Raw genomic sequence first — 56880 nt, 5'->3', positions numbered from 1 at the left:
CAGCTCGCCCATCGCGATCCAGCCCGCCATCTCTTCGGCCGGCACCACCCCCATCGCCGCCAGCACCGCCAGCGCGATCGGCAGGTCGAAATGCGAGCCCTCCTTCGGCAGCGCCGCGGGCGACAGGTGGATCGTGACCCGCTTCGAGGGCAGCGCGATCGCCAGCGCCGCCAGCGCCGCGCGGACCCTTTCCCGCGCCTCGGTCACCGCGCGGTCGGCCAGCCCCACCAGCGACACGCCGGGCAGCCCCGGCGTCAGGGCGCATTGCACCTCGACCAGATGCGCCTCGATGCCGTCGAAGGCGACGGTATAGGCGCAAGCGACCATGATCCCCTCCGCAGCCGGCCCCCGCGCAGCTTCGGCAATCATGGTTGCCGAAAGGTTAACGCGCGGCCCGCGTCAACAGCGTTCAGGCCGACCGGGCTCAGGCCAACCTGGCTCAGGCGGGCCCGGCCGCGGCGCGCAGCGCGGTGAAGGCGGGCCAGGCCTCGGGGTCGGCCAGCGTCTTGTCGCGGCAGAACGGGTTGCAGAAGCCCCACACCCCGTCCGCCATGCGCAGGAAGTCGGTCACCGGCAGGCCCGAATAGGGACAGGCGTCATTGATCGACGGGCCGTCGCAACGGTCTGCGGGCAGGGGCGCGGGACCGGGCCAGGGCCGCTGCGGATAGTCGCGTTCGTAGACCTGCTGCACCGTGCCGTCGGCCAGCCCCATCGCCCGCCAGCGCCGGAACGCCGGATCGGCCAGATGCGCCGCCGCATAGTCCAGCGCCGCCGCGCCGACCGGCAGGTTGTAGGCCGCGATCCGTGCCGCCACCGGGGCATAGAAGGCATCGGCCGCCGAGTAGTCGCCCAGCAGCCAGGGGCTGTCCGCGCGGCCGAAGCGGGCGCGGGCCTCGGCCCAGATCCGCTCGATCCGGGCAAGGTCCCCCAGCACCGCGGGCGGCGGGGCAGAGTCGGAATAGCTTTTCGACAGGATCATCGTCGCGTGATCGCGCAGCGCGGCGAAGCCCGAATGCATCTCGGCCGCCAGCCAGCGTGCCCGCGCCCGCGCCGCAGGGTCCGCGGGCCAGATCCCGGCTTCGGGGTGGCGCTCGTGCAGGGTCTCGGCGATGGCGAGGCTGTCGCCCACCCGCTCGCCCTCGGGCGTCAACATCGCCGGAACCAGCCGCGCGCCATAGGGTTCGAGCGCCGCGGCGAAGCCCGGATCGTAAAGCCGCACCAGCTCGGTCTTCACCGGGATCCCGAACTTCTCGAACAGCAGCCAGCCGCGCAGCGACCAGCTGGAATAGGTGCGATCCCCGATGGCGAGGCGATAGGTCATGGTCCGTCTCCGATGCTGTCGCGCCTTCCTATCCCGGCCGCCGCGGGCCGCGCCAATTCCGGTTTGTGGCCGCCACCATCACGGCCGGTGATTGCCCCGCCTAGGGCAGGTCCCCGGAAAATCCAGCCGTCTTCGAATTTTCATGAAACCCGACCGGCCGCTCGCGCGTAGTGGCAGTGCGGGAAGCGGACCGGGTCGTTCACCACGACGAGGCCAGCCCCCGAAGACCTTGAAAGATCGAAAGGGGGTTCGGACATGGCACTCGATGGATCGGCCGATGGGCTGCTGCCGCGCCGCGCGATGAAAGCGGAACTGCTGGACGCCGAGACCGAACACCGTCTGGCCGTGCGCTGGCGCGACCACCGCGACGAGGCGGCGCTGCACCGGCTGGTGACCGCCTACATGCGGCTCGCGATCTCGATGGCCTCGAAGTTCCGCCGCTATGGCGCGCCGATGAACGACCTGATCCAGGAAGCGGGCCTTGGCCTGATGAAGGCCGCCGACAAGTTCGACCCCGACCGCGGCGTGCGCTTCTCGACCTATGCGGTCTGGTGGATCAAGGCCTCGATCCAAGATTACGTGATGCGCAACTGGTCGATGGTGCGCACCGGCTCGACCTCCAGCCAGAAGGCGCTGTTCTTCAACATGCGCCGGGTGCAGGCCAAGCTGGAACGCGAGGCGATGGAGCGGGGCGAGACGCTCGACAGCCACCAGATGCGCGCGATGGTCGCGACCGAGGTCGGCGTGCCGCTGGCCGATGTCGAGATGATGGAGGGCCGGCTTTCGGGTTCGGACTTCTCGCTGAACGCGACGCAGGCCGCCGACGAGGATGGCCGCGAATGGATCGAGGCGCTCGAGGACGATGCTCCGCAGGCCGCCGAGCGCGTTGCCGAAAGCCATGACGCCGACGCGCTGCGCGTCTGGCTGGGCGTGGCGATGGGCGCGCTGACCCCGCGCGAGCGCTACATCGTCGGCGAGCGCAAGCTGCGGGCCGAGCCTCGGACGCTGGAATCGCTGGGCGACGAGCTGTCGCTGTCGAAAGAGCGGATCCGCCAGCTGGAAGCGCAGGCCTTCTCGAAGATGCGCCGTTCGCTCGAGGCGCAATCGTGCGAGGTTTACCATTTCCTGGGCTGAGCCCGCGCTGATATTGGCGCTGGCGCTCGCGGCACGCCCCGCCGCGGCCGAGTTGGTCGTGCCGGCCGATCTGCCGGCGCGGGCCGCGGGCTCCGGCGCGCAGGTCGTGCTGCTGGGCGAGATCCACGACAATCCCGACCATCACCGCCTGCAGGCCGCCGCCGTTGCGGCCCTGCAGCCGCGGGCGTTGGTCTTCGAGATGCTGACCCCGGAACAGGCCACCGCTGCCGCGGGCACCCCGCGCGACGACGCCACGGCCCTGGACGCGGCGCTGAGCTGGGAAGAAAGCGGCTGGCCGGATTTCGCGATGTATGCCCCGATCTTCGCGGCCGCCCCCGATGCGCGCCTTTATGGCGGGGCTTTGCCGCGCGAGGCCGTCCGCAGCGCGGTAAAGGATGGCGCGGCGGCAGTTTTCGGCGCCGAGGCCGCGCGCTTCGGCCTCGACCGGCCCTTGACCGCCGAGGCGCAGGCCGCGCGCGAGGAACAGCAGTTTCAGGCACATTGCGAGGCGGTCCCGCGCGAGGCCATGTCCGGCATGGTTGAGGCGCAGCGCCTGCGCGACGCGGCCCTTGCCCGGGCGGCCCTGCAGGCCTTGCAGGATACCGGCGGCCCGGTCGCGGTGATTGCCGGCGCGGGCCATGTGGCGAAAGACGGCATCCCGGCGGCGCTGGCGCTGGCGGCCCCTGAGGTGACGGTGCTGGCGGTGGGCCAGACCGAGACCGGGGCAGAGCCCGGCACCTATGACCTCTGGGCCGAAAGCCCGCCGCCCGCGCGCGACGACCCCTGCGCGGCCTTCGCAAAATAGCCGGTCGAACCGTCCGCCCGGCAGATGGCCCGCGCAGGCTGGCTGGGCTTGCCGGGCCCCCTCCCGGCTTTGGTCACGCGTGGCCCCTGAAGGGCCGCGCGCCTGCGTCCGCCCGGTCCTTCAAGGCAGGCTTGCGAGGGGCATGGACAGATCGCGCGGCGGCGGGGCGTTGTCATCCCCCGGCCTGATGCCTATTCCTTGGGCCTGCGCCGGGTTGCGGCGAGCAGCGAAGGGCCCGACATGCTGGCAGGCAAGCGCATCCTCCTGATCGTCGGCGGCGGCATCGCGGCCTTCAAGATCCCCGAGCTGATCCGCGCGCTCCGCGCCCGCGGCGCCGCCGTCACCCCGGTGATGACCCGCGCGGCCGAGGAGTTTGTGACGCCCCTCACCCTGTCCTCGCTGGCGGGCGAAGAGGCGCATCGTGCGCTGTTCGACCTGTCGAAAGAGGCCGAGATCGGCCATATCCAGCTGTCGCGTGCCGCCGATCTGGTGGTGGTGGCACCCGCCACCGCCGATCTGATGGCGAAGATGACGGCGGGGCTGGCCGACGATCTGGCCTCGACCCTGCTCTTGGCGACCGACAAGCGCGTGCTGGTTGCGCCGGCGATGAACGTGCGGATGTGGGACCATGCCGCGACCGCGCGCAACCGCCGCCAGCTGGCCGCAGACGGCGTGCTGTTCGCGGGCCCGGCCGAGGGCGACATGGCCTGCGGCGAATACGGGCCGGGGCGGATGTCCGAACCGCTCGAGATCCTCGCCGCGATCGAAGCGGCTTTGTCCGCGGGGCCGCTGAAGGGCCGCCACATCGTGGTGACCTCGGGGCCCACGCATGAACCCATCGACCCGGTACGCTACATCGCCAACCGCTCGTCTGGTGCGCAGGGCACGGCGCTGGCGGCGGCGCTGCGCGACCTTGGCGCGCGGGTCAGCTTCGTGACCGGCCCCGCCAGCGTGCCGCCGCCCGCGGGTGTCGCGGTGATCCGCGTCGAGACCGCGCGCGAGATGCTGGCGGCCGTGCAGGCGGCCTTGCCCGCCGATGCCGCGGTGATGGCCGCCGCCGTGGCCGACTGGCGGGTGGTCAATGCCGCGGACAGCAAGATGAAGAAGGACGGCACGGGCCGTGCCCCCGCGCTGGAGTTCGCGGAAAACCCCGACATCCTCGCCACCGTTTCGAAGGCCGCGGACCGGCCGCGGCTGGTCATAGGCTTCGCGGCCGAGACGAACGATGTCATCGCCCATGCCACCGCCAAGCGGGCGCGCAAGGGCTGCGACTGGATCGTGGCCAATGACGTCTCGCCCGCCACCGGCATCATGGGCGGCACCGAGAACGCGGTGACGATCATCGACGACGCGGGGGCCGAGGACTGGCCGCGCCTGCCCAAGGACGAGGTCGCCCGCCGCCTTGCCGCCCGCATCGCGCAGGCTCTGGCATGAGCCCGGTGATCCGCGTCGTCTTCGAGGACTGGGCCGACCGCGCCGTGCCGCTGCCCGACTACGCCACGCCCGGCGCCGCCGGGGCCGACATCCGCGCCAACCTGAAGCCAGAGGACCGCGCGACCGGCCTGATCCTCGACCCCTCGCGGCGGATGCTGGTGCCGACCGGCCTCAGGCTAGAGATCCCCGAGGGGTTCGAGCTGCAGATCCGCCCGCGCTCGGGCCTTGCGCTGAAGCACGGGATCAGCCTGCCGAACACACCGGGCACCATCGACGAGGACTATCGCGGGCCCTTGGGCGTGATCCTGATCAACCTCGGGACCGAGCCCTTCACCGTCGCCCATGGCGAGCGCATCGCCCAAGGCGTGATCGCCCCGGTGATCCGCGCCCGCTACCAGATCGCCGAGGCGCTGGGCGAGACCGCGCGCGGGGCGGGCGGCTTCGGCTCGACCGGCCGTGACTGAGGGGCGCGGGTGATGCTGGTTCCGCTGATCGCGGCCGCCATGATCGGCCTCGCCTGGGCGGTGGGCCTGCCGCGGCGCGAGGTCGGCATCATGCTGGCGATCCTCTGGGCGGGGGCGCTTTCGGTGCATCTGGTGCTGCCCGAGGGCGCGGCGCTGCGCGAGGCGGTCGGCGGCTCGGCCCCCGGCTGGTTCCTGCTGGGCCTCGCGATCCTTGGCGTGCTGGCCTATCGCGGCTGGCTCAAGCGGCTGCGCGCCCGCGCCGCCGCGCGCCCGGCGCCCGGGGCCGAAGCCCCGAAGCCCGGTGCCTTCAGCTCGGCCGAGCTCGACCGCTACGCCCGCCACATCGTTCTGCGCGAACTCGGCGGTCCGGGACAGCGCAAGCTGAAGTCCGCGAAGGTGCTGGTGGTGGGGGCGGGCGGGCTCGGCTCGCCGGCGCTGCTCTACCTCGCCGCGGCGGGGGTGGGCACGATCGCGGTCGTCGATGATGATGCCGTGTCGAATTCGAACCTGCAGCGGCAGGTGATCCACCGCGATGCAGACATCGGCCTGCCCAAGGCCGAAAGCGCCGCGCGGACGATGCGGGCGCTGAACCCCTTCGGGACCGTGGTGCCGATTGCCGAACGGCTCGATGCCGAAGGGGCGGAGCGGCTGTTCGCGGGCTATGACCTGATCCTCGATGGCACCGACAATTTCGCGACCCGGCTTCTGGTCAATGCCGCCTGCGTGGCGGCCGGAAAGCCGCTGATCTCGGCCGCGATCACCCAGTGGGAGGGGCAGATCTCGCTTTACGATCCCGCGCGGGGCGCGCCCTGCTATGCCTGCATCTTCCCGCAGGAACCGGCCGAGGGTCTGGCGCCCTCCTGCGCGGTGGCGGGCGTCGTGGGCGCGCTGCCCGGGGTCGTGGGCTCGATGATGGCGCTCGAGGCGGTGAAGGAGTTGGGGGGCGTCACCGCCTCGGGCGCGGGCCAGTCGCTGCGCGGGCGGATGATGCTTTACGACGCGCTCTGGGGCGAGAACCGGACCATCACGATCCGCCGCCGCGCCGATTGCCCGGTCTGCGGCGGGGTCCAGTGATGGCCAAGGTGCCGCTTCATTCCTAGCCCGGGGCCTGAAACAGGGGCGGGGGGCCAACGTGGCCCCCACCGCCATCGGTCCTCGGACCGATGGCGAACCGATGGCAGTCCCCCCGGCTCGGGTGCCCCAGGCGCAGGTCACGCCCCCGTGGGACGCAGGCACTGGCAATCGCCGCGCGCGGACCCTAGCTTCGCTCCAAAGGAGATCCTCGATGACCAATCCGCTGCTCGCCCCCTGGACCGGCGCCTTCGCGCTCCCCCCCTTCGCCGAGATCCGCGACGAGGACTTCGCCCCCGCCTTCGACGCCGCGCTTCACGCCGCGCGGCTGCGCATCGGCGAGATCGCCCGCGACCCCTCGACTCCCACCTTCGCCAACACCATCGAGGCGCTGGAGCTGGCCGAGGGCGATCTCGACCGCGTCGCGGGCGTCTTCTACAACCTCGCCAGCGCGGATGCGAACCCGGCGCGCGAGGCGCTGATGCGCGACCTCGCGCCGAAGATGGCGGCCTTCTCGTCCGAGGTGACGATGAACGCGGCGCTCTATGCCCGGATCAAGGCGCTGGAGGCCGCGCGCGAGACGCTGGGCCTCGATCCCGAGCAGCTCCGCGTCCTCGACCTCTACGCGCGGATGTTCACCCGCGCCGGGGCCGAGCTGCCGGGCAACGCGCGCGAGCGGATGGCGGCGGTGAAGGAACGCCTCGCGGTGCTGGGCACGAAATTCACCCAGAACCTGCTGGCCGATGAACGCGAGTGGTCGCTGGACCTGGCGCCCGAAGACCTCGAGGGCCTGCCCGCCTTCGTCGTCGACGGCATGGCGACGGCCGCACAGGAGCGGGGGCGGGCGGGCCACACGCTCACGCTCAGCCGCTCGCTGATCGTGCCCTTCCTGCAGTTCTCGGCCCGCCGGGCGCTGCGCGAGACCGCCTACCGCGCCTGGGTGGCCCGTGGCGAGATGGGCGGCGAGACCGACAACCGCGCCATCGCCGCCGAGATCCTCGCGCTGCGCGACGAGCGCGCGAAGCTTCTGGGCTTCGCCAGCTTCGCCGACTTCAAGCTGGAACCCGAGATGGCGAAGACGCCCGCCGCGGTCCGCGACCTTCTGATGCGCGTCTGGGCCCCGGCCCGCGCCAAGGCGGAGGCCGACAGCGCGGTGCTGGAACGGATGATGCATGCGGACGGCGTCAACGGCACGCTCGAGCCCTGGGACTGGCGCTACTACTCCGAAAAGCGCCGGCTGGCCGAGCACGCGCTCGACGAGGCAGAGATCAAGGAATTCTTCTCGCTCGACGCGATGATCGAGGCCTCGTTCGAGACCGCCAACCGCCTGTTCGGACTGGAGTTCCGCCCGCTCGACATTCCCCTTTACCATCCCGACGCCCGCGCCTGGGAGGTCACCCGCGGCGGCCGGCACCTGGCGGTGTTCATCGGCGACTATTTCGCCCGCGGCTCGAAACGCTCGGGCGCCTGGTGCTCGACCATGCGCGGCCAGCGCAAGCTGGGGGGCGATGTGCGGCCGATCGTGGTCAACATCTGCAACTTCGCCAAGGGCGACCCGGCGCTGCTTTCTTATGACGACGCGCGCACGCTGTTCCACGAATTTGGCCATGCCCTGCACCAGATGCTGTCGGACGTGACCCATCCCTTCATCTCGGGCACCTCGGTCGCGCGCGACTTCGTGGAACTGCCCAGCCAGCTTTACGAACACTGGCTGGAGGTGCCCGAGGTGCTGACCCGCCACGCCCGCCACTGGAAGACCGGCGCGCCGATCCCCGACGATCTGCGCGACCGGCTGCTGGCTGCGGGCACCTATGACCAGGGCTTCGCGACGGTGGAATACGTGGCCTCGGCGCTGGTCGATCTGGCCTTCCACGAGGGCCCGGCGCCCGCCGACCCGATGGCGAAACAGGCCGAGGTTCTGGCCGCGCTGGGCATGCCGCATGCGATCCTGATGCGGCATGCGACGCCGCATTTCGCCCATGTCTTCTCGGGCGACGGCTATTCCTCGGGCTATTACAGCTACATGTGGTCCGAGGTGATGGATGCCGACGCCTTCGCGGCCTTCGAGGAAGCCGGCGACGCCTTCGACCCGGCGACCGCCGCGAAGCTCGAGGAATTCATCCTGTCGAAAGGCGGCAGCGAGACCGCCGAGGCGCTCTACACCGCCTTCCGCGGAAGGATGCCGGGCGTCGAGGCGCTGCTGAAGGGCAGGGGGCTGCTCGACGCCGCCTAGGGCGCCTGCCGGCGACCGTCAGTAGCCGCCGGTCGGAGGCGCGCCCTCGTCGCGGGCCGCCGCCGCCGCGCGCGCACCCGCGGCCTGCTGGGCCACGTCGTTCGAGCCGACGACGAAACGGTAGTCCAGCGCCCAGAGATCCGCCCAGCCACGCCCGGCGCCGACAATGGTGCCCAGCATCATCCCGGCCTCGCCTGCCGTCGTCTCGATCCGCTTCAGCAGCGCCTGCGGCCCGGGCTCTTCCATCCGCTCGATATGGTCGATCGAGCCGGCCAGATCGTTCGGACCGATGAAGATCATGTCGACGCCCGGCACGGCGCAGATCCCGGAAAGGTTCTCGACCGCCTCGACATGCTCGCATTGCAGGATCAAGAGCAGCTCTTCGGCCGCCTCTTCGCGCGCATAGCCCGTCCGCGCGCCCCAGTCCGAGGCGCGCACGATCGGCGCGCAATAGCCGCGCCGGCCAAGGCCCGGATAGCGGCACGAGGCGACGATCGCCTCGGCCTGCGCGACGGTGTTGACCATCGGCACGATGATCGAGCGGAAGCCGCGGTCCAGCACCCGCTTCAGCACGGTGTCCGACCCGTCGGGCACGCGCAGCACCACCTCGCCGCCCGCCGCCTCGACCGCGCGGGCGACGGCCACCCAGTCGTCGACATCGCCCCGGCCATGTTCGCCGTCGATGACGATGGTGCGCCAGCCGTGGTGCACCATGATCTCGGCCAGGTCGGGGCTGGCGAGCTGCGCCCAGGCCGCGCCGATCCGTTCGCCCGCCTGCAGGCGCTGTTTCACCGGGTTCATCGCTGTCCTCCCTTGTGGCGCGGCGCTTCAGCCGTACCAGACGTCCTTGTGGATGATCACGTCGCATTGCGGCCAGGTCTCGATGATCCGCCGCCTGAGCCCCGCGCCGATGTCATGCGCCTCGCGCAGGGACTGGTCGCCGTCCAGCTCCAGATGCAGGTTCACGAAGATCCGGCTGCCGGCGCTGCGGGTCTTCAGGTCGTGGAAGCCGCGCACGCCCGGCCAGTCGCGCGCCATCTGGGCGATGCCTGCCACCACCTCGGGATCGGCGCGCCGGTCCATCAGCGCGTCCCAGGCGCCCTTGCCGATCCGCGCCGCGCCCAGCACCATGATCCCCGCCGCCGCCAGCGCCACGACGCTGTCGATCTGCCCCAGCCCCAGATGCGCCGAGGCCCAGAGCGCCACGATCGCGCCGACGTTGGGCAGCAGGTCGCCGATGTAATGCAGCGAATCCGCCGCCACCACGCGGTTGCCGGTCCGGGCCGCCACCCAGCGCTGCCAGAGCACCAGCGCGATGGTCAGCACGATCGACAGCACCATCACCGCGATGCCGCCGCCCTGCGCGGACAGCGCCTCGGTCTCGCCGCGCATCAGCCGGCCCGCCGCGGCCCAGCCGATGACCAGCGCCGAGACGGTGATGAAGATCGATTGCCCCAGCGCGGCAAGGTCCTCGGCCGAGGTATGGCCGAAGGCGTGATCCTCGTCCGGGGGGCGGGCGGCATAGCTCATCGCGGCAAGTCCGCCGAGCGAGACCATCAGGTCCATCGCGCTGTCGGCGAGCGAGGCCGCGACCGACAGCGCCCCGGTCGAGGACAGCGCCCAGAGCTTCGCGATCACGAGGATCGCGGCGACGCTGACCGAGGCCGCGCCGGCGATAAGGTTCAGTCGGGTGGATTCGGGGCTCATCGGCTCTCTCCGGTCGATGAGCCCGGTTTAGCCGCAGCGCGGCGGCCGGGAAAGCCGCCCGCAGCCACCGCTGTCAGTTCACGCGCTCGCGCGGGTCCACGCCCCAGAGTGCGGCCTTGCGGACCCAGCCCTCGGTCCCTTCGGCCTTCACCTCGCACCAGTCGGCATCGCATTTGTCGAGCCGGGCGATCGCGCCCTGTTCGGCCAGCGCGGTCACGCCCGAGCTGTCGCTGGGGCTGCCGTGGACCTCGGTCTTGTCGCCGGTGAAGACCACGGTGCGCACGCCCGAGATCAGCGAGTAATGCAACCAGCCGCCGACGCCGTCGCGGTCCTCGACCCGGCGCCAGTGGCCATACTCCGCGGTCACGCGCAGCGGCATGTCGCGGTGGCGGAACACCCAGTCGATGCGGTGCGACAGCGAGGGGCCGCGGCGCACGTTGGCCTCGGAGGCCTTCAGCGAGACATAGCGCGGCACCGGCAGGTTGGTGACAGAGCCCTTGTCTGGCCCGACCGCCGCCAGTTCCACCATCGTGTCCAGCGTCGGGTCGGCCGAGGCCTCGATCAGCTCTTCGCTGCTCTCGTTGACGGCGGTGGCCGTGGCGGGCGACATGACCGGGGTTCCGGTCGCGACCGGTTCGGCGGTGCGGGCGGTGTCGGCGGCACGCACATGGTCGGTGCCGATCCAGATCATCGCAGCAAGCACCGCGACGCTTGCGGTAATGCCACCGTGGCGGATGTTCATGCCGCGCTCCTCACTGTCCCGTGATCTGCCAGATGCGATGTCTATCGGTCCGGTCCGGCCGGGCCTCTGCATCGCTTGGCCCCATCTGACCACCACCGGGCCGGGATTTCCACCGCCCCGCGTTCAATTCGCCACGAGCCCGGCGATGTGTTGCGAAGCTGCGACTGCGACCTTTGGACGGACGCTTGAAGAACGGCGCGCAACCGGCAGGAAACATGGCGGTCTCTTGGGAGGCCCGCATTGACGGGGGACGCTTTCGCCAAGATTGACGGCTTGCGCGCGCAATATTGTTTCGGGCAAGATGCTGCCAACGCAGCATGCACTGCGCGCGCAGAAGCGACGAACCGGAAGGCTGACCCATGTCGAGACCGCGACTCACCGTCACCGTGACCCGCCCGCTGCCCGAGCCCGTCGAGGCGCGGCTGTCCGAGCTGTTCGACACCACCCTGCGCAGCGATCCCGCGCCGATGACGCGCGAGGAACTGGTGGCGGCGATGGCCAGCTCGGACGTGCTGGTGCCAACGCTCACCGACATGATCGACGCCACCATGCTGGCGCAGGCCGGCGACCGGCTGAAGCTGATCGCGAACTATGGCGCGGGGGTCGACCACATCGATGTCGCCTCGGCCCGCCAGCGCGGGGTGCTGGTGTCGAACACGCCGGGCGTGGTGACCGAGGACACCGCCGACATGGCAATGGCGCTGATCCTCGCCGTGACCCGCCGCCTGCCCGAGGGCATGGCCGAGATGCAGGGCGGGCGCTGGCAAGGCTGGTCGCCGATGGCCTTCCTCGGCGGGCGCGTCGGTGGGCGGCGGCTGGGGATCCTCGGCATGGGCCGGATCGGGCAGGCGGTCGCGCGCCGCGCGGCGGTCTTCGGGATGCAGATCCACTACCACAACCGCAAGCGCCTGCGTCCCGAGGTCGAGGCCGAACTAGGCGCGACCTACTGGGAAAGCCTCGACCAGATGCTGGCGCGGGTCGACGTGGTCTCGGTCAACTGCCCGCACACGCCCTCGACCTTCCACCTGCTGAACGCCCGGCGGCTGAAACTGCTGAAACCTTCGGCGGTTGTGGTCAACACCTCGCGCGGCGAGGTGATCGACGAGAACGCGCTGACCCGGATGATCCGGGCGGGCGAGATCGCGGGCGCCGGGCTCGACGTCTACGAGCGCGGGGCCGAGATCAATCCGCGCCTGCGCGAGCTGCCGAACGTGGTGCTCTTGCCGCACATGGGCTCGGCCACGATCGAGGGGCGGATCGAGATGGGCGAGAAGGTCATCCTGAATGTGAAGACCTTCGCCGACGGCCACCGGCCCCCGGATCTGGTCGTTCCGGGCATGCTGTGAGATAAGCCGGGCCGGATCGGCAGCCCGGAGCGTCCATGACCCCTCATCTCGGATCGGATCGCGGCTGGACGCGCGGCTTCCTGCTGGCGGTGGCGGTTTATTTCGCGACGCAGGTGGCGCTTCGCCTTTGGCTCGGCGGCGCCTACGAGACCGACGAGGCCGAGATGGTCGCGATGACCCCGGGCTGGCAGCTGGTCTACGGCCCGCAGCTGCCGCTTTACAACTGGATCCAGTTCGCGCTGTTCGAGGTCTTCGGGCGCGAGCTTTTCGCGCTGTCGGTGCTGAAACAGCTGCTGCTGGCCGCGACCGGTGTCTTCGCCTTCCTCGCGTTCCGGCTCTGGCTGCCGGTGCGCGTGGCGGTGGCGGGGGCGGTGGCGATGATGCTGGTCCCGGACATCGCCTGGGAGGCCGAGCGCGCGACCACCCATTCCAACATCATGCTCGCCGCCTGTCTCGCGCTGCTCTGGGCGGCGGGGCGGCTGGCCCGGCATGCCCTGCAGGGCCGGGCCGGTGTCGTGGATGCGCTGGTCCTGGGGCTGGCGCTGGCCTTCGGCGGCTTGTCGAAATACAATTTCTGGCTGGTTCCGGTGGCGCTTCTGCTGGCCGGTCTTACCCTTTCGCAACTTCGCGCCCGGATCCTGTCGCCGCGCGGCCTTGGCACGCTTGCGCTGGCGCTGCTGGTGGCGGTCTCGCTGCTGTGGCTGCCCTTCGCCCGGCTTCTGGCCGAGGCGCAGGTCGCGCTGTCCTCGACCGCCAAGCTGCGCGTCGGCGGCGGGCGCTTCGCGGGGTTGCCCGACGTGGCCTCGGGCCTTGTCACGCTGCTGATCCTGCCAGCGCTGGTCGCGCTGGGCCTGCGGCTTGCAGGGCGAGGGGCTGCGGCTCCGGCCCCGGACGCAGCACTGTTCCTGCGCTGGCTCACCCGCGCCGCGGTCATCGCCGCGGTCCTGGTCGCGGTGGGCGTCGTCGCGGCCAGCATGGGCACCGTGACCTCGCGCTGGATGCTGCCGGTCGCGGTGCTGGCCGCGCCGGCGCTGGTGATGGCGGCGGCCCGCGGACCCCGTGCCCCGGCCGTGGTCGCCGGGCTTGCCGCCCTCGTGGCGGTGCTGGTGATGGCCGGCCTCTCCTATGACCGCTGGAAGGACGAGGCCCGCCGCGATGTCGACTTCCGCACCCTTCCGGCCATCGTCGAGGGCATCGTGCCACCGAACGTGCCTGTCGCGGTCGAGTTCTACGCCGCCGGCAACCTGCTGCGCTGGGCGCCCGAGCGGCGGGTGAAGCCGCTCTTGCCCTTCGTCGCCCGCGACTTCGGTGCGGGTCCGGTGCTGTTCCTGCTGCGCGAGGACACGCCGCGCGATGTCGCGACCGCGATTACCCAGGCCGGCTGGCCCGAGGGCGCGGGGCGCATCCTGTCCGAGGGCAGCTTCGCGCTGCCCTACCTCAGCCAGTCCGCGACCATGCCCTTCCGCTGGGCGCTGGTCGAGATGCCGGAGGCCCTGAAATGACTGCCCAAGCCGACCGCCAGTTCGACCGCCGCTTCCTGGCGATGGTCGCCCTCTATTTCCTGGCGCAGGCGCTGCTGCGCACCGTTCTGGGCGGCACCTTCGAGCCCGACGAGGCCGAGATGGTGCTGCTGGGCCGCGATCTGCATCTGGCCGAGGGCTCGCAGACGCCGCTCTATGAATGGACGCAGGTGCTGTCGTTCCAGATCTTCGGGCTGGGGACGCTGGGGCTGGTGGCCGTGAAGAACCTTTGGCTGTTCGGGGCCTACGCGGCGATGTTCAGGGCGCTGCGCCACCGCGCGGCGCCGCTGCTGGCGGCCTGCGGCACGATGGCGATGCTGATGCTGCCGAACCTTGGCTGGGAGGCGCAGCGGTCGAACTCGCATACCGTGGCGATGGTGACGATGACCTGCGCGACGGTCTGGGCGCTGATGCGGCTGCTGGACCGGCGCAGCCTTGGCAACATCGTGCTGCTGGGCGCGATGGTCGGGTTGGGGGGCCTCGCCAAGCCGAACTACTGGGTGGTGCCGCTGGCGCTGGGTCTGGCGCTGGCCACGACGCGCGAGACGCGCGCCCTGCTGGCCGACCGGCGGATGGCGCTGGTGCCCGTGGTGGTGCTGGCGATCTGCGCGCTGCCCTATGCCAAGATGCTGCTCGCGCCGCAGACCACCTTCGAGGACACCTGGGAATTCGCCAAGGGCGACCTCTTGGTCCCGGCATTGCCCTTCGTGAACGGGCTCTTTCGCCTGATGCGCGAGGGCTTGGCGGGTCTTGCATTGCCCGCGCTGGTGCTGGGCATCGCCGCGGCCCTCGGGCGGTTTCGCCCGCGCCCTGAGGCCCCCGAACGGCTGATGATCCGCGCCGGGCTCATCGGGCTGGGCCTTGTCGCGCTGGTGATCGTGCTTGGGAATGTCGCCTTCGTGCGCTCGCGCTGGCTGCTGCCGCTGTTCCTGCTGATTGCCCCCGCCGTGACGGTCGCCCTTCTGCGCGGCGCGTCGGGCCGGGTTCAGCGCAACCTTTTGCGCGCCACGGCGGTGCTGGGCCTTCTGGTCCTGGCGGCGATCGCCGATCTGCGGCTGCGGGGGGCGGGCAGCGACTCGCTGGAAATCGACCGGCTGGCCGAGGTGATCGAAGCCGCCGAACCGGGCGGGGTGCCGCCGCTGGTGGGCGCGCATTACTACCTTGGCAACCTGGCGCTGGCGCGTCCCGACTGGACCTACCTGCCGCCCTACAGCACCACCCGGCTGGCCGAACCGCCGCCCGAGGTGCTGCTGGTCGAGGTCGAGGACAAGCCCGAGGCGATTGCCAAGGCGCTGGCCGAGCACGGCTGGACCGGCCCCGCGCATGTCACCGGCCGGATCGAGGCCGATCTGCCCTATCGCTTCGAGCCCGCCGACAAGACCCGCCACGTCACCGTGCTGAAGGTCGCCCCCGGCGCCTGAGTCGCCCGCGATCCGGCGCCCATTCGCGACATGTCGTTTTCTGCCCGCAGATGTCGGGCCCGCGCCGGTGCGCGCGCGGCATTCTGGCATCTGTGGGACAGGTTCATGCGCAGGAGTCGCCCCATGAAAACCCATGTCCGTGCCCTTGTCGTCGGTGGTGGCGCCGTCGGAAACGGGATCGCCTATCACCTGGCCAAGGCGGGCTGGGACACGATGCTGCTGGAACGCGACGAGCTCACGAGCGGGTCGACCTGGCACGCCGCGGGCCTGCTGCCGCTCTTCAACATGAGCTATGCGACCACGCATATCCACAAGTACTCGGTCGACTTCTACAAGACGCTCGAGGCCGAGACCGGGCTGAACGCCGGCTTCTCGATCTGCGGCAACCTGCGCATGGCGCAGACCGACGCGCGGATGGACGAATACATGCTCTACTCCTCGGTCGCCGAGACCGCGGGCGTCTATCATGAATTCCTCACCCCCGCGCAGATGAAGGAGCGCTGGCCGCTGCTGCGCACCGAGGATCTGAAGGGCGCGCTGTTCCATCCGCAGGACGGCTACATCAACCCCGCCGACGTGACCCAAGCCATGGCCAAGGGCGCGCGCCAGCACGGGGCCGAGATCGTGCGCAAGGCGCAGGTCGACTCTTATCAGTGGACCGGCTCCGAATGGATCGTCCGCGGCCGCCGGATGGTGGAAAAGGGCGGCATGCTGATCGCGGGGGAAGAGACCTTCGAGATCCACGCCGAGCATGTCGTGACCGCCACCGGCAACCACGCGCAGCGCACCGCCCGCCTGCTGGGCATCAAGATCCCGGCGATCCCGGTCGAGCACCAGTACATCGTGACCGAGCCGGATCCGGCGCTGGTCGAATGGCGCAAGGCCGGCAACCCGGAACATCCGGTGCTGCGCGATGCCGACGCCAAGTGGTACGTGCGCGAGGAACGCGGCGGCTGGATCCTCGGCCCCTACGAGCGCAACGCGCCGGCCTGCTTCAAGTATGACGTGCCGGACTCGTTCCGCGCCGACCTCTTCCCGCTCGACCTCGAGCGGATCGAAGAGGAATACATGTCGATGNTGCGCGAGGAACGCGGCGGCTGGATCCTCGGCCCCTACGAGCGCAACGCGCCGGCCTGCTTCAAGTATGACGTGCCGGACTCGTTCCGCGCCGACCTCTTCCCGCTCGACCTCGAGCGGATCGAAGAGGAATACATGTCGATGATCCATCGCCTGCCGACCTCGGAAACCGTGGGTCTGAAGGACGATTTCAACGGCCCGATCTGCTACACTCCCGACGGCAACCCGCTGGTCGGCCCGGCGCCGGGCCTGCGCAACATGTGGCTGGCGGAAGGCTTCTCGTTCGGGATCACCGCCGCGGGCGGCACCGGCCACTACCTCGCGCAGCTGATCACCGAAGGCGAGGCCGAGATCGACATGGCCAGCCTCGATCCGAAGCGCTACGGCTCGTGGATGACGACCGAATACGCGGTGAAGAAGAACGAGGAGTGCTACGAGCACGTCTTCATCCTGCACCACCCGGACGAAGAGCGCGAGGCGGCCCGCCCGCTGCGCACCGCCCCCGCCTATGACCGCCAGAAGGCGGAAGGCGCGCAGATGGGCCAGGTGAACGGCTGGGAACGACCGAACTACTATGGCCCCAAGGATGCGCCCGCGTCCTTCGACCATGACAGCCGGTCGTTCCGCCGTGGCGGCTGGTGGCAGTACGCCAAGGCCGAGGCCGAGGCGATCCGTTCGACCGCCGGCCTGATCGACGCCTCGGCCTTCACCAAGCACCTGCTGAAGGGCCCGGGCGCGACCGCCTTCCTCGACCAGTTCACCTGCAACAAGCTGCCTGCGGTGGGCCGGATCAACCTGACCTATGCCCTGACCGAAAAGGGCACGGTGCGGACCGAATACACGATCGTCCGTCTGGCCGAGAACGAATACTACCTCGTCTCGGCGGGTGCCTGGACCGACTATGACGCGGACTTCCTGCGCAAGTCGGCCGAGGACTTCATGGCGGCCGATGGCGGCTATATCGACATCCACGACGTGACCACCCAGTGGGGCGTCTTCGCGATCGCCGGCCCGAACGCCCGTGCGATCCTGAACGAGATCGTCAAGGATGCCGACCCGGCCACGGTGCTGTCGAACAAGCGCTTCCCCTGGCTGACCGCGCGCAAGATCGAGCTGGGCATGTGCCCGGTCAACGCGATCCGCGTGGCCTATACCGGCGAGCTGGGCTGGGAACTGCACCACCCGGTCGAATTCGGCCGCTACCTGTGGGACCTGATCACCGAGGCCGGCGCGAAGCACGGGCTGAAGCTGGTCGGCGCCCGCGCGCAGAACTGGCTGCGGCAAGAGAAGTCGTATCGCGCCTTCGGCTCGGACCTCGGCCGCGACGCGACGCCGCTGGAAGGGGGTCTCGACCGCTTCGTCGATCTGTCCAAGGACTTCACCGGCAAGCAGGCGATGCTCGACACCGGGATCCGCGCCAAGTTCGTCACCGTGCTGATCGACGGGCCGTCGGACACCGATCCCTGGGGCAAGGAGGCGCTGCTGCTGGACGGCAAGAAGGTCGGGCGCCTGACCTCGGGCGGCTATTCGGTGGCCTTCGGCAAGCAGATCGGCCTGGGCTACGTCACGCCCGAATTGGCCGAGGTCGGCACCAAGCTGAAGGTGAAGATGCTGCTGCAGGAGTGGGATGCCGAAGTGGTCGAGGACAGCCCCTTCGACCCGAAGAACGCCCGCATCCGCGTCGACGGCTGAAAAAGACCCCGCTGCCGCAACGGGACAATCCCCGGGGCGGCAGCGGGCCTTGGCAGCAATGTCAGTCGGTGAATGGGTTCAGTATTGATTCGGCAATCAATGCGTGACCCCAGCATGCCACGAAAATCGACAGGCGGATCAGCAAAGCTGATTTCCGCCTGTTTTTACATGCATGGGCGAAACGGTTCAGGTTTCGCGTGAAGGATTGTTCTAGCGCTGGCTCCGGTTCGCCAGCCAGGACAGCCACTCTCGCCGGCTGCCGCCGAAGGCGTTGATGTCGACCTGGCCCGAGAAGCCCGCGGCAAGCCCGGTGCCGGTCCATTGCCAGAACTGCCAGCCATGCCCCGGATAGACGTCCGAGGGATGCCCGGCGACTGAGCGCAGCCAGAATTCGTAGGGGCCGAGCCGCCACATCTCGTTGTCGCGGAAGAAGTCGACGGTGGTGTAGATCACCGGCCGCTGGCCGTAATACTGCTCGAGGATCGCCAGGAACCGGCCCGCCTCGCCGCGATACCATTCCGGTTCGCGTCGCACCGGGCAGGTGCGCGACCTCGTCCATTCCATGTCCAGAACCGGGGGCAGGGCACCGGTCTCGCGCGGGACATGGCTGATGTACCAGGCGGCCTGTTCCTCGGCGGTGCGGCAGAAGTAGTAGAAGTGGTAGGCGCCGCGCGGCACCCCGGCCATGCGGGCCTGGATCCAGTTCTGCTGGAAGGTCGGATCGGCGACATCGCCGCCCTCGGTCGCCTTGATGAAGGCGAAGGACACCCCGCCGCGCGCCGCCGCATCCCAGTTGATATTGCCCTGGTAGCGCGACACATCGACGCCGTGAATCTCGTAGTGGATCGGCATGCGACCGCGCCAGTCATGCGGCGCCGCGTCGGAAAACTGCGACGGGATGCCCGGCGGGGGCCCACCACACGCCGCAAGAAGTGCGAAAACTCCAACCGCCGCCAGCGCGCGGAAACGCTCGATCATACCTGCCTCGTCCCTGCCGTCCCGGTCGCGTGCCGGGGCGTGTCCGGCATCGCTTCTCGCACGGATGCGCGCGCGCGTCATCCGTCGCGCGCGATCACGATTGCGCAAGCGCCTCAGGTGAGTCGCGCGGGTGACAGGGCGGCGACGGTGGCCGCGGGCAGGGCGGGGGCGTGCCCCGCGACGAGATCAGCCAGCAGCGCCCCGGCCCCAGCCGAGGTCTGGAAGCCGTAGCCACCCTGTCCGGCCATCCACCACAGACCCTCGGCCCGCGGATCGGCACCGATCACCAGCACCCGGTCCGGCGCGAAGGTGCGCAAGCCCGCCCAGGACGAGATCGGCCGCGTCACCTCTACGGTCGAGACCGCCTGCCAGCGCGCCAGCCCCTCGGCCAGCATCATGTCCTCGGGCCAGGCGTCCATCGGCGCCATCGGCTCTTCCTCGGCCGGCGAGACGATCAGCGCCCCGGCATCGGGCTTGGCATACCAGCCTTCGCCCGCGCCGAAGATCATCGGCCAGCCCGAGACGTCCAGCCCGCCCGGCGCCGCGATCCGCGCGACCGAGCGGCGGTGCGGCACCAGCCCCAGCCCCGCGACCCCGGCCATCGCCGCGACGGTGTCGGCCCAGGCCCCGGCGGCATTGACCAGCTGGCGCCCCTCATGCGTGCCGGCGGCGGTGACCGCCTGCCAGCCGCCCGGCACCCGCGCCAGCGCGCTGACCGCGGCGCCGGTCAGGATCTCGGCCCCGTTGGCGCGGGCGGCCTTCAGCAGGGTCTGCATCCACAGGTCAGTGTCGATGTCCTCGGCATGCGATCCGACCGCGGCGCGAGTCACCACCTCGGGGTTCAGGACCGGCACCCGCCCGATCGCCGCGGCGACCTCGATCTCGGCCAGGTTCATCCCGGCCAGGTCCGCGTCGAAGACCGCCTCCTCGCCCGCGCAGCCCAGCAGCATCATCCCCCGCGGTGACAGCACGCCCGCCGCGCGCAGGCCCTCGCCCGAGGCGCGGCTCAGCTCGACCACCGGCGGCAGGCCGTAATTCGGCTCGTACAGCGCCGCCGAGCGGCCCGAGGCGTGGTAGCCGGTCGCGGCCTCGGCCTCGAGCAGGGTGACGCGGCCCAGCTCCGACAGCCGCGCCGCGGCGACGATGCCGGCAATGCCGCCGCCGATGATCAGGAAATCGCGCATTCTTTCATCCCATCCGTCGTGAAAGAGGCGCCTCGCGGCGCCCCTTTCTCATTGGCAAAAATATCCCCGCCGGAGGCATCCCCGGCCGGGCCCCCACGCCTCAGCTGGGGATCTTGTCGGTGATGCCCTCGAGGTAGAAGTTCATCCCCGCCAGCGTGCCGTCGTCGACGACCGCGCCCGCGGCCAGGAATTCCGACCCGTCCTGCTTCTTCAGCGGCCCGGTGAAGGGGTGATAGGCGCCCGAGGCGATGTCTTCCTTCATCTTGGTGACATGGGCGCGGACATCCTCGGGGATCTCGGTCGAGAATTCGCCGATGCCGACCATGCCTTCCTTGATGCCGTACCAGTTGTTGGCGCTGGCCCACTTGCCGTCGATCACCGCCTGCACCCGCTCGATGTAATAGGGGGCCCAGTTGTCGATGATCGAGGACAGGCGCGGCTTCGGCGCGTAGTCGATCATGTCGGCGGCCTGGCCGAAGCCATAGGCGCCGGCCTTCTGCAGCGTCGCCAGCGGCGCGGTCGAGTCGGTATGGGCAAGCACCACGTCGACGCCCTGGTCGAGCAGCGCCTGGGTGCCATCGGCCTCTTTCGCCGGGTCGAACCAGGTCGACAGCCACACGACCGAGATCGTCACGTCCGGGTTCGCCTGCTTGGCATGCAGGTAGGTCGAGTTGATCCCCATGATCACCTCGGGGATCGGGAACGAGGCGAGGTAGCCGATCTTGTTGGTCTTGGTCATCTTACCGGCGATGTAGCCGCAGATCGCGCGCCCCTCGTAGAAGCGGGCGTTGTAGACGGCGACGTTCGGGGCGGTCTTGTAGCCCGTCGCATGCTCGAACATCACCTTCGGGAATTTCTTGGCGACGTTCACCGTCGGGTCCATGAAGCCGAAGGAGGTGGTGAAGATCAGGTTGCAGCCGGTCAGCGCCATCTGGGTGATGGCGCGCTCGGCATCGGCACCCTCGGGGACCGATTCCTGGAAGACCATCTCGATCGCGTCGCCGTAATGCTCCTTCATCTTCAGCGCCGCCTCGTGGTGGTGCTGGGTCCAGCCGCCGTCATTGACGGGGCCGACATAGATGAAGCCGATCTTCGGCTTGGCCTGGGCCACGGCCAGCCGCGGCAGCGCGGTGATGGCGGTCGCGGCGGCGGCGGTGGTCAGCAGCTGTCTGCGGTTCATTGGGGTCTCCCTCTCTCGACTGTCGCCGCGACGTTGCGCGGCCTTGAAGCGGGCCGGGCTCGCGCGCGGCCTTGAAACGTGCGGCCCTGGCGGGCCGATGCGAAAACGTGCGGCCCTGGCGGGCCGATGTTGAGACGGGCGGCCCTAGCGGGCCGCATGGAAGGGCTTGCCCAGCGCGGCGGGGGCAAGCCCCCGGCCGCCGCGCCAGGACAGGATGACGAGCGCGACGATGGTCACCAGATAGGGCGTCATCGCAAGGTATTGCGCGGGAATGGCGATGCCTGCCGCCTGCAGGCGCAGCTGCAGCACCGAGATCCCGCCGAAGAGCCAGGCCCCGAACAGCGCGCGCCCCGGCCGCCAGCTGGCGAAGACGACGATGGCCAGCGCGATCCAGCCCGCGCCGGCGGTCATCCCGTCGGTCCATTGCGGCACGCGCACGAGGCTGAGGTAGGCGCCGCCCAGCCCCGCGCAGGCGCCGCCGAAGGTGATGGCCAGCGTGCGGACCCGGACCACCGGGTAGCCCAGCGCATGGGCGGCCTCGGCATTCTCGCCCACGGCGCGCAGGATCAGCCCGGCGCGGGTGCGGAACAGGAAGGCCCAGACCGCCAGCACCAGAAGCAGCGCCAGGTAGACCACCCAGTCATAGCCGAAGAGCACCGGCCCGATCACCGGCAGGTCGGACAAGGGCCCGAAGAGCGGCCCCCCGATCGGGGGCGGGCGGACGCCGGAATAGCTCTGCCCGATCAGGGCCGAGAAGCCGATCCCGAACAGCGTCAGCGCGAGGCCGGTCGCGACCTGGTTCGAGAGCAAGCCCTGCGTCAGCGCCGCGAAGATCAGCGCCAGCGCGGCCCCGCCGCCGGCGGCGGCGATGAAGCCGATGACGGGCGAGCCGGTCTCGACCGCGGCGGCGAAGCCGGTGATCGCGCCGATGATCATCATCCCCTCGACCCCGAGGTTCAGCACGCCCGCGCGTTCGACGACCAGTTCCCCGATCGCGGCCAGCAGGATCGGGGTCGCGGCGATGACCAGCGAGACGGTCAGCAGGACGGGATCGATGATCATGCGAGGCGCGCCTTTCCGATGCGGACCCGGAAGTTCGCCAGCACGTCGAAGGCCAGCAGGAAGAACAGCAGCATCCCCTGGAAGGCCTGGATCGCGGCAGAGGGCAGCGACAGCATCAGCTGCGCGATCTCGCCGCCGATATAGGTCAGCGCCATCAGCAGGCCCGCCAGCAGGATGCCCAACGGGTTCAGCCGGCCAAGGAAGGCCACGATGATCGCGGTGAACCCGTAGCCCGAGCCGAATTCGGTGGTGACCTGCCCGGCGGGGCCGGTGACCTCGAAGATCCCCGCAAGGCCCGCCAGCGCGCCAGAGATGCCAAGGCAGGCCAGCGTCATCGCGCCGGGCTTCACCCCGGCGAAGCGGGCGGCGCGCGGCGCCTCGCCCGCGACGCGGATCTGGAAGCCGAAGAGGAAGCGCGCGAAGATCACCTGCGCCGCGATCACCGCCAGCACCGCCGCGATGCCGCCCCAGTGCAGCCCCGTGCCCTCGATCAGTTCGGGGTTATGGGCCGCCGGAAAGTCCTGGAAATTTCGGCTGCCGGGGAAGCCCATGCCTTCGGGGTTGCGCAGGAAGCCGAAGGCCGCGGCCGACAGCAGCTGCTGGGCCACATAGACCAGCATCAGCGACACGAGGATCTCGGACGTGCCGAAGCGGATCTTCAAGAGTGCCGGGATCATCGCCCAAAGGAACCCGCCAAGCGCGCCGGCCGCGACCATCGCCGGGAAGATCAGCGGATTGTCCGTGGGATAGGCCGCAAGGCCGACCGAGGCCCCGGCCAGCGCGCCGATCATGTACTGGCCCTCCGCCCCGATGTTCCAGATCTGGGCGCGGAAACCGAAGCTGAGCCCGATCGCGATCAGGATCAGCGGCCCGGCCTTCACCAGAAGCTGCGGGCGCGAATAGCTGGCGTAATCGCCGAAGAGCGGGTCCCAGAAGATGGTGCGGATCGCCTCGACCGGGTTCTTGCCCAGCATCGCGAACAGGATCCCGCCCGCGATCATCGTGGCGATCACCGCCAGCACCGGGGTCGCGATGACCCAGACCCGCGAGGGCTGGGGGCGTCGTTCCAGACGGATCATGCCTGCCGCGCCTCCGGGTGCACCATGTCGCCCGCCTCGGGCGAGGCCGCGCTCATCCCATGCGCGCCGCCCATCATCAGGCCGATCTCGTCCATCGTCAGCCCCTTCACCGGCCGCGGCTGGGTCATCCGCCCGCCGTTCAGCGCCGCGAAGCGGTCGGACACTTCCAGCAATTCATCAAGGTCCTGGCTGATCACCACCACCGCGGCGCCCTCGGCCGCGCGGTTCAGGATCACCTGCCGGATCGAGGCCGCGGCGGCCGCATCGACGCCCCAGGTCGGCTGGTTGATCAGGATCACCTTCGGGCCTTGCGCAAGCTCGCGCCCCACCACGAATTTCTGCAGGTTGCCACCCGAAAGCGAGCGCGCCGCCGCCTGCGGGCCGGGGGTGCGCACGTCGTAATCGGCGATCACCTCCTCGGCGAAAGCCTTCGTCTTCTTCCAGTCGATCATGCCCATCTTCACGAGGCCGCGGCGGATCGCGCCCGACAGAAGCGCGTTCTCGACAAGGCTCATCGCGGGCACGGCGGCATGGCCCAGCCGTTCCTCGGGGGCCGAGACGAAGCCCAGCCGCCGCCGCGCGTTCGGTCCCAGCGCGCCCACCGGCTTGCCTTCGGCCCGGATCATCCCGGGCGCCGCCGCCAGTTCGCCCGACAGCGCCAGCAGCAATTCGTCCTGTCCGTTGCCCGCGACCCCGGCGATGCCCAGCACCTCGCCGGCGGCGACGGTGAAGCGGATGTCCTTCAGCGCGGTGCCGAAAGGGATCGGCGAGGCGACCGACAGCCCCGCGACCTCGAGCGCGGGTTCGCCCTGCGCCACCGCCGGCTGGCCGCGCTCGGGCGGGGTCAGGGTCTGGCCGACCATCATCTCGGCCATCTCGCGGGCCGAGACCTCGCGCGGGATGCAGGCCCCCACCACGCGGCCGCGGCGCAGGATCGTGGCCCGGTCGCAGAGCGCGCGGATCTCTTCCAGCTTGTGCGAGATGTAGAGGATCGCGGTGCCTTCCGCCGACAGTTGGCGCAGGGTGGCGAACAGGATCTCGACCTCCTGCGGGGTCAGGACGGAAGTGGGCTCATCCATGATCAGCAGTTTCGGGTCCTGCAGCAGGCAGCGCACGATCTCGACCCGCTGGCGCTCGCCGGCGGACAGATCGCCCACCAGCCGCGCGGGGTCGAGCGGCAGGCCATAGGCGCGGCTGACCTCGCCGATGCGCCGCGCCAGATCACCCGGCTTCGGCGGCTTCTCCATGCCAAGTGCCACGTTCTCGGCCACGCTCAGCGCCTCGAACAGCGAGAAATGCTGGAACACCATCGCCACCCCGGCGGCGCGGGCCGCGCGCGGATCGGTCGGCGCATAGGGCTGGCCGCGCATCGCCATCCCGCCCGCGTCGGGCTTCACAAGGCCATAGATCGCCTTCACCAGCGTCGACTTGCCGGCGCCGTTCTCGCCCAGCAGGGCATGGACCTCGCCGGGGGCGATCTCGAAGCTGACATCGGCATTGGCCACGACGCCGGGATAGGCCTTGGTCAGGCCCCGGATCGCCAGAAGCGCCGCGTTGTCCGTCACTTGTCCGCCCCTCTTGCCCCGGCGCGCGCCTCGTCCTCGACGGTGTCGCGCGCGATCGCCTCTTCCCTCAGTAGCCGGGCCGCGACGCCGACGGCAATGGCCTGAGGGTGCTTCCCAAGGGCAGGATCGCCTATCGGACAGGCAATGCGCAAGATTTGAGCGTCACTGTGACCCAGAGCGCGCAGCCGGCTGCGGAACCGGGCGGCCTTCGTCTCGGACCCGATCAGCCCGGCCTTGGCGACGCCATGGGTCAGCAGGCGGTGGCAGATCTCGAGGTCGAGGGCGTGCGAGAAGGTCAGGACCAGATGCTCGGCCCCCGGCGGCGCAGCCTCGATCGCCTCGGCCCCGGCGATGCGCAGGGTGACGCCCGCGGGGATCGCGTCGGGGAAGCGGTCGCGCGCGGTGTCGAGCCAGGTGATCGCAAGCCCCGGCAACGGCGCGAGCGTCGCGACCAGCGCCCGTCCGACATGGCCCGCGCCCCAGATCCACAGCGGGCGCCCCGCGCGCGGCGCGGCTTCGGCCAGCCAGCCGTCGAGCAGCACCGGCGCCTCGGGCAGGACGCCTTCTCCCCTCGCGCGTGTCTGCAGGCGGCGCAGGGCAAGGGGCAGGGGCTTCGCGCCCTCGACCCGGCGCAGGATCAGCCCGTGTTCCGCTTGCGGCATCACGGCCTCGAAGACGAGCGTCACCGCGCCGCCGCAGCACTGGCCCAGCTCCGGCCCCAGTGGCCAGCGCCGCACCCGCGGACCTTCGGTGCCCAGCATCGCGCGCGCCTCGGTGACGGCGCGCCATTCCAGCTCGCCGCCGCCGATCGTGCCCTCCTGCCCGGTGGCGCTGACGGTCATCGCCGTCCCCGCCTCGCGCGGGGCCGAGCCCGAGACGGCGGCGACCACGATGCGGACGCTGCTCATTGCCCCCTCGCGCGGGCGACGGCGGCCAGGATGCGTTCGGGCGTCGCCGGGGCGTCGAGCGCGGGGTAGTGCGGCCCGCAGGCGGCGCAGGCGGCGGACAGGGCGAGGAACGCGGAAATCCCAAGCATGAAAGGCGGTTCGCCCACGGCCTTCGAGCGGTAGATCGTCTGTTCGCGGTTGGCCCCCTCCCACAGCGCGACGTTGAAGACGCGCGGCCGGTCCGAGCAGGCCGGGATCTTGTAGGTCGAGGGCGCATGGGTTCTGAGGTGCCCCTTGTCGTCCCAGACCAGCTCCTCGGTCGTCAGCCAGCCCGCGCCCTGCACATAGCCGCCCTCGATCTGTCCGATGTCGAGCGCGGGGTTCAGCGAGGCGCCGCAGTCGTGCAGGATGTCGGTGCGCAGGATCCGGTTCTCGCCGGTCAGGGTGTCGATCGCCACCTCTGTCACCGCCGCGCCATAGGCGAAATACAGGAACGGCCGGCCCCGGCCCGCGACCCGGTCCCAGGTGATCTTCGGCGTGGCGTAGAAGCCGGTCGAGGACAGGCTGACGCGGCCCTGATAGGCGGCGGCGACCGCCTCGGCCCAGCTCATCTCGGTCAGGCCGATCGCGACCCGACCGCCCTCGAAGCGAACGTCGCGCGGCTCGGCCGCGTGGCTGGTGGCGAGGAAGTCGGCGATGCGGGTGCGGATGGTATCGCAGGCCGCCTTCACCGCCATGCCGTTGAGATCCGCCCCGGACGAGGCCGCGGTGGCCGAGGTGTTCGGGACCTTGCCGGTGTCGGTGGCGGTGATGCGCACCAGTTCGGGCGGGATGCCGAAGGCCGAGGCCGCGACTTGGCTGACCTTGCGATGCAGGCCCTGGCCCATCTCGGTCCCGCCGTGATTGAGCCCGACCGAGCCGTCCTGGTAGACGTTCACCAGCGCGCCCGCCTGGTTCAGGTGGGTCAGGGTGAACGAGATCCCGAACTTCACCGGGCTCATCGCGATCCCGCGCTTCAGGATCGGATTTGTGCTATTCCAGGCCGCGATCTCTGCCTTCCTCTCGGCGTAGATCGCGGATTTCTGCAAGCGTTCGGACAGGCCGTGCAGGATGAAATCCTCGACCTCCATGTGATAGGGCGTGCGGTTGCCGCAGGCTTCCGGCGTGGCTGCCACCGTCGCGCGACCCGCCGCCGCGGCTTCCGCCCCGCGCGAGGTCAGGTCGGTGCCGGCGGCCGGCATCGGTTCGGGTTCGATCGGGGCCTGGGCGGGGGTCATCACCACCGGCGCGGCCTCGGCATAGAAGTTGCGCCGGCGCAGCTCTTGCGGCTCGATCCCCGTGGCATGGGCGAGATGGTCCATCACCCGTTCGATCCCCAGCACGCCCTGCGGCCCGCCGAAGCCGCGATAGGCGGTGGCGCTTTGGGTGTTGGTGCGTAGGCGGTGGCTTTCGATGCGGATCGAGGGGATGTGATAGGCGTTGTCGGCATGCAGCATCGCCCGGTCCGCAACCGGAAGGCTGAGGTCCATCGACCAGCCGCAACGGAAGAGATGCACGAATTCAATGCCTTGCAGCCGCCCTTCGACATCCGCCCCGGCGCGGTAGCAGATGCGCAGATCGTGGCGCTTGCCGGTGATGACCATGTCGTCGTCGCGGTCGTAGCGCATCTTGCAGGCCCGCCCGGTGCGCGCGGCGGCGACCGCGCAGGCCACGGCCAGCGCGTTGCCCTGACTTTCCTTGCCGCCGAAGCCGCCGCCCATCCGCCGCATCTCGACCCGGATCATGTGCATCGGCAGGTCGAGCGCCTCGGCCACCTTGTGCTGGATTTCGGTCGGATGCTGGGTCGAGGACAGGACGTGGCAGCCGCCATCCTCTTGCGGCAGGGCCATCGCGGCCTGGCCTTCCAGGTAGAAATGCTCCTGCCCGCCGATCTCTATCTCGCCTTCGACGACATGCGTGGCCTCGGCAATGGCGGCGGCAGCATCGCCCGCCTGCCAGATCACCGGGCCGCCCTCGAAGCGGCTGTCGGCGGCCAGCGCCTCGTCCACGGTCAGGATCGGCGGTTCGGGGGCGTAGTCGACCCGGCCCAGCCGCGCGGCGCGGCGGGCGGCAAGGTGGCTGTCGGCGATCACCAGAAAGACCGGCTGGCCGATGTAATGCACCTCGCCCGTGGCCAGCAGCGGTTCGTCATGCAGCGAGGGTGAGCAGTCCGGCATGTGCCTGAAGTCGCTGGCCGACAGCACGGCAACCACGCCTTCGGCCGCGCGAACCGCGGCAAGGTCGATCGCGGTGATCGCCCCGCGCGCGCAGCTGGACAGGCCGAAGGCCAGGTGCAGCGTGCCTGCCGGCACCGGCTGATCGTCGACATAGCGCGCGCGACCGGTGACATGCAGCGCGCCCGAGTCATGCGGAAGGGACCGACCGACGCTCATGCCCCCAGCTCCAGCACCGAAACCTGCGCGCCGCTGACGTCGTGATACCAGCGCAACAGCAGGTTCTGCGCGACCTCCAGCCGGTAGCCGGCCGAGGCGCGCATGTCCGACAGCGGCTGGAAATCCGTGGCCAGTGCCGCCATCGCCGCGCGGATCGCGGGTTCGGCGAAGGGCTGGCCCTCCAGCGCAGTCTCGGCGGCGCGGGCGCGTTTCGGGATTCCGGCCATGCCGCCGAAGGCCAGCCGAACCCCGGTCGCGCGGCCCTCGTCCAGCATCATGTCGAAGCCGCAGGACACTGCCGAGATGTCCTGATCGAACCTTTTCGAGATCTTGTAGGCCCGGAAATTGCCGTTCGTTTTACGGAATTCAACGGAATGGACGAACTCGCCCGCCGCGCGGTCCTGTTTGCGGTAGTCGAGGAAGAAGTCCTGCAGCGGGATCGTCCGCAGCGCAGCGCCCCGGCGCAGGGTCAGCGTCGCGCCAAGTGCGATCAGCGCCGGCGGCAGGTCTCCGATCGGCGAGCCGTTGGCGATGTTGCCGCCCATCGTCGCCGCGGCGCGGATCTGCTCCGAGGCGAAGCGCCGCAGATATTCGGCAAGCGCGGGCAGGCTGCCCTCGACCGCCGCGCGCAGCCGGGCGACGGTGACGCCGGCGCCGACGCGGAAGCCGGTCGCGGTCTCCTCGATGTCCTGCAGGTCGCGGCAGGCATGCAGGAAGATCATCTGTCCGGGCCGCTTCAGCTCTTTCGTGACCCAAAGGCCCACATCGGTGGCACCGCCGACGATCAGCGCCTCAGGCGCCTCGAGCAGCGCCGCGGCCAGCGCATCGGCGCTGTCGGGCGCCAGCGGCGCGGGGCCGGGATCGGCGGGCGGCTCGGCCCGGATCCAGTCGGGCACCGGCTCCGCGGCCGCAGCCTCGGCCGCGCGCAGGATCGGCGCGTAGCCGGTACAGCGGCAGAGATTGCCGGCCAGAAGGTCGTCGTGATCATGCCGCCCGTTCAGATGCCCCGCCGCCATCGAGGCGATGAAGCCCGGCGTGCAGAAACCGCATTGCGAGCCGTGATGCTCGACCATCGCCGCCTGCACCGGGTGCAGGGTGCCGTCGGGCGCGGCGATGCCCTCGACCGTCGTGACCGCGCGGCCGTGCAACTGGGGCAGGAACAGGATGCAGGCGTTCAACGCGCGGGCGCCGCCCTCGTCGGTCACGATCACCGTGCAGGCGCCGCAGTCGCCCTCGTTGCAGCCCTCCTTGGTGCCGGTCAGGCCGCGGTCCTCGCGCAGCCAGTCCAGCAGCGTCCGGGAAGGGTCGCCAAGGGGCAGGCGGACGGGCGTTCCGTTCAGGTGAAACGCGATCTCGGGCATGGAAGAACCTGCCGCTTTCTGCGAACGCCGGGAGGGGCGAGGGGGCGCCCGATGCGGCGTAAAGCGGCCCCTGAGCGCAACTTTCGCGGTCAGGGGCCGGTCTGTAAAGATGTTTCGAGTGCCGCGCGCGGGGTCACGCCGGGGCAGGGAAGAAGGCCTGCGGCGTTTTCATCGCCGGCAGGGCGCGCATCCGGTCGAGCCAGCCCTGCATCGCCGCTGTCGGCGCTACCCCGGCGGCGTCGAGCCACTGGGTGTAGCCCCAGATCGCGCAGTCGCCGATGCCCGGGACCGCGCCGTGGAAGAAGGGCGCGCCGTCCAGCAGCACCGCGAAGCGCGCGGCATCGGCGGTGAAGCGCATCGTCAGCCAGTCGATCGCGCCGGGCGGGAAGCCCGCGCCGTTCACGCGGCGGGCCTCTTTCAGCTGCGGCAGGCACATGCCGATGCGGTTCGCCTCCCACATCAGCAGCTCGCGGCCGCGGCGCAGGCCGGCAGGTGTTTCCCCGCCAAGGCAGGCGAAGCGCTGCGCGATCTCGAGCAGGATCGCCCCCGATTGCACATGGGCCACGCCGTCGATCATCAGCAGCGGCACCTCGGCGAAGGGGCTGGCGGCGAGGAATTCGGAGGGTCGGGTCGCGGGATCGGCCCAGATGTCGACGAAGGCCGTGCGGTGCGGCAGCTCGGCCAGCGTCAGCGCCAGCGCGACCTTGCAGGCATGGCCCGAGTCAGGGTGTCCGTAGAGAAGAAGATCGGTCACGCGATGGGCATCCCTTGCCGAAAGATTTCAGGCGGATGCTGGCGGTCGCGCGGACAGCTGTAAAGCGGACAGCTGGAAAGGGGCCGGCCGGGGCGCCGCGCGGGCGCCCGGGCCGAAGGCTTCAGCGCACGAGGCCGAGGATCTCTTCCTCGGGGGCGGATTCCCAGATGGTGGTCGCGCCCATTTCGCCGGCGAAGCCCATCCGGGCCTCGGGCGGGCCCTGACGGGTGAAGCTTTGCGCCTGACCGGGCACCAGCCCGTTCTCTTCGGCCAGCTTCAGGAACACGTCGCGGGGATCGGTCGAGGCTTCGGCCTCGGTCGAGACGGCAACGGGCATGCCCTCGGCGCGCAGGGTGTAACGCATGAACATTCGTGTCTTCCTTTCACATGAGGCGTTCCGGCCGGCCCGCGGCATCGCGCAGGCAAACCTTCCACCCCGCGGCCAGGCGGGAGGGAGGGAACTTCAGATCTCAGGACATCCGGGGGAGGGGCGGCAATGCTGCGGCGCCCGAAAGATCCCCGGTGGAGGTAGGCTGAACTTAGGGTGCGACAGCCCGTCGCGGAAGCCCCAAGACCCGGAAAACAGCGCTGTTAGCGCGCACAATGAACTGTGCGGTTCGGGCAGTCGACGCAATTCCGCGTTGCAGCATGGACCCTGCCGGCGCATGGCGGCCTTGCCGCGATTGACCATTGCCACGCCGGGCGCTTGCCTGTAGGTCCCCCCGATCCCGAGGGGACCGTCCGGTCGCCCCCTCACCATTGCCCGGAGGCGCCGGGACGCCACGGGACATGGGCCGGATGGACAATTGGCAATGAAGCAGACCCTTCGCACCGCCCTCGAGGCGCGCGGCTATACCACTCTTACTCCCGTGCAGGAGGTCGTCTCGGGAGAGGCGCTCGCCGGCAAGGACCTTCTCGTCTCGGCCCAGACCGGCTCTGGCAAGACCGTGGGCTTCGGCCTTGCGATCGCGCCCGAAGTGCTGGGCGAGGGCGAGACCTTCGGCATTGCCGCGGCGCCGCTGGCGCTGGTGATCGCGCCGACGCGCGAACTGGCGCTGCAGGTCAAGCGCGAGCTTGGCTGGCTTTACGCCGGTGCCGGCGTCACCATCGCCTCGACCGTGGGCGGCATGGATGCGCGGGCCGAGCGCCGGGCGCTGATCGACGGGGCGCATATCCTTGTCGCCACGCCGGGCCGGCTTTGCGACCACCTGCGCCGCGGCTCGGTCGACCTGTCGGAACTGCGCGCCGTCGTGCTGGACGAGGCCGACGAGATGCTGGATCTGGGCTTCCGCGAAGATCTGGAAACCATCCTTGCCGCCGCGCCGGAAGGCCGCCGGACGCTGCTGTTCTCGGCCACCGTCTCGCCCGAGATCGAGCATCTGGCCCGCACCTTCCAGCGCGATGCCCAGCGCATCGTCGTCGAGACCCCCGGCGGCAAGCATGCCGACATCGCCTATCACGCGGTGCTGGTGGCCGACCGCGACGAAGAGAACGCGATCACCAACCTGCTGCGCTTCCACGAGGCGCCGAACGCGATCGTCTTCGCCAACACCCGCGCCGCGGTGTCGCGGCTGGTGTCGCGCCTGTCGAACCGCGGCTTCCCGGTGGTGGCGCTGTCGGGCGAACTCAGCCAGCAAGAGCGCAGCCATGCCCTGCAGGCGATGCGTGACGGCCGCGCCCGCGTCTGCGTGGCGACCGACGTTGCTGCCCGCGGCATCGACCTGCCGAACCTCGACCTCGTGATCCATGCCGAATTGCCGCTGTCGGAAGAGGCGCTGCTGCACCGTTCGGGCCGCACCGGCCGGGCCGGGCGCAAGGGGATCTCGGCGCTGATCGTGCCGCCCCGCGCCATCCGCCGCGCCGAGCGCACGCTGAAGGCCGCCAAGCTGGAAGCCCTGTGGGAACCCGCGCCCTCGGCCGAGGCCGTGACCGCGCGCGACGACGTGCGGCTGCTGGATGATGCCGTCTGGGGCGAGGCCGCGACCGAGGCCGAGGCCGCGACCGTGGCGCAGCTGCTGGCGCAGAAGGGCCCCGAGGCCGCCGCGCTGGCGATGGTCCGGCTGTGGCGCGGCCAGCGCTCGGCCCCCGAGGATCTGGAACCGGTCGCGCCGCGCCCGGCGCCCTCGGCCGGCTTCGGCGCCAGCGTCTGGTTCTCGCTGCCGATCGGGCGCGAGCGCAACGCCAGCCCGAAATGGATCATGCCCAAGGTCTGCGACGCGGGCGGCATCACCCGGCGCGAGATCGGCGCGATCCGCATCGGCGCCGAGGAGAGCTTCGTCGAGGTCGCGGCCGAGGTCGCGGACCAGATGCAGGCGAACCTGGGCCCGAGCGCAGAGATCGCGGAAGGCCTGCCGCTGACCCGCATGGCCGGCCCGCCCTCGGCCGAGGACGTGGGCCCGGCGCCGCGCAAGACCTTCGGCGCGAAGGGCGGCAAGCCCTGGGCCAAGGGCCCGCGGCGCGAGTTCGACGGCCCGGCGAAACCCTGGGCCAAGGGCCCGCGCCCCGAGCGCGCGGAAGGCGAGAGCAAGCCTTGGGCCAAGGGCCCGCGTCCCGAGCGGGCCGAGGGCGAGGCGCGGTCGTGGTCGAAGGGGCCGCGTCCGGAACGCGCCGAGGGCGAGGGCCGCAGCTGGTCGAAAGGTCCGCGCCCCGAGGGCGATACGGGCTACAAGGGCAAGCCCGCTCCGAAAGCCGGCGCCAAGCCGGGTCCGAAGCCGGCGGCGAAGTATCGCGGCGGCGACAATCCGGGCGGCTGGCAGCCGCAGCCGGCGCGCAAGGCGGGCAAGTTCGCGGGCGGCAAGCCCGGCAAGGGCTTCGGTCCGCGGGCGAAGTGATCCCTCGCGGGCCACGGCCCGCCACGGTGGGCTGCCAGTCGTGGCCCGCCACCCGTCCGGGGCGGCGCTGAGGCCGCGCCCGGCAGGAAATCCGGTCCCGGCGGGGCGTGGCGCTTGCGCAGCGCCCCGCCTCGGGGCTAGGTCGGGGCTTCGGCCGGCCCCGACGGGGCGGGCGGCGACCGCGACCCCAGCCCGGATGGACACATGGCCTTTCTCAAGCGCATCGGCATCGACACCTACATGCTTCTGCTGGTGGGGACCGTCCTTCTGGGCGTGGTCCTGCCGGTGCGCGGCCTGTCCGCCGAGATCCTGCGCGGCGTCACCTTCTGGGCGGTGGCGCTGCTGTTCTTCCTCTACGGCGCCAAGCTGAACTCGGCCGCCGTGCGCGCCGGGCTGATGAACTGGCGGCTGCAGGCGCTGACCTTCGCGGTCACCTACGTCATGTTCCCGGTGCTGGGCCTTGCGCTGGTGACGCTGGCCGGGCCGGTGCTGACGCCCGAGACGCGGCTGGGCCTGCTGTTTCTGGCGGTGCTGCCCTCGACGGTGCAAAGCTCGATCGCCTTCACCTCGATGGTGGGCGGCAACGTGCCGGCGGCGATCTGCGCGGCCTCGGTCTCGAACCTCGTGGGCGTGGTGCTGACCCCGGTGCTGGTCACGGTGATCCTGCATCAGGGCGGGGCCACGGTGCAGGGCGACGCGGCGCTGAAGATCGCGGTGCAGATCCTGCTGCCCTTCGTGGTGGGCCAGCTGTTGCGGCGCTGGATCGGCGGCTGGGTGGCGCGGCACAAGACGCTGACGATGGTCGTCGACCGCGGCTCGATCCTGCTGATCGTCTATTCGGCCTTCTCGGCGGGGACGGTCGGCGGGCTGTGGCACGTGCTCTCGCCGCTCGACCTCTTCGGGCTTTACGTCGTGGTCGCGGTGTTCCTCGCGATCGCGATGGGGGCGATGCTGGCGCTGGGCCGGGCCTCGGGCATGGTCGCCGAGGACCGGGCGGTGCTGTTCTTCTGCGGCGCGACCAAGAGCCTCGCCTCGGGCCTGCCGATCGCGACGGCGCTGTTCCCGGCCGCGACCCTTGGCGCGGTCGTGCTGCCGACGATGCTCTATCACCTGTCGCAGCTCTTCGTCTGCGCGGTGCTGGCCCAGCGCGGCGCGGCGCGGCTGGCCGCGGCGGAACCGGCGCGCGGCTGACCATCGCGGCGCCGGCGCAGAGTCCGGGGCTGTGACGGCGAGGAGCGCTGCCCGCAGGAGCCAAGGCAGGGGGGCGCTGCCCGACACGGGCCAAGGCGGGGGGCGCTGCCCCACACGAGCTAAGGCGGGGGGCTCTGCCCACAGGAGCCAAGGCGGGGGCTCTGCCCCGCACGGGCCAAGGCGGGGGGCGCTGCCCCACACGAGCTAAGGCGGGGGGCTCTGCCCACAGGAGCCAAGGCGGGGGCTCTGCCCCGCACGGGCCAAGGCGAGGGGCTCTGCCCCCCGGGGCCTGCGGCCCTCCCCCCGGGATATTTGTGCCAATGCGAAAGCCGCGGGCCAGTCGGCCGTTGATGGGCGATCAGTCGGCGGTCAGGCGCAGGCGGATTGTGGTGACGCGAGGGGTGCCGGGGCGCAGGATTGCCGGGCGGCCGCACCAGCCCTCGGGGCGGTTGACGGCATCGGGCCAGAGCTGGGGCTCGAGGCAGAAGGCGTCATGCGCGCGGTAGGCATGTCCGCGCTTGCCGGTGACGGAGCCGTCGAGGATGTTGCCGGTGTAAAGCTGCAGGCCGGGTTCTTCGGTGTCGAGTTGCAGGCGCCGGCCGCTCAGCGGGTCTTCGGCCAGCACCGGGCCGCCGTCGAGACAGAGGCAATGGTCATAGCCCTCGAGGCTGCGCGAGCGCATCGCGGTCGCGGGCTGGCGGCCCTCGCGGAAGTCGAAGGGCGTGGCACCGACCGGCGCGGGGTCGAGCGGGATCGCCTTCGCATCCACCGGCAGGTAGCGCGCGGCAGGGATCGTCAGGCGGCAGTCGAGCGCGGAATGCCGGTGGCCGGGCAGGGCCGCGGCGCCGGGAAGGGCGAAGAAGCTGTGATGGGTCAGCGCGACCGGGGTCGGGGCGTCGGTCTCGGCCTCGAGGCGGATCGTCAGAACCGCGCCGTGGCGGATCGGCTCGAGCGTGTAGAGCGCGCGGGCCGTCACCCGGCCGGGGAAGCCCTGGTCGCCGTCGGGACTGTCGAGGCTGAGGGCGATCCTCTCGGGCGTCGCCCGGTCGACCTGCCAGAGCCGGCGGTCGAAGCCCTCGGGACCGCCATGCAGCGTGTTCGGCCCGTCATTGGCGGGCAGGCGGATTTCGCGCCCGTCGAGGGTGAAGCGGGCCCCGGCGATGCGGTTCGCGACCCGGCCGATGGTGGCGCCGAAGAAGCCGCGATGCGCGAGATAGCCCGCAAGGTCGTCATGGCCCAGCACGATGTCGTCGATCACCCCCGCGCGGTCGGGGGTCAGAAGCGCCTGCAGCGCCGCGCCGTAGGTGATGACGCGGGCGGTGACCGGGCCTGCGCGCAGGGTCAGCCGCTCGACCATGCGGCCATCGGGCAGATGGCCGAAGGTCTCGCGCGCGGGGAAGGCCTCGTCCTCCATCGGCTCAGCCCGGGTCGTGGAACGGCTCGGTGATCCGCCGTTCGGCCATCAGGAAGGCGTCCGCCACCAGTTGCAGCGGCGCCAGATCGACCTCGGACTGCCCCGCGGCAATCAGCGCGGCGAAGCGGGCGTAGAGGCGGCGGTATTCGTGATCCTCGGCGGTCAGGCGCTCTTCTCCGCCGACGAGCAGCGTGGCGCCGCCGTTGCGCAGCAGGATCTCGGGCCCGTCGCTTTGCACGCGGATGTCCCAGGTCTGCGGGCCGGTCTGGCGCCAGTCGAACTCGGCCTCGACCGGCGCGCCCGAGGCGGTGACCATCCCGAGCCGCGCCGCGATCGGCGCCTGGCAGTTCTCGGGCACCTCGAGAAGGGCCGAGACCGGATGCACCGGCTCGGGCAGGATCCGGGTCAGGATCGACAGTGCGTTGATGCCGGGATCGAAGACGCCGAGCCCGCCCGGCTGCCAGATCCACTCCTGACCGGGATGCCAGTGGCGCACGTCCTCCTTCCAGTCGATGCGCACGGCGGTGACGCGGTGATGGGCCAGAAGCGCGCGGGCTTCCTCGACCGCCGCGGCCTCGCGCGAGTGCCAGGTGGCGAACAGCGTCAACCCGCGGTCGCGGGCCATGCGGGCCAGCGCCTCGACCTCGCTGACGCTGGCGCCGGGGGGCTTTTCCAGCATCACGTGGCAGCCGGCGCGCAGCGCGGCCGCGGCCTGTTCGAACCGCCCCTGCGGCGGCGTGCAGAGCGAGATCGCCGCAAGGTCGGGCTCGCCCGCCAGCATCTCGTCGATGCTGACGTAACCCGGAAGCTCGGGCAGGGCCGCATTGCGCGAGGCGATGGCGGCCAGGCGCAGGGCCGGCGTCTCGGCCAGCGCGGGCAGGTGCTGGTTGCGGGCGATGGTGCCCAGACCGACAAGGCCGAGCGCGATGGGGGTCATGACACGGAATCCTTGAACTGGATCGCGACCTCGGGGCGGCCCCGCCCGTGGCCGGGCAAGGCGAAGGTGCGGCCCGAGGCGGGGGCGGCGGCCAGCGCGGCGGGCGACAGCCCCTGCGTGGCCGAGGTGACGTAGAGCGTCGCCAGATCCGCCCCGCCGAAGGCCGGGCAAGTCAGGTGCGGCGCGGGCAGCGGGCTGCGCGCGACCGGCTCGCCCTGCGGCGAGACGGTCAGCACCACCCCCGCGCCCCAGCAGGCCAGGTGCAGCGCGCCGTCCGTGTCGGTGACCGCCCCGTCGGGATCGAGCCCCAGCGGGCGCAGGTCGAGGAAGGGCTCGGGCGCGCCGCTGGGCCAGCCCTCGGCATCGAGGGCGAGCGTGAAGATCACGCCGCCCGCGGTGTCGGCCAGATAGGCGCGGCGGCCGTCAGGGGCGAAGCAGGTGGCGTTGGGGATGGTGATCCCGGTCAGAAGCCGCTTCAGCGCGCCCCGGTACCAGCGGTAGAAGGCGCCGGCGCCGGGCGCGCAGTCCTTGCCCATCGTGCCGATCCAGAACCCGCCCATCGGGTCCGCCCGCCCGTCGTTCGAGCGGGTGCGGGCATTCTCGGCCTCGAGCGGGACCAGCGTCGTCAGCGCGCCGCTGTCGATGTCGAGCCGGGCAAGCCGCGTCTCGGTCGCGACCAGCAGCGTGCCCGCGTCGATCACCGCCGCGGCCGAGGTCATCTCGGGCAGGGCGCGTTCGTTCGTGCTGCCGTCGGCGCGGCGCGACAGCATCCGGCGGGCGGTGATGTCGAACCAGAACAGCTCCTCGCGCCCCGGATGCCAGAGCGGGCCTTCGCCCAGCGCGCAGATGCGGTCGTCGAAGGTCATCCCTGCAGCCTCCGGTCTCCTGCCGGTCCACGGTTGGCGGGCTCGCTCGCCGCGCAGGTCTGCCCCGGCCGATCACGCGGGATTGGTCGCCGGTGGCGGGGCAGATGACCGTGGCGCAGCGCCGTCCCGTGCCAGCGGCGGTGCGCTGCCACCTTGGCAGGCCGGGCGGTCCCGCAGGCAGGCGAGGCGTTCCAGAAGGACACCGCGCCGAGGGCAGGCCCGCTCCGGCCCTGCGGCGCAAGCGGCGGCTGGCTGGCGGAACCGCCGTCCTGTCGCCGGGCGCTCGCCGCGACGAGCGGGTGCCCGCAGGGCGCGGCTGCCGGGCGGGCGGTCATCGCCCGGCCCCGGCATCGTCACGGGCCGCGTCGTAGGCGGCGACGATGGCCTCGGCGCGGCTGGCAAGTTCGGCCAGCGGCAGGCCGGGGGTGTAAAGCGCGGTGCCGATGCCGAAGCCATCGGCCCCGGCGCGGATCCAGTCGACGAAATTCGCTGGTCCCGCGCCGCCCACCGCATAGACCTGCGTGCCCTTGGGCAGCACCGCGCGCAGCGCCTTCAGCCCCTCGGGTCCCGCCATGTTGCCGGGGAAAAGCTTCAGCCCGGTCGCGCCCGCGGCCAGCGCGGTGAAGGCCTCTGACGGGGTGAAGACACCGGGCCACGAGGCCATGCCCCGCGACCGTGTCTCGCGGATCACGCCCGGGTCGGTGTTGGGCGAGACGACCAGTGCGCCGCCGGCCTCCTGCACCAGTGCCACGTCCTCGGGCGTCAGCACCGTGCCCGCGCCGATGCTGGCCTGCCGACCCACCGCCCGCACCATCGCGGCGATCGAGGTGAAGGGATCGGGCGAGTTCAGCGGCACCTCGATCATGGTGATGCCGGCGGCGACCAGCGCCTCGGCCGCGGCCGTGGCCTCGGGCGGGGTGATGCCGCGCAGGATCGCGATCAGATTGCGGGTCATGGGTGGGCTCCTTCCGAGGCGAGCGCGAGGCCCGCGCGGGCCAGATCGGCTCCGTCGTGCACGGTGACGGCGCGGCCGATCTGCGCCAGCGCCTCGCGATAGGGGGCGCTGAGCGCAGGGCTGCCGATCAGCGCCAGCGGGCCCTCCGGCAGGCCGGCGAGTTCCGCCCCGATCAACAAGCCCGAAAGCCGCGACCGGGCGGCGGCAGGGCCAAGCCCCGCGATCAGGCTTTCGGCGCGGATCGCGAAGAGCGAGCCCAGAAGCCGCCCCGAGCGGCCAAGCTCTAGCCCCTCGCGGAAGGCGTCGGGATCGGCTGCGGTATCGGCGACCGAATGGCGCAGCACCGACTGGGTCGACAGCAGCGCGAACAGTTCTCCGGTCATCCGGGTCTGGAACGACTGCACCCGGCCGCCGCGGATCAGCGCGTGCTTGGAATGAGTGCCGGGCAGAATCGCGCAGCCCTCGAAGCCGGGATCGCGGGCCAGAAGCCCCGCCAGCTGCGTTTCCTCGCCGCGCATCACGTCGGCGGGGTGCTGCTGCATCAGACCGGGCACGATGCGGACGTCGATCCGCGGGTCGCGGGTCGGTACCCGCATCAGCTCGCCCGGCGCGACCGGAACGCAGGGGACCGGGCGATAGGGTGCCTCGACCCAGCCCTGCCGGGCGCCGACCATGCCGCAGGCCAGCACCATGATCGGGCGCGTCTCGGGCCGGTGGCCAAGCCAGCGCCCGATCAGCGCCAGCAGCGCCGGCTCGAACCCGTCGCGGGCAAGGCTGCCCATGCCGTCGGGGCTGTCGGCCTCGGCGATCACCCGGCCGTCGCGCATCGCGAAGACCCGCAGGTGGGTGGTGCCCCAGTCGGCGGCGATCCAGTCCGGGGCCATCTCGGCGCCGCGGTCGGTGAGGGGGAGGGCGCTCATCAATGGCTGTCCTTGCCGACCGGGTTGCCGCGGCAGCCCTTCAGGAAGTCGAGGTCGGCGCCGGTGTCGGCCCCGCCGACATGGGCCTGGTGCAGCCAGGCATAGCCGCTGTCCGGCCCGCCCTGCGGCGGTGTCCAGTTGGCCAGCCGCGCGGCCAGTTCCGCCTCGGGGATGTCCAGATGCAGGCGCCGGTTCGGCACGTCGAGTTCGATCATGTCGCCGTCGCGCACCACGGCCAGCGGGCCGCCGGCGGCGGCTTCGGGCGAGGTGTGCAGCACCACCGTGCCATAGGCCGTGCCCGACATCCGGGCGTCCGAGATCCGCACCATGTCGGTGATCCCCTTGCGCAGCACCTTCGGCGGCAGGCCCATGTTGCCGACCTCGGCCATGCCGGGATAGCCCTTCGGCCCGCAGTTCTTCAGGACCATCACGCAGGTCTCGTCGATGTCCAGCGCCTCGTCCTCGATCTTGGCCTTGTAGTCGTCGATATCCTCGAAGACGACGGCGCGGCCGCGGTGGGTCAGAAGATGCGGGCTGGCGGCCGAGGGTTTCAGCACCGCGCCCGCGGGCGCGAGGTTGCCCTTCAGCACCGCGATGCCGCCCTGCCGGGTCAGTGCCTGTTCCAGGGGCAGGATCACGTCCTCGTTCCAGTTGGTGACGTCCTTGACCTCGTCCCAGATCGTCTGGCCCGAGACGGTCAGCGCCTCGCGGTGCAGCTGCCCGCCCTCGCCAAGGCGCTTGAGCACCACCGGCAGGCCGCCGGCATAGAAGAACTCCTCCATCAGGTATTTGCCCGAGGGCATCAGGTTCACGATGGTGGCCACGTCACGCCCGCAACGGTCCCAGTCGTCCAGCGTCAGGTCGATCCCGACGCGGCCCGCCAGCGCGAGGATGTGGATCACCGCATTGGTCGAGCCGCCGATGGCGCCATTGGTGCGGATCGCGTTCTCGAAGGCCTCTTTCGTCAGGATGTCAGAGGGTTTCAGGTCGTCCTTCACCATCTGCACGATGCGCCGGCCCGACAGCTGCGCCATGACGCGGCGGCGCGAATCCACCGCCGGGATCGCGGCATTGCCCGACAGCGCCATGCCGAGGGCCTCGGCCATCGAGGCCATGGTCGAGGCGGTGCCCATCGTGTTGCAGGTGCCCGACGAGCGCGACATCGAGGCCTCGGCCTCGAGGAATTCCTCCTGCGTCATCTCGCCGGCCTTCACGGCTTCCGAGAATTTCCACAGATGGGTGCCGGAACCCACGCGTTCGCCCCGGAAATAGCCGTTCAGCATCGGCCCGCCGGTGACGACGATGGACGGGATGTCGCAAGAGGCCGCCGCCATCATCAGCGAGGGCGTGGTCTTGTCGCAGCCGACCAGCAGCACCGCGCCGTCGATCGGCTGGCCGCGGATCGTCTCCTCAATCGCCAGCGCCGCGAGGTTGCGGAACATCATCGCCGTCGGGCGGAAGGTGTTTTCCGAGGCCGAGAACACCGGCACCTCGACCGGGAAGCCGCCGGCCTCCCAGACGCCGGCCTTCACCTTTTCGGCCAGTTCGCGCAGGTGGCCGTTGCAGGGCGTGAGGTCGGACCAGGTGTTCAGGATGCCGATGATCGGGCGTCCGTCAAAGAGATCATGCGGATAGCCTTGGTTCTTCATCCAGCCGCGGTGATAGATCGTGTCGCGTGAGGTGCCCGAATACCAATGCGTCGAGCGCAGCGGACGGGGCCATTCGGCGGGGGTGAAGCGTTTCGCAGGCATCGGCGTGATCCTCTGGATCAGAGTTGACGGACCGTCGCGGGGCCGGTGTCGGCCGCGATGGCAAGGGGATTGCTGAGCGCCAGCCCGAAGGCGGGGGCCGAGATTTCGAAGACGTCACCGGCCTCGGTCTTCACGCCGGCGCCGAAGCTGAGCGTGGCGGTGCCGAACATGTGCACATGCAGATCGCCCGCCCGGCGGAAGGGCGCGTATTTGAAGTGGTGGTGTTCGAGGTTGGCGATGCTGTGGGACATGTTGTCCTCGCCCGACAGGAAGGGCTGGTCGAAGATCACCTCGCCCCCGCGGATCAGGCGCGAGCGGCCCTCGATGTGCGCGGGCAGGGGACCGACCAGCAGCTCCGGCCCGAAGCTGGCCGGGCGCAGCTTGGAATGGGCGAGGAACAGGTAGTTGATCCGCTCGGTCACATGGTCCGAGAACTCGTTGGCAAGGGAGAAGCCGATCCGGTGCGGGGTGCCGCCCTCGCCGATCAGGTAGAAGCCCGCGATCTCGGGCTCTTCGCCTCCGTCGAGCGCGAAGGCGGGCGAGGTCAGCGGATCGCCGGGCGCCACCGCCTCGGTCCCCGGGCCCTTGTAGAACCATTCGGGCTGCACGCCCGCCTCGCCGGCCGCAGGCTTGCCGCCCTCGATGCCCATCTGGAACATCTTCATCGAGTCCGAGACATGCCCCTCGGCCTTCGCATGCATGGCGTTGCGGGTCGCGGCAGAGCCCAGATGCGTAAGGCCGGTGCCGCACAGATACATCCGCGCGGGCTCGGGGTGGCGGACGGGGATGTCGAGCTTGCCCGTGGCCGCCAGCGCCGCGAGGTCGACAGTCTCGCCGCCCTCGGGCAGCACGGCGGCAAGGGGCGCGCCGCGGGCCACGGCGGCCTCGGCCAGCGCATAGGTCGAGGCGAGCCCCGGGATCAGGCGCGCGGCTCCCCCGTCGCGGGCGATGACGCCCCCGGTTTTCAACTGGCTCAGATGCATCGTGTCAGCCTTGCTTCTGCTTGTTGTAGACGTCGAAGATCACGGCGGCCAGCAGCACCAGCCCCTTGATCATCTGCTGGTAGTCGATGCCGATCCCCAGGATCGACATGCCGTTGTTCAGCACCCCCATGATGAAGGCGCCGATCACCACGCCGGTGATCTTGCCCGCGCCCCCGGCCATGGCGGCCCCGCCGATGAAGACCGCGGCGATCACGTCAAGCTCGAGCCCGAAGCCCGCCTTCGGCGTCGCCGTGTTCAGCCGTGCCGCGAAGACAAGGCCCGCCAGCGCCGCCAGCACCCCCATGTTGACGAAGGCGAGGAAGGTCAGGCGCTCGGTCTTGATCCCCGACAGTTTCGCGGCCTTGCGGTTGCCGCCCAGCGCGTAGATCCGCCGCCCGATCACCGTGTTCTGGGTGATGAAGGTGTAGAGCACGATCAGCACGCCCATGGTGACGAGCACGTTCGGCAGGCCGCGGAAGGTGGAAAGCTTGAAGGTCAGGAACAGGATCGCGGCGATGACGATGGCGTTGCGGATCCAGAACAGGTTGATCGGCTCTTTCAGCGCGCCATAGGCCGCCTTGCGGGCGCGGTCGCGCAGGCCCGCCCAGATGATCACGGCCGAGCAGACCACCCCGAAGCCCATGCACAGCGCGTTGAAGGCGCGCGATCCGGCAAGGGCTGCCAGGCCCGACGTGGCCGAGGCGGGCAGGATGTCGGGCACGAAGCCGTTCGACAGCATCTGGAATTCCATCGGGAACGGCCCGACCGACTGGCCCTGCAGCAGCAGCAGCGAGGCGCCGCGGAACACCAGCATCCCCGCGAGCGTCACGATGAATGAGGGGATCGCCCAATAGGCCACCCAATAGCCCTGCGCCGCCCCGATCACCGCGCCCATCACCAGCGAGACAAGGATCGTGACCGGCACCGAGACGTGCCATTCGACGATCATCACCGCCGCGAAGGCGCCGACGAAGCCCATGACCGAGCCCACCGACAGGTCGATGTTGCCCGAGACGATGACGATCAGCATCCCCAGCGCCATGATGATCACGAAGCTGTTCTGCAGGAACAGGTTTGTGATGTTCACCGGGCGCATCAGGGTGCCGTCGGTCACGATCTGGAAGAAGACCATGATCGCGATCAGCGCGAAGAGAAGGCCGAATTCCCGCATGTGGCTGCTGAGATAGGTGCCAAGCCCCTGCGGCTCTGCCCCGGCTTGCGTTTCTGTGGTCTGCACGGACATCATCCCCTCCTCAGTCGCTGACGATGAGCGACATGATCCGTTCCTGGCTGGCCTCTGCGGCCGCGAGCTCGCCGACGAACTCGCCCTCGTTCATCACGTAGATCCGGTCGCACATGCCCAAGAGCTCGGGCATCTCGGACGAGATCATCACCACGCCCTTTCCCTGCGCCGACAGCTCGTTGATGATCCCGTAGATCTCGTATTTCGCGCCGACATCGATGCCGCGCGTGGGCTCGTCGAGGATCAGCACCTCGGGCTCGGTGAACAGCCATTTGGCCAGCACCACCTTCTGCTGGTTGCCCCCCGACAGGTTGCCGACCTTCTGCAGCACCGTGGGCGTGCGCGTGGCCAGCGCCCGGCGATACCGCTCGGCCACCTTGGTTTCCGCGTCGGTGTCGAGCACGCCCTTCGACGACACGCCCTCGAGGTTCGCGAGCGTGGTGTTGAAGCGGATCGTCTCGTCCAGCACCAGACCCAGAGACTTGCGGTCCTCGGTCACATAGGCAAGGCCCGCGTCGATCGCGCGCACAACGGTCGAGACATCGGCAGGCTGGCCCTTCAGCCGCACCTCGCCCGAGATGTCGCGGCCCCAGCTTTTCCCGAAGATCGACATCGCAAGCTCGGTCCGGCCAGAGCCCATCAGCCCCGCGATGCCCACGACCTCGCCCGCGCGCACGTCGAACGAGATGTCGTCGATCACCTGCCGGTCGCGATGCTCGGGGTGCCAGACGTTCCAGCCTTTCACCTCCATCAGCACCTCGCCCGCGCGGCGCGGCCGCTCGGGGTAGCGCGAGGACATGTCGCGGCCGACCATGTGGCGCACGATCTCGTTTTCCTCGAGCCCGTCCTTCGCCGACAGTCGCGCCACGGTGGCGCCGTCGCGGATCACGGTGACGGTGTCGGCGACGTAGCGCACCTCGTTCAGCTTGTGGCTGATGATGATGCAGGTCACGCCCTGCGCCTTCAGCTCCAGCATCAGGTCCAGAAGCTTGCGGCTGTCGGTTTCCTGCAGGGCCGCCGTCGGCTCGTCGAGGATCAGGAGTTTCACGTCCTTCGACAGCGCCTTGGCGATCTCGACCAGCTGCTGCTTGCCGACGCCGATCGAGTCGACCAGCGTTGCGGGGGCGTCGCGCAGGCCGACCTTGGCCAGAAGCTTCTCGGTCCGGCTGAAGCATTCCTCCCACTGCATGACGCCGCGGGTCGCGCATTCGTTGCCAAGGAAGATGTTCTCGGCGATCGACAGCTGCGGAACCAGCGCCAGCTCCTGGTGGATGATGACGATGCCGCGGCTTTCGCTGTCGTTCAGCGTTTTGAATTCGGCAAGCTGGCCGTCGTAATGGATCTCGCCCGCGTAGCTGCCGACGGGATAGACGCCCGAGAGCACCTTCATCAGCGTCGACTTGCCGGCGCCGTTCTCGCCGCAGATCGCGTGGATCTCGCCGCGTTCGACCTGAAGGGTCACGCGGTCCAGCGCCTTCACACCCGGGAATTCCTTGGTGATCTCGCGCATCTCTAGGATTGTGGACATGGGCTCGCCCCTGCTCCGGTCTCGGAAAGCGCCCGGGGGAGGGATTCCCCCCCGGGCGGAAGGGCTCACTTCAGCTGGTCTTCCTTGTAGTAGCCGGAGTCGACGAGCATCGCCTTGTAGGTCTTGGCGTTCACCGGCTTCGGTTCCAGCAGGTAGGACGGCACGACCTTCACGCCGTTGTTGTAGGTCTTGGTGTCGTTGACCTGCGGCTCCTTGCCGGCCAGCATGTCGTTGACCATGCCGACGGTGACCTTGGCCAGCTCGCGGGTGTCCTTGAAGATCGAGGAATACTGCTCGCCCGCGATCATCGACTTGACCGACTGAACCTCGGCGTCCTGGCCGGTGACGATCGGCAGCTTCATGTCGCCCGAGCCGTAGCCGACGCCCTTGAGCGAGGACAGGATCCCGATCGACAGCCCGTCATAGGGCGACAGCACGCCGTTCACTTCCTGATTGGTGTAGTTGGCCGACAGGATGTTATCCATCCGCGCCTGGGCGGTGGCCGGGTCCCAGCGCAGGGTGCCGACCTTGTCCATGCCCATCTGGCCCGAGGGGATCTTGATCTCGCCCGAGTCGATCATCGGCTGCAGCACCGACATCGCGCCGTCGTAGAAGAAATACGCGTTGTTGTCGTCGGGGCTGCCGCCGAACAGCTCGACATTCCAGGGCTTCACGTCGGGGAAGCGTTCCTTCAGGCCCTCGACCAGGCTGGTGGCCTGCAGGACGCCGACCTTGAAGTTGTCGAAGGTGGCATAATAGTCGACGTCGCCGGAGTCGCGGATCAGCCGGTCATAGGCCACGATCTTGGTGCCCGAGGCGGCGGCGTTCGCCAGCGCGTTCGACAGGGTCGTGCCGTCGATGGCGGCGATCACCAGCACGTCGACGCCCTTGGTGACCATGTTCTCGATCTGCGCGAGCTGGTTGGGGATATCGTCCTCGGCATATTGCAGGTCGGTCTTGTAGCCGGCGTCCTGGAACTGCTTCACCATGTTGTCGCCGTCGTCGATCCAGCGGGCCGACGACTTCGTGGGCATGGAGATGCCGACCATCCCCTTGTCCTGCGCGAAGGCCATGCTGGAAAGCGCAACGAGGCTTACCGCGAGTGCCCCCGCGAGTTTCGAGATCTTCATCGATGTCCTCCCTTGGCGGGCGCCCTCCTCGGCCCCGCGAACACCCCCGAACCGGGGGCATGTCCTAGGCCTAACCGCGGATGACATACCGAACAAATGCCAATACAAGGAATCTGCATATCATCACCGGTATATTCGCATGGGTTCCTACCTCACCAATCTCAGCCCGCGGCAGGCGCGGCTGATCGCGGCGGTGGCCGATCACGGGCAGTTGCAGATCGCGGCGGCTTCCTGCGGGATGACCCAGCCCGCCGCCAGCCGGATGCTGGCCGAGCTGGAGCGCGTGCTGGACACCCGGCTTTTCCAGCGTCTTCCCAAGGGGATGGAGCCTACGCCCGCGGGCGTGCTGCTGGCGCGGCACGCGCGGCGGCTGGTCAATGACCTTGGCCGGCTGGTCGAGGAATTCACCGATCTGCGCGCGGGCCTTGGCGGGGCGGTGCGGGTCGGCGCGGTGACCGGGCCGGCGCTGGGCCAGCTGGTGCCGGCGGTGCAGGCGCTGAAGGGCGAGGCGCCGCAGGTCGACATCTCGATCGAGGTCGGGCCCTCGGTGCAGCTGGTGCAGATGCTGGAACGCGGCGATCTGGATTTCGCGCTGGCGCGGTTGCCCTCGCGCTTCGACCAGCGCGAGTTCGAGTTCGAACCGGCGCGGGACGAGGTCGTGCAGCTTCTGGTCCGCGCCGGGCACCCGATGGTGGGGCAGGGCGCGGTCGCCATCGGCGCGCTGCACGGGCTGCCGTGGATCCTGCAGGACCGCGACGCGCCGATCCGCCGCGCGATCGAGACCGCTTTCCATGACGAGGGCCACGGCTCGCCGCCCGACGTGATCACCACCTCGTCGCTGCTGGCGATCATCGCGCTTCTGAAGGACAGCGACGCGGTGGCGCCGATGTCGCAGGAGGTGCTCGACCTGCTGCTGAATCCGCCGGTCGCCGCCGATTTCGGACGGATCGAGCTGAACCGGCTGGTGACGGTCGAGCCCTACCTGATCCTGCGCGCGCGCGGCCGGTTCCTCAGCCGCGCGGCGGAACGGCTGCTGTCGCTGGTGCGCGACAGCATCCGCCAGCTTTAAGGGGCGGTGACCGCCGAGGCCGCCGCCACCGTGACCGGGCGCGCGTTCGGGAAGGCCCCGGCGCCCAGCGCGATCTGCAGGGTGGCGTAATCCACCGCCTGATCGCGCACCGCCGAGGCCAGCGACAGCCGCGCAGAGGCCAGCGAGCGGTCGCTGTCCAGCAGGTCCAGCAGCGACAGCGCGCCCTGCTCGTAGGTCGAGCGGCCCAGCGTCAGCGCCCGGTCATACGAGGTCACCGACTGGCCCAGCAGCGCCACCGTCCGCCCCGACCGGCGCCAGGCGGCATTGGCGCTCTGCACGTCCTCGACCGCCGAGAGCACCGTCGAGCGCCAGGTGATCTCTGCCTGCCGCGCCTCGGACTTCGCCTGTTCGCGGGTGCGGGCCAGCGCCGGCAGGCCGAGGATCGACTGGGTGATCGAGGGGCCGAAGCTCCAGGCGCCGGTGCCGCCCTCGGTGACCGAGCCCGACAGGGTGACGGAGGGCAGCAGCGACGCCGTGGCCACGCCGACATTCGCCACCGCCTGCGCCAGCGCGCGCTCGTCCGAGCGGACGTCGGGGCGGTTGCGCAGCAGTTCGGCCGGAATGCCGGTCGCGATGCCGCCGCGCGGGCGGGGCTGGGCGGCGCCGCGCTGCATCCGGTCGACCAGCGGCTGCGCCGGTTCCGCCAGCAGCGTCGCGATGGCATAGACATTGGCGAGGAAATTCGCCTCGAGCCCCGGCAGGTCGGCGCGGGCGTCGTCCAGAAGCGCCTGCACCTGCGCCTGGTCAAGCTCGGTCGCCGAGCCAAGCTCGCGCTGGTTGCCGGTGATACGCAGCGTCTCTTCGCGGCTGGAGATCGTCTGGCGGGTCAGCGCCAGCGCCTCTTGATAATAGCGCGCGTCGAGATAGGCGCCGAGGATCGCGGTCAGGTAGGCGAGCCGGGTGGTGCCCTCGTCGAATTCCGCACCCTGAAGCGAGGCCGCGGCGGCTTCGCGCCCCCGGCGGATCCCGCCGAAGAGGTCGATCACGACGCTCGCGTCGAGCGAGCTGGAATAGGTGGTGCCGGCGGCGACGGTGTCCGAGCCCGCGCGGGACCGCGAGCGGCTGGCCGAGCCGTCGACCGCGGCGGCGAGCCCGGTCTGTCCCAGCGCCGCGCGGGCGGCGGTGATGCGCTCGCGCGCCCCGACGATGTCGAGGTTCTGCGCCAGCCCGCGGTCGACGAGCCCGGTCAGCAGCGGGTCGTTGTAGGCCGTCCACCAGCGCCGGGCCGCGACCTCGCCGATCGGGCCGGCCGAGCCCTCGGCGAAGGTCTGGGTCAGCGCCATCGACGGGGCCTTGTAGTCCGGCCCGATGGCGCAGGCGGTGGTCGCGAGCAGCGTCAGCAGCAGCAGGGTCTGTTTCATCATCATCGGATCACGCGGCCTTGTCAGTGGTTTTGTCGCGGCGCGAGAAGATCCGCCGGATGCAGACGAAGAAGGCGGGCACAAGGAAGATGCCAAGCCCGGTGGCCGCGATCATGCCGCCCAGCACGCCGATGCCGATGGCGTTCTGCGCGCCCGCGCCGGCCCCGGTGGCGGTCGCCAGCGGCACCACGCCCAGGATGAAGGCGAAGGAGGTCATCAGGATCGGCCGCAGGCGCTGGCGCGCGGCTTCCAGCGTCGCCTCGACCAGCGTCTTGCCGTGCGTCATCTGCTCGACCGCGAATTCGACGATCAGGATCGCGTTCTTCGCGGCAAGGCCGATGGTCGTGAGCAGGCCCACCTTGAAGTAGACGTCGTTCGACTGCCCGGCCAGCAGCGCCGCGGCCAGCGCGCCGATGACGCCGACCGGCACCGCCAGCATCACCGACAGCGGGATCGTCCAGCTTTCATACAGCGCAGCCAGGCACAGGAACACCACCAGCACCGAGATCGCGTAAAGCATCGGCGCCTGCGAGCCCGAGAGCCGTTCCTGATAGCTGAGGCCCGTCCAGGCCACGCCATAGCCGCCGGGCAGCTCTGCCGTCAGCTCTTCCATCGCGTCCATCGCCTCGCCGGTCGAGACGCCGGCACCGGGCGAGCCCTGCAGTTCCAGCGCCGTGGTGCCGCCATAGCGATTGAGCGAGGCGGGGACGCTTTCCCATTCCAGCTTGGCGAAGGCCGAGAAGGGCACCATCTCGTCCTCCGAGTTGCGGGCATACCAGCGGAAGATGTCGTCGGGCTGCATCCGGAAGGCGGCATCGCCCTGCACGATGACCGAGCGCAGTTCGGTCCCCATCTCGAAGTCGTTCACGTCGGTGCCCGAGAAGACGGTGGTCAGCAGGGCGTTCACCTCGCTGATCGACAGGCCAAAGCTTTCCGCCTTCTGCTGGTCGATCACGATCTTCATCGCGGCCTTGTCGTTGTTCTCGTTGCCGCGGATCCCGGTGGCGCGGCCGTCGGCCTGGGCGGCGGCGACCAGTTGGTTGGCGGCGGCGCGCATCGCCTCTTCGCCCTGGCCCGACTGGTCGAGCAGGTACATGGTGAAGCCCGACGAGTTGCCCATCCCAGAGATTGCCGGCGGCTGCAGGAAGAACACCCGGCCCAGCCGGTTCGACCGGAAGGCGGCATTCGCCCGCGCCGCCACGGCCGAGGCGGACAGTTTCGCATCGCCCGCGCGCAGGTCGAAGTCCTTGAGCTTGGCGAAGACCATCGCGTTCGACTGCGAGGTGCCGCCGAAGCCGAAGCCGAGCGCGGCGAAGGTCGACTGCACGGCGTCGCCCTCCTTGTCCATCAGATAGGCCTCGACCTTCTTCACCACAGAGTCGGTCTGGGCGGTGGTCGCGCCTTCGGGCAGCTGCACCTGCACCATCAGCACGCCCTGATCCTCCTGCGGCAGGAACGAGGCCGGGATCCGCCCGAACATGAACCAGGCGCCGACGACGATCGCGGCAAGGGCGATCAGCGCGGTGAAGGGCCGCCCGAGAATGCGGCGGTTCACGCCGACATAGCCGCCGGTGAAGCGGTCGAAGTTGCGATTGAACCAGCGCGCGGGGGCGGGGCCGGGCCCGTGGCGCGGCTTCAGCAGCGTGGCACAAAGGGCGGGCGTCAGGATCAGCGCCACGAACACCGACAGCGCCATGGCCGAGATGATCGTGACCGAGAACTGGCGGTAGATGATGCCCGTAGAGCCGCCGAAGAAGGCCATCGGCAGGAACACCGCCGACAGCACCAGCCCGATGCCCACCAGCGCCGAGGTGATCTGGTCCATCGACTTCTCGGTCGCCTCGACGGGCCCAAGGCCCTCTTCCTCCATCACCCGCTCGACGTTTTCCACCACGACGATGGCGTCATCGACCAGCAGGCCGATCGCCAGCACCATGGCGAACATGGTCAGGGTGTTGATCGAATAGCCGAAGGCTGCCAGCACCCCGAAGGTACCCAAGAGCACCACCGGCACCGCCAGCGTCGGGATCAGCGTCGCGCGCCAGTTCTGCAGGAAGACGAACATCACGACGAAGACCAGCGCGATGGCTTCGAACAGCGTGTGCTCGACCTTCTCGATCGACAGCTCGACGAAGGGCGAGGTGTCGTAGGCATACTGGATCTCGACGCCCTCGGGGAAGGCGGGGGCCAGCGCGTCGAGCACCTTGCGCACCGCGGCCGCGGTTTCGACCGCATTGGCGCCGGTCTGCAGGTTGACGCCGAAGCCCGCGGCATTGGCGCGGCTGAAGCGGTTGTAGCTGCCGTAGGTTTCCTGCCCGATCTCGATCCGGGCCACGTCGCCCAGATGCACCGCGGCGCCGTCCTCGCCGGTCTTCAGCAGGATGTTGCGGAACTCGTCGACGGTCTTCAGCTGGCTCTGGGCCGAGATCTCGGCGGTGAACTGCTGGCCCTCGGCGGCGGGCTGATCGCCCAGCGAGCCGACGGTGACGGTGGTGTTCTGGGCCGAAACGGCGCTGGTGATGTCGGCGGGCGTCAGCTGGAACTGCACCAGCCTGTCCGGGTCCAGCCAGATCCGCATCGCATAGCCAGAGCCGAAGACGTTGATCGAGCCCACGCCCTGCGTGCGCTGCACCGGGCCCTCGACCGTGGTCTCCAGCATGTCGGCCAGCTGCAGGCTGGAATACTTGTTGTCCTTCGAGACCAGCGACCCGACCATCAGGATCGAGCTCGTCGAACGGTTCACGCGGATGCCCGCGTCCTGCACGCGGTCGGGCAGCTGGTTCTGCACCAGCTGCAGCTTGTTCTGCACCTGCACCTGCGCATCGTCGGGGTCGGTGTTCTCGTCGAAGACGATCGAGATCGAGGACCGCCCGCGCCCCGAGGACGAGGTCATGTAGAGCATCCCGTCGAGGCCGGTCATGGCGTCCTCGATGGTGGTGGTGACCGAGTTCTGCACCGCCTCGGCCGAGGCGCCCGAATAGGTTGCGGTGATGCGGATCGTGGGGGGCGCCACCTCGGGATATTGCGAGATCGGCAGGGTGTAGATGCCCAGGACGCCGCCCAGCATGGTCACGATGGCAAGCACCCAGGCGAAGACCGGGCGGTGGATGAAGAAACGGGCCATGGCTCAGTTCCCGCCCGTGCCCTTGGTCGTGCTTTTGCCCGCGTCCGTGGTCGCCGCGCCATCGCCGGCCTTGTCGAGCTGGGCGGGGGCGGGGTCGGCCTGCGCGGCGGGCTGGTCGCTCAGCGTGCCGTCGGCATTGATCGTGACCGCCACCGGGTCGATCTTGCGGCCGCCGCTCATGGTGTCGATGTTGTCGACCATCAGCTTCGCGCCGTCCTCGATCCCCTCGGCCACGATCCAGGCGTTGCGGGTCGAGCCGACGGGGGTGACGAAGTGTTCTTCGGATGCGCCGTCCGCGCCCACCAGCCACAGCCGCACCCTGCCGTCGGCCTGCGCCTTGGCGGCCAGTTGCGGCACGAGGAAGGCATTGGTCGTGCCCAGCGTCGCCGAGGCGCGCAGGAACATGCCGGGCAGGATCTGGCGGTCGGGGTTGGCGAACTGCAGCCGGATGCTGACCGAACCGGTGGTCGTCGAGACCGAGGACGAAACCGCCTGCACGGTGCCGGTGCCCGAATATTCCTCGCCGTTCTCCAGCGTCAGGGTCACGCCCAGCTTCTCGCCGGGCTCGATGTCGCCATTGGCGAAGCGGCGGCGGTATTCCAGCATCCGCGACGAGGCCTGGCTGACATCGACATAGATCGGGTCGAGCGCGATGACCGTGGTCAGCGCGTCGGACTGGCCCGAGGTGACAAGATCGCCGACCGAGACGGCCGGAATCCCGACGACGCCGTCGATCGGCGCGGTGATCGTGGTGCGGTCGACGTTGATCTGGGCCGAGCGGACCGAGGCCTCGGCGGTCGAGATCGCGGCGCGGGCCTGCAGCAGCGTCACCCGCGCGGTGTCGAGATCGGCTTGGGTCACGCCGGTGCCGGCCAGCTTCTCGGCGCGCGAAGCGGCGGCCTCCGCCGCGGGCAGGGCGGCGTGGGCGCTTTCCAGCTCGGCCTCGGCCGAGAGCAGCGAGGCGTCGTAGCTGGCGCTGTCGATGCGGAACAGCGGCGTCCCCTTGGTCACGTCGGTGCCCGGCTCGTAGAGCACCTCGGTCAGCACCCCGTCGACCAGCGGCCGGATCTCGGCGCTGTCGCGGGCGGCGGCCTGACCGGGCAGGCTGTCGGTCACCGGGACCTGCTGGCGCTGCAGGGTGACGACCCCCGCCTTCACCGGTCCCGCTGCGCCGCCGCCCGCCGCCTGCGCGAGCGCCGGGCCCGTGGCGAAGGGCAGGGGCGCGGCCAGCAGCGCGGCGATCAGGACGGCAAGGCGGAACGGGTGCGGGCCGCGCGGCGGCCGGGAACAGGGGGCGATGGTCATGGGGGGAGTGTTCGCTTCTCTTCGATCGGGCCGGGGGCAGCGGCGGTCGCAAATCACACGCAGAAGGCCATCATCTCCGTCGCGGCGCGACGCGCTTTTTTGCCGCAGCGCCGCAACGGCCGGTGCCCGCGCCCGCCCTACAGATCCGGCTCGCGCAGCCCCAGCGACACCATTCTGAGCAGCCCGTCCCCGGTCACGTCAAGCGACCAGCGCCGGCCGCCGGGCTCGCGTCCGCTGATCGTGCCGCTGAGCGCCGCGATTTCGGAATGGGTCGCCATCAGCGCGGCGATCCGCGTTGCGAGATCCGCGTGATAGGCCTCGGCCAGCGCCCGCGGCGCCGCGGCGCGCGCCAGCGTCGCGCCGTCGAAGCACAGCACCCAGCCGGTGCCGCCTGCCTCGGGCGCGAAGCGGTAGCGGCCGAAGGGCGTCGGCGACTCGACGGGCTCGGGGGGCGCGATCCGGGCTGCGACGGCCGGGGCGGCCGCGTCTGCAGCCGCGCCGGGCGGTGCGGTTTCCGGCGCCGCCACGGGTTCGGGCGGCGTTTCCGGCGGCGTTTCCGGCAGCGCCTCGGGCAGCGGGAACAGCGCCGCGATGCGCTCGTGGATGCGCTCGCTGAAGGACAGTTTCATTTCGGTCTCCCTCGGCTCGGGACCGGTGCTCTAGCGCAGGACGGCGGAAAGCTGAATGCCGCCCGCGCGTGCATCGGCGGCGGACTGCCGCGAGGTCACGACAGCGAGGTGCCGCGCGGTCGCTCGCGCAGTCACTGCGGCGCGGCCATCGCCCGCAGAAGCTGGTTGGCCAGCTGCGGCCGGCCCGCGCCCTGCAGCGCCCGCGCCAGCATCGCCTGCCGCGCGGGACGGGCGGATTTCTCGGCCTGCGCGACCAGCCCGCCCAGATAGCGCCGGAACCCGCGGGTCTGCCGATAGCGGGCATAGAATCCCGCCTCGGTCAGGCTGCCCGCCGCGCAATCGGTGACCAGTCCGGACAGAAGCCCGGTCTGGCGCAGGAACTGCGCGGTGAAATGGCCGGAATGGCGGGCGCGCAGCAGGGTCACGCCGGGTCCGGCCAGCCGGTCGGCATGGCGGCGATCCTCGGGCACGCGCGGGTCGAAGACGACATAGGCGCGGCCGGCGGCGCGGACCCCCTCGGCCCCGTCGGCGAAGGGACCGCTCCAGTCGAGCCGCGCCCCCTGCCGATAGCGCCGGTCGAAGCCTGCGCGGGCGGGGTCCAGCGTCGACTGCGGCGAGAAGGCGATCACCACTGCACCGGGCACCAGCGGGGCGAAGGCGCAGGCCGCGAAACCGCCCATCGAGGTGCCCGACAGGATCACCCGCCCGAAGCGCGCGAAGAAGCCCTGATCGCGAAGGCGCGTCAGCTCGTCGAACAGCCGCGGCTCGCGGAACCAGTGTTCGCGATGCGCCAGCACGCCGAGGTTCGACCAGCCGCGCTTCTCGGCGAAGGCATAGCCCCAGGGATCGCGCAGCGCGACCGGCGAGCGCGGCCCCGAGAGGTTGTCGAAGCTGACATACAGCGTCTCGTCACCGCGTCGGGTGTGCTGCAGCGCGAAGCTTTCGTCCGAGACGAAGAACCCCCGCCGCCGCGGTCCCTCGGCGAAGTCGGTCAGCCAGCGGCCCGGGCCCTCGGCCTCGGGCGTCTCGTGCTCCAGCGCGGGAAGCCCGATGTGGGCCAGAACCTCGGCCCGGCTCTTCAGCATCCCCGCCAGCCAGCGGCCGGTGACATCGAGGAAGGGGAAGTCGCGGGCGACCGCGGCCTCGACCGCCTCGGGCGTCATCGGCACCAGCCCGCGGCGCTGCATCATCAGCGGCGTCATCGAGGTGTCGTTCAGCCCGTTGTTGGTGACCAGCGCCAGATGGCCCTCGAGGATCACATGCTTGAAGCGGTCCTTCAGCGCGAAATGCCCGAACTCGTAGACGCTTTTCGACGGGTGGCGCAGCGCCGCCCCGGCCGAGAAGAAGTCGACCGGCCAGTGGTGGATGCCGGCGGTCGCGCCGCCGCGCACGCAATACATCACGCCGCGGAAGCTGGCGGCGAAGGCGCGCTCGGCTTGCCAGGTCGCCTCGGTGCCGCGACGCAGCCCGTCGATGAAGCCCGCGTGAAGCGCGTCGTCGTCATCGAGCCGGAACTGCAGCACCTCGCCCAGCTTCAGCCCCATCTCGGCGAAGGCGGCCTTCTGGGCATCGGCCGCGGTGGCGGGGGGCGAGAAGCGCAGCACCACCTGCGGATGGCGCCGGCACAGCGCGACCAGACGGCCGCGCCAGGGCTCTGGCATCAGCTCCGAGGCGAGGACGAGGAAGGCGAAATCCGGGTCGGTCTGCGCGGCAAGGCTGGCCAGCGTCAGATGCTCGAACGTGGCGAGACGCGCCTCCATCCGCTCGGGCGTGAACAGCCGGGCCGCCTGTTCTTGCGCGGCGGCGGCCTCGTCGGTGATCTCGCCCTCGCGCCAGGCCTTCCAGTCGCCCCGTCCGACCAGCGAGAAGCGGCAGATGCCGATGATGTCCATGTGTCCTGCGTCCGCGTGCCCTGCGACCGCGCGCCGTGGCGCGGGCCCTGTCCGATCGTTTCCGAACTGACAGCCCGCGGTGTCACGAAGCGGTCGGCTCTAAGGCATCTTCGCGGCGTGTCAGCCGCGCCGCAAGCCGTGCCGCCGCGCCGGCGTCGCGTCTTTGTCGCAGCCCTTAAGACGGCGGTAACCGCGCGCGTGGTCTTACGGGGGCGGGGTGACTGCTACGGGGTGAATCATGGCCTTTGAAAACCCGGGCGCCGAGGCGCTCGATTACGAACCGTGCCGGTATGGCGACTCGAAGCTGCTGTTCCGCGGGCCGCGCCGGCGGCTCGAGGGGACCTATGTCGCGGCCATCGGCGGCAGCGAGACCTATGGCAAGTTCGTGCCCGACCCCTGGCCCGCCCGGCTCGAGGCCGCGCTGGGCGTTCCGGTGGTGAATTTCGGCACGATGAACGCGGGGATCGACGTCTTCGCCAATGACCTGACGCTGATCTCGGCGGCGGCGAAGGCGGCGGTCACGGTGGTGCAGGTGCTGCCGCCGGAGAACATGTCGAACCGCTTCTACGCCGTGCATCCGCGCCGCAACGACCGGTTCCTGCGCGCCTCGCCGCTGATGCGCTCGCTGTTCCGCGAGGTCGACTTCGCCGACTGCCATTTCACCGGCCACCTGCTGGCGGCGGTGCGGGCGATGGCGCCCAGCAAGTTCTCGATGATCGAGACCGAGCTGAAGGCGGCCTGGACCGCGCGGATGAAGCTGCTGCTGTCGCGGATCATCGGGCCGAAGATCGTGCTCTGCCTCGACAATCCGCTGCCGCCCGACGCGCCCGCGCACCCGCTCGGCCCGGCGCCGCACCTGATCACCGACGAGATGCTGTCAGAGCTGTCGCCCTTCGGGGTCGAGCTTCTGCAGGTCTCGCCCAGCCGCGAGGCGCGTGCCTCGGGGATCGAGGGGATGCGCTTCGCCCCGCTGGACGAGCCGGTGGCCCGCCGGGTCGCGCCGCCCTCGGTGCACCAGGAGATCGCCGAGGCGCTGCAGGGCCCGGTCACCCGTCTGATGGCCCGGATCGAGGTGCCCTGAGCGGGCAGGGACGCCCCGCAGCGAAAACCCCCCGCCGCGGCTGCGACGGGGGGCTTTTGTCTGTCATGGGCCGATCGGCGCCGGGCGAGTGCCCCGCGTCGAGATCAGACCTTCGAGGTCAGTTCCGGCACGAGGGTGAAGAGATCGCCCACCAGGCCGTAGTCGGCGACCTGGAAGATCGGGGCCTCTTCGTCCTTGTT

General features: G+C 70.4%; 45 protein-coding genes and 1 pseudogene (1 of these 46 only partly in view). 14 read left to right on the top strand and 32 right to left on the bottom strand.

What is annotated here, in order from left to right:
- Together V8J36_RS20050 and V8J36_RS20045 are read right to left on the bottom strand one after the other, a co-directional pair.
- Positions 1-327: the beginning of a YifB family Mg chelatase-like AAA ATPase gene (locus tag V8J36_RS20050; protein ID WP_336469101.1), read on the bottom strand. 1194 nt of this gene lie to the left of the window's left edge; 327 of the gene's 1521 nt are visible here — the first part of the coding sequence; its start codon is at positions 325-327; the stop codon falls past the left edge of the window.
- Between the two features lie 112 nt (positions 328-439).
- Complete coding sequence (locus V8J36_RS20045; protein ID WP_336469100.1) at positions 440-1321, bottom strand: glutathione S-transferase N-terminal domain-containing protein; 882 nt, start codon at positions 1319-1321, stop codon at positions 440-442.
- 255 nt (positions 1322-1576) lie between these two features.
- Here V8J36_RS20045 and V8J36_RS20040 point away from each other — a divergent pair, with 255 nt between their 5' ends.
- The 6 genes from V8J36_RS20040 to V8J36_RS20015 all read left to right on the top strand — a co-directional run bounded on the left by V8J36_RS20040 (position 1577) and on the right by V8J36_RS20015 (position 8462).
- Positions 1577-2455, top strand: a complete 879-nt coding sequence (locus V8J36_RS20040; protein ID WP_336469099.1) for an RNA polymerase factor sigma-32 — start codon at positions 1577-1579, stop codon at positions 2453-2455.
- 10 nt (positions 2456-2465) lie between these two features.
- Positions 2466-3260 carry a ChaN family lipoprotein gene (locus V8J36_RS20035; protein WP_442902516.1) on the top strand — a complete coding sequence of 265 codons (795 nt, stop codon included), beginning with the start codon at positions 2466-2468 and terminating at the stop codon, positions 3258-3260.
- 240 nt (positions 3261-3500) lie between these two features.
- Positions 3501-4694 carry a bifunctional phosphopantothenoylcysteine decarboxylase/phosphopantothenate--cysteine ligase CoaBC gene (gene coaBC / locus V8J36_RS20030; protein WP_336469097.1) on the top strand — a complete coding sequence of 398 codons (1194 nt, stop codon included), beginning with the start codon at positions 3501-3503 and terminating at the stop codon, positions 4692-4694.
- Positions 4691-5158, top strand: a complete 468-nt coding sequence (gene dut, locus V8J36_RS20025; protein ID WP_336469096.1) for a dUTP diphosphatase — start codon at positions 4691-4693, stop codon at positions 5156-5158. The genes coaBC and dut overlap by 4 nt, the downstream gene beginning before the upstream one ends.
- Positions 5159-5167: 9 nt before the next feature.
- A complete protein-coding gene (locus V8J36_RS20020; protein WP_336469095.1) occupies positions 5168-6232 on the top strand; it encodes a HesA/MoeB/ThiF family protein in 1065 nt (354 codons plus the stop codon).
- 211 nt (positions 6233-6443) lie between these two features.
- Positions 6444-8462 (top strand): M3 family metallopeptidase, encoded by a 2019-nt coding sequence (locus V8J36_RS20015; RefSeq protein WP_336469094.1) that lies wholly within the window; start codon positions 6444-6446, stop codon positions 8460-8462.
- Positions 8463-8480: 18 nt separating this feature from the next.
- Here V8J36_RS20015 and V8J36_RS20010 read toward each other — a convergent pair whose 3' ends face one another.
- The 3 genes from V8J36_RS20010 to V8J36_RS20000 all read right to left on the bottom strand — a co-directional run bounded on the left by V8J36_RS20010 (position 8481) and on the right by V8J36_RS20000 (position 10698).
- Positions 8481-9263: an HpcH/HpaI aldolase family protein gene (locus V8J36_RS20010; protein ID WP_336469093.1), complete on the bottom strand. Its 783-nt coding sequence runs from the start codon at positions 9261-9263 to the stop codon at positions 8481-8483.
- 27 nt (positions 9264-9290) lie between these two features.
- Entirely contained in the window at positions 9291-10169 is an 879-nt protein-coding gene (locus V8J36_RS20005; protein WP_336469092.1) for a cation diffusion facilitator family transporter, read from the bottom strand.
- 73 nt (positions 10170-10242) lie between these two features.
- Positions 10243-10698 carry an SH3 domain-containing protein gene (locus V8J36_RS20000; protein ID WP_336469118.1) on the bottom strand — a complete coding sequence of 152 codons (456 nt, stop codon included), beginning with the start codon at positions 10696-10698 and terminating at the stop codon, positions 10243-10245.
- Between the two features lie 572 nt (positions 10699-11270).
- Here V8J36_RS20000 and V8J36_RS19995 point away from each other — a divergent pair.
- From V8J36_RS19995 to V8J36_RS19980, 4 genes are all read left to right on the top strand, one after another.
- Positions 11271-12257: a 2-hydroxyacid dehydrogenase gene (locus V8J36_RS19995; protein ID WP_336469091.1), complete on the top strand. Its 987-nt coding sequence runs from the start codon at positions 11271-11273 to the stop codon at positions 12255-12257.
- A gap of 35 nt (positions 12258-12292) precedes the next feature.
- Complete coding sequence (locus V8J36_RS19990; protein ID WP_336469090.1) at positions 12293-13759, top strand: glycosyltransferase family 39 protein; 1467 nt, start codon at positions 12293-12295, stop codon at positions 13757-13759.
- A complete protein-coding gene (locus V8J36_RS19985; RefSeq protein WP_336469089.1) occupies positions 13756-15198 on the top strand; it encodes an ArnT family glycosyltransferase in 1443 nt (480 codons plus the stop codon). The genes V8J36_RS19990 and V8J36_RS19985 overlap by 4 nt, the downstream gene beginning before the upstream one ends.
- 123 nt (positions 15199-15321) lie before the next feature.
- A complete protein-coding gene (locus V8J36_RS19980) occupies positions 15322-17967 on the top strand; it encodes a GcvT family protein (RefSeq protein ID WP_336469088.1) in 2646 nt (881 codons plus the stop codon).
- 210 nt (positions 17968-18177) lie between these two features.
- Here the strand turns inward: V8J36_RS19980 and V8J36_RS19975 are convergent, their stop codons facing one another.
- The 11 genes from V8J36_RS19975 to V8J36_RS19925 form a co-directional block, all read right to left on the bottom strand.
- Positions 18178-18945: a glycoside hydrolase family 25 protein gene (locus tag V8J36_RS19975; RefSeq protein WP_336469087.1), complete on the bottom strand. Its 768-nt coding sequence runs from the start codon at positions 18943-18945 to the stop codon at positions 18178-18180.
- A gap of 113 nt (positions 18946-19058) precedes the next feature.
- Positions 19059-20129 carry an NAD(P)/FAD-dependent oxidoreductase gene (locus tag V8J36_RS19970; protein ID WP_336469086.1) on the bottom strand — a complete coding sequence of 357 codons (1071 nt, stop codon included), beginning with the start codon at positions 20127-20129 and terminating at the stop codon, positions 19059-19061.
- Between the two features lie 100 nt (positions 20130-20229).
- Positions 20230-21309, bottom strand: a complete 1080-nt coding sequence (locus tag V8J36_RS19965) for a BMP family ABC transporter substrate-binding protein (RefSeq protein ID WP_336469085.1) — start codon at positions 21307-21309, stop codon at positions 20230-20232.
- Positions 21310-21453: 144 nt separating this feature from the next.
- Positions 21454-22371: an ABC transporter permease gene (locus V8J36_RS19960; RefSeq protein ID WP_336469084.1), complete on the bottom strand. Its 918-nt coding sequence runs from the start codon at positions 22369-22371 to the stop codon at positions 21454-21456.
- Complete coding sequence (locus V8J36_RS19955) at positions 22368-23450, bottom strand: ABC transporter permease (RefSeq protein WP_336469083.1); 1083 nt, start codon at positions 23448-23450, stop codon at positions 22368-22370. The genes V8J36_RS19960 and V8J36_RS19955 overlap by 4 nt, the downstream gene beginning before the upstream one ends.
- A complete protein-coding gene (locus V8J36_RS19950; RefSeq protein WP_336469082.1) occupies positions 23447-25015 on the bottom strand; it encodes an ABC transporter ATP-binding protein in 1569 nt (522 codons plus the stop codon). Before V8J36_RS19950 ends, V8J36_RS19955 begins: the two co-directional genes overlap by 4 nt.
- Positions 25012-25923, bottom strand: a complete 912-nt coding sequence (gene xdhC / locus V8J36_RS19945; RefSeq protein ID WP_336469081.1) for a xanthine dehydrogenase accessory protein XdhC — start codon at positions 25921-25923, stop codon at positions 25012-25014. The genes V8J36_RS19950 and xdhC overlap by 4 nt, the downstream gene beginning before the upstream one ends.
- The gene (gene xdhB, locus V8J36_RS19940) at positions 25920-28334 is read right to left on the bottom strand and encodes a xanthine dehydrogenase molybdopterin binding subunit (protein ID WP_336469080.1); all 2415 of its coding nucleotides are present in this window, start codon (positions 28332-28334) and stop codon (positions 25920-25922) included. The genes xdhC and xdhB overlap by 4 nt, the downstream gene beginning before the upstream one ends.
- A complete protein-coding gene (locus V8J36_RS19935; protein ID WP_336469079.1) occupies positions 28331-29695 on the bottom strand; it encodes a xanthine dehydrogenase small subunit in 1365 nt (454 codons plus the stop codon). Before V8J36_RS19935 ends, xdhB begins: the two co-directional genes overlap by 4 nt.
- 133 nt (positions 29696-29828) lie before the next feature.
- A complete protein-coding gene (locus tag V8J36_RS19930; RefSeq protein ID WP_336469078.1) occupies positions 29829-30449 on the bottom strand; it encodes a glutathione S-transferase family protein in 621 nt (206 codons plus the stop codon).
- 121 nt (positions 30450-30570) lie between these two features.
- Positions 30571-30819, bottom strand: coding sequence for a hypothetical protein (locus tag V8J36_RS19925; protein WP_336469077.1), 249 nt, complete (start codon positions 30817-30819; stop codon positions 30571-30573).
- 442 nt (positions 30820-31261) lie between these two features.
- On the opposite strand from V8J36_RS19925, the gene V8J36_RS19920 reads away from it, so the two are divergent.
- Together V8J36_RS19920 and V8J36_RS19915 are read left to right on the top strand one after the other, a co-directional pair.
- A complete protein-coding gene (locus tag V8J36_RS19920; protein ID WP_336469076.1) occupies positions 31262-33280 on the top strand; it encodes a DEAD/DEAH box helicase in 2019 nt (672 codons plus the stop codon).
- A 204-nt stretch (positions 33281-33484) separates the two neighbouring features.
- Entirely contained in the window at positions 33485-34471 is a 987-nt protein-coding gene (locus V8J36_RS19915; protein WP_336469075.1) for a bile acid:sodium symporter family protein, read from the top strand.
- Between the two features lie 358 nt (positions 34472-34829).
- Here the strand turns inward: V8J36_RS19915 and V8J36_RS19910 are convergent, their stop codons facing one another.
- From V8J36_RS19910 to chvE, 10 genes are all read right to left on the bottom strand, one after another.
- Positions 34830-35885, bottom strand: a complete 1056-nt coding sequence (locus V8J36_RS19910) for an aldose epimerase family protein (RefSeq protein ID WP_336469074.1) — start codon at positions 35883-35885, stop codon at positions 34830-34832.
- Between the two features lie 4 nt (positions 35886-35889).
- Entirely contained in the window at positions 35890-36822 is a 933-nt protein-coding gene (locus tag V8J36_RS19905) for a Gfo/Idh/MocA family protein (protein ID WP_336469073.1), read from the bottom strand.
- A complete protein-coding gene (locus V8J36_RS19900) occupies positions 36819-37688 on the bottom strand; it encodes an SMP-30/gluconolactonase/LRE family protein (protein ID WP_336469072.1) in 870 nt (289 codons plus the stop codon). Before V8J36_RS19900 ends, V8J36_RS19905 begins: the two co-directional genes overlap by 4 nt.
- Before the next feature lie 331 nt (positions 37689-38019).
- Positions 38020-38643, bottom strand: coding sequence for a 2-dehydro-3-deoxy-6-phosphogalactonate aldolase (locus V8J36_RS19895; protein ID WP_336469071.1), 624 nt, complete (start codon positions 38641-38643; stop codon positions 38020-38022).
- Complete coding sequence (locus V8J36_RS19890; protein ID WP_442902515.1) at positions 38640-39527, bottom strand: 2-dehydro-3-deoxygalactonokinase; 888 nt, start codon at positions 39525-39527, stop codon at positions 38640-38642. Before V8J36_RS19890 ends, V8J36_RS19895 begins: the two co-directional genes overlap by 4 nt.
- Positions 39528-39562: 35 nt before the next feature.
- Positions 39563-41314, bottom strand: a complete 1752-nt coding sequence (gene araD / locus V8J36_RS19885) for an L-arabinonate dehydratase (RefSeq protein WP_336469069.1) — start codon at positions 41312-41314, stop codon at positions 39563-39565.
- 17 nt (positions 41315-41331) lie between these two features.
- The gene (araD1, locus tag V8J36_RS19880) at positions 41332-42297 is read right to left on the bottom strand and encodes an AraD1 family protein (RefSeq protein WP_336469068.1); all 966 of its coding nucleotides are present in this window, start codon (positions 42295-42297) and stop codon (positions 41332-41334) included.
- 4 nt (positions 42298-42301) lie between these two features.
- A complete protein-coding gene (gene mmsB, locus V8J36_RS19875; protein ID WP_336469067.1) occupies positions 42302-43543 on the bottom strand; it encodes a multiple monosaccharide ABC transporter permease in 1242 nt (413 codons plus the stop codon).
- Positions 43544-43550: 7 nt separating this feature from the next.
- Entirely contained in the window at positions 43551-45068 is a 1518-nt protein-coding gene (gene mmsA, locus V8J36_RS19870; RefSeq protein ID WP_336469066.1) for a multiple monosaccharide ABC transporter ATP-binding protein, read from the bottom strand.
- Positions 45069-45133: 65 nt separating this feature from the next.
- Entirely contained in the window at positions 45134-46198 is a 1065-nt protein-coding gene (chvE, locus tag V8J36_RS19865) for a multiple monosaccharide ABC transporter substrate-binding protein (RefSeq protein WP_336469065.1), read from the bottom strand.
- A 139-nt stretch (positions 46199-46337) separates the two neighbouring features.
- On the opposite strand from chvE, the gene V8J36_RS19860 reads away from it, so the two are divergent.
- Positions 46338-47267 (top strand): LysR family transcriptional regulator, encoded by a 930-nt coding sequence (locus tag V8J36_RS19860; RefSeq protein ID WP_336469064.1) that lies wholly within the window; start codon positions 46338-46340, stop codon positions 47265-47267.
- Here the strand turns inward: V8J36_RS19860 and V8J36_RS19855 are convergent.
- From V8J36_RS19855 to V8J36_RS19835, 5 genes are all read right to left on the bottom strand, one after another.
- Positions 47264-48652, bottom strand: a complete 1389-nt coding sequence (locus V8J36_RS19855) for an efflux transporter outer membrane subunit (RefSeq protein WP_336469063.1) — start codon at positions 48650-48652, stop codon at positions 47264-47266. The two genes, V8J36_RS19860 and V8J36_RS19855, sit on opposite strands and share 4 nt — an antisense overlap.
- 7 nt (positions 48653-48659) lie before the next feature.
- Positions 48660-51773, bottom strand: coding sequence for an efflux RND transporter permease subunit (locus V8J36_RS19850; protein ID WP_336469062.1), 3114 nt, complete (start codon positions 51771-51773; stop codon positions 48660-48662).
- 3 nt (positions 51774-51776) lie between these two features.
- A complete protein-coding gene (locus V8J36_RS19845; RefSeq protein WP_336469061.1) occupies positions 51777-53078 on the bottom strand; it encodes an efflux RND transporter periplasmic adaptor subunit in 1302 nt (433 codons plus the stop codon).
- A gap of 137 nt (positions 53079-53215) precedes the next feature.
- Complete coding sequence (locus V8J36_RS19840; RefSeq protein WP_336469060.1) at positions 53216-53707, bottom strand: hypothetical protein; 492 nt, start codon at positions 53705-53707, stop codon at positions 53216-53218.
- A gap of 131 nt (positions 53708-53838) precedes the next feature.
- Positions 53839-55599 (bottom strand): glycosyltransferase, encoded by a 1761-nt coding sequence (locus tag V8J36_RS19835; RefSeq protein ID WP_336469059.1) that lies wholly within the window; start codon positions 55597-55599, stop codon positions 53839-53841.
- Positions 55600-55837: 238 nt separating this feature from the next.
- Between V8J36_RS19835 and V8J36_RS19830 the strand changes: the two genes are divergently transcribed.
- Positions 55838-56680, top strand: coding sequence for a DUF6473 family protein (locus V8J36_RS19830; RefSeq protein WP_336469058.1), 843 nt, complete (start codon positions 55838-55840; stop codon positions 56678-56680).
- Between the two features lie 104 nt (positions 56681-56784).
- Here V8J36_RS19830 and V8J36_RS19825 read toward each other — a convergent pair.
- A pseudogene (locus V8J36_RS19825) lies at positions 56785-56880 on the bottom strand (electron transfer flavoprotein subunit alpha/FixB family protein); the annotation flags it as partial.

Origin of the sequence: Frigidibacter sp. MR17.14 (assembly GCF_037095735.1) — a bacterium.
GTDB lineage: Bacteria > Pseudomonadota > Alphaproteobacteria > Rhodobacterales > Rhodobacteraceae > Frigidibacter.
This window is presented reverse-complemented; position numbering and strand designations above follow the sequence as displayed.

Excerpts from the sequence above, each read along its gene's own strand:
- mmsB (WP_336469067.1), bottom strand. The coding sequence starts at position 43,543 with ATGATGTCCGTGCAGACCACAGAAACGCAAGCCGGGGCAGAGCCGCAG.
- V8J36_RS19910 (WP_336469074.1), bottom strand. The coding sequence starts at position 35,885 with ATGGAGGACGAGGCCTTCCCCGCGCGCGAGACCTTCGGCCATCTGCCC.
- V8J36_RS19850 (WP_336469062.1), bottom strand. The coding sequence starts at position 51,773 with ATGGCCCGTTTCTTCATCCACCGCCCGGTCTTCGCCTGGGTGCTTGCC.
- V8J36_RS19915 (WP_336469075.1), top strand. The coding sequence starts at position 33,485 with ATGGCCTTTCTCAAGCGCATCGGCATCGACACCTACATGCTTCTGCTG.
- V8J36_RS19935 (WP_336469079.1), bottom strand. The coding sequence starts at position 29,695 with ATGCCCGAGATCGCGTTTCACCTGAACGGAACGCCCGTCCGCCTGCCC.
- V8J36_RS19890 (WP_442902515.1), bottom strand. The coding sequence starts at position 39,527 with ATGGCCCCGGACTGGATCGCCGCCGACTGGGGCACCACCCACCTGCGG.
- V8J36_RS19895 (WP_336469071.1), bottom strand. The coding sequence starts at position 38,643 with ATGACCCGCAATCTGATCGCGATCCTGCGCGGCATCACCCCGCCCGAG.
- V8J36_RS19830 (WP_336469058.1), top strand. The coding sequence starts at position 55,838 with ATGGCCTTTGAAAACCCGGGCGCCGAGGCGCTCGATTACGAACCGTGC.
- dut (WP_336469096.1), top strand. The coding sequence starts at position 4,691 with ATGAGCCCGGTGATCCGCGTCGTCTTCGAGGACTGGGCCGACCGCGCC.
- araD (WP_336469069.1), bottom strand. The coding sequence starts at position 41,314 with ATGCCTGCGAAACGCTTCACCCCCGCCGAATGGCCCCGTCCGCTGCGC.
- V8J36_RS20010 (WP_336469093.1), bottom strand. The coding sequence starts at position 9,263 with ATGAACCCGGTGAAACAGCGCCTGCAGGCGGGCGAACGGATCGGCGCG.
- V8J36_RS19975 (WP_336469087.1), bottom strand. The coding sequence starts at position 18,945 with ATGATCGAGCGTTTCCGCGCGCTGGCGGCGGTTGGAGTTTTCGCACTT.
- V8J36_RS19905 (WP_336469073.1), bottom strand. The coding sequence starts at position 36,822 with ATGACCCCCATCGCGCTCGGCCTTGTCGGTCTGGGCACCATCGCCCGC.
- V8J36_RS19920 (WP_336469076.1), top strand. The coding sequence starts at position 31,262 with ATGAAGCAGACCCTTCGCACCGCCCTCGAGGCGCGCGGCTATACCACT.
- V8J36_RS19995 (WP_336469091.1), top strand. The coding sequence starts at position 11,271 with ATGTCGAGACCGCGACTCACCGTCACCGTGACCCGCCCGCTGCCCGAG.
- xdhB (WP_336469080.1), bottom strand. The coding sequence starts at position 28,334 with ATGAGCGTCGGTCGGTCCCTTCCGCATGACTCGGGCGCGCTGCATGTC.
- V8J36_RS19960 (WP_336469084.1), bottom strand. The coding sequence starts at position 22,371 with ATGATCATCGATCCCGTCCTGCTGACCGTCTCGCTGGTCATCGCCGCG.
- V8J36_RS19855 (WP_336469063.1), bottom strand. The coding sequence starts at position 48,652 with ATGATGAAACAGACCCTGCTGCTGCTGACGCTGCTCGCGACCACCGCC.
- chvE (WP_336469065.1), bottom strand. The coding sequence starts at position 46,198 with ATGAAGATCTCGAAACTCGCGGGGGCACTCGCGGTAAGCCTCGTTGCG.
- xdhC (WP_336469081.1), bottom strand. The coding sequence starts at position 25,923 with ATGAGCAGCGTCCGCATCGTGGTCGCCGCCGTCTCGGGCTCGGCCCCG.
- V8J36_RS20045 (WP_336469100.1), bottom strand. The coding sequence starts at position 1,321 with ATGACCTATCGCCTCGCCATCGGGGATCGCACCTATTCCAGCTGGTCG.
- mmsA (WP_336469066.1), bottom strand. The coding sequence starts at position 45,068 with ATGTCCACAATCCTAGAGATGCGCGAGATCACCAAGGAATTCCCGGGT.
- V8J36_RS19970 (WP_336469086.1), bottom strand. The coding sequence starts at position 20,129 with ATGCGCGATTTCCTGATCATCGGCGGCGGCATTGCCGGCATCGTCGCC.
- V8J36_RS19925 (WP_336469077.1), bottom strand. The coding sequence starts at position 30,819 with ATGTTCATGCGTTACACCCTGCGCGCCGAGGGCATGCCCGTTGCCGTC.
- V8J36_RS19860 (WP_336469064.1), top strand. The coding sequence starts at position 46,338 with ATGGGTTCCTACCTCACCAATCTCAGCCCGCGGCAGGCGCGGCTGATC.
- V8J36_RS19845 (WP_336469061.1), bottom strand. The coding sequence starts at position 53,078 with ATGACCATCGCCCCCTGTTCCCGGCCGCCGCGCGGCCCGCACCCGTTC.
- V8J36_RS19990 (WP_336469090.1), top strand. The coding sequence starts at position 12,293 with ATGACCCCTCATCTCGGATCGGATCGCGGCTGGACGCGCGGCTTCCTG.
- V8J36_RS20005 (WP_336469092.1), bottom strand. The coding sequence starts at position 10,169 with ATGAGCCCCGAATCCACCCGACTGAACCTTATCGCCGGCGCGGCCTCG.
- V8J36_RS19840 (WP_336469060.1), bottom strand. The coding sequence starts at position 53,707 with ATGAAACTGTCCTTCAGCGAGCGCATCCACGAGCGCATCGCGGCGCTG.
- V8J36_RS19955 (WP_336469083.1), bottom strand. The coding sequence starts at position 23,450 with ATGATCCGTCTGGAACGACGCCCCCAGCCCTCGCGGGTCTGGGTCATC.
- V8J36_RS20000 (WP_336469118.1), bottom strand. The coding sequence starts at position 10,698 with ATGGTGGAACTGGCGGCGGTCGGGCCAGACAAGGGCTCTGTCACCAAC.
- V8J36_RS20015 (WP_336469094.1), top strand. The coding sequence starts at position 6,444 with ATGACCAATCCGCTGCTCGCCCCCTGGACCGGCGCCTTCGCGCTCCCC.
- V8J36_RS19835 (WP_336469059.1), bottom strand. The coding sequence starts at position 55,599 with ATGGACATCATCGGCATCTGCCGCTTCTCGCTGGTCGGACGGGGCGAC.
- V8J36_RS19965 (WP_336469085.1), bottom strand. The coding sequence starts at position 21,309 with ATGAACCGCAGACAGCTGCTGACCACCGCCGCCGCCGCGACCGCCATC.
- V8J36_RS20040 (WP_336469099.1), top strand. The coding sequence starts at position 1,577 with ATGGCACTCGATGGATCGGCCGATGGGCTGCTGCCGCGCCGCGCGATG.
- coaBC (WP_336469097.1), top strand. The coding sequence starts at position 3,501 with ATGCTGGCAGGCAAGCGCATCCTCCTGATCGTCGGCGGCGGCATCGCG.
- V8J36_RS19900 (WP_336469072.1), bottom strand. The coding sequence starts at position 37,688 with ATGACCTTCGACGACCGCATCTGCGCGCTGGGCGAAGGCCCGCTCTGG.
- V8J36_RS19985 (WP_336469089.1), top strand. The coding sequence starts at position 13,756 with ATGACTGCCCAAGCCGACCGCCAGTTCGACCGCCGCTTCCTGGCGATG.
- araD1 (WP_336469068.1), bottom strand. The coding sequence starts at position 42,297 with ATGCATCTGAGCCAGTTGAAAACCGGGGGCGTCATCGCCCGCGACGGG.